Below are 56,854 nucleotides of genomic sequence, written 5' to 3' on the forward strand. Positions count from 1 at the left end.
GAAATCTAACAAAAAAAGGTGGCAGGTGGCCAGGCGGGGGAGGAGGCCTCCTCCCCCGCCTGGCACCTCATTGATCCATCCCAGATGGATATTCTACAAGCTTACACAAACTTCTTGACGCTACCGCTAACTTCCCCTTTTTCCTTAAATAGCGGCGATTTTACCGTTATTACTGTTTCAAATTGCCCATTCGGCCATCTGATATCCAAATTAACGGTATAATTGCCGCTATTCCCCGCCAGACGTCTCCGTACAAGAAAATAGCTCCCAAAATGCCGCTATTCTCAGGAAAGCCGACGCTTATTTGACATGAATTCGCCCTACCTATCCACGCTTCTATAACGACGCATCATTTCCTGTACAATAAAATAACCTCCGCATTCCATACGGAGGTTCATTCCATTTAGTTCCAATTACCGCAACATCTCTTACCCTTACACCAGCTCCAGCAGCCCCATCTCCAGACACATCGCCACCGACAGCGACTTCGCGTTCTCCGGTCCGAAGCGAATCGTGATCCGCTCGCCGTCCAACGCTTCGATGAGGCCGGGTCCGAAGACGCGGTGACGAACCGACAACCCTTCCTCCAGCTCCTCCCGCTTCCGTACGGCATTCGGGTTCGCCTCCCGCTTCACGGAGGACGCGGAGGATGCGGCGGCCGCGGCCGCGCTGCTGGCGCGGCTCGACTTGAACCTCGTACCGCCGGTGCCTCCGCCCGTAGGGCGCCGCTCCTCCCCGAACTGCATCTCGAACCGCTGCCGTCCCGTACCGGAAGCAGCTGCCCCCTGCGCCTCCCGCCACTCGGGCTCCGCGATATCCCGCACGGCGGTCATGAACGACGATTCCGCCGTCTCCTCACCGTCGCGCTGGCCGTACGTAATCAGAGTCAGCTTCTTCCGGGCGCGCGTCATGCCGACGTAGAACAGCCGCACCGCCTCTTCCATGAGCGGCATGGAGCCGTCCGCTCCCCGCTTGTCTTCTTCCTTGGCGGGGATGACGCCTTCGATCAGGTCGACCATGAAGACGTCGTCGAACTCAAGCCCCTTCGAGCTGTGGAAGGTCGAGAAGGTGACAGCGTTCTGCCCCTTGCGAGACTTCGCGCCCTTTAGCACCGTCTCCAGATACTTGAGCCGTGCCGCGAAGTCGGCCATCGTCTCCAGCCCTTCCGCGATATCCTCGAGCGTGTTCAAGATCCCGATCAAATAATCCTTGCGGAACCCCAGCCGTTCGCACATCTTCTCCAGCGCCTTCTCGTAGCCAAGACGCGTGCGGATGACGCGAATGGCCTGGCGCGGAGGCATGCCGCCCATCTCGCGGAACGTCTCCTGCGCCTCCCTCAGCAGTTTCACCTGGTAGTCTTGCAATTGCACGAACCTCTGCAGATTATCAAACACCGACTCGCCATTGTCGATCGACTTCAGCACCGCCATCTGATGCTTGCTGATGTAGCCCGCCATTTTCAGATGAATGCTCTCCAGAATATCGGCGCGTTTGTCCGTGTACGTCATCCTCATGAAGTTCAGGACGTCCTCGATCACCCAATGGGAGAAAAAACGGTTGTCCGCGTCCTTCATATAGAAGGGAATGCCCGCCCGGTCGAATTCGTTCATCAGCGTGATGGACGATGAATTGTTCCGGTACAGCACCGCCACCTCCGACAGCTTGTCCGCCTTCGCCGCCTCGCGCGCCACGAGCTTCGCCTGCTCGCGGTAGTCGTTCAGCCTCTTGAAGACGATCGGACCGGCCGAAGCGTTCTCCGTGAACATATTCTTCTCGTAACGTTCCTTATTCCGCTTAATGAACTTATTCGACGTCGACACGATCTCCCGCGAGGACCGGTAATTCTGCTCCATGAACAGCGTCACGGCTTCCGGGTACACGTCCTTGAATCTCAGCAGATAACTTGGCTCCGCTCCCCGCCAGCTGTAAATGGACTGGTCGTCGTCCGCGACGACGCACAGGTTGCGGTGCCCCTTCGCCAGCTTCTCGATAATCGCATGCTGCACGAGCGAGGTGTCCTGGCTCTCGTCGGTAAGGACGTAATCGTAGCGGCGCTGGTACTTGCGAAGCAAGGCCGCATCCTTCTCCAGCAGCTCGTTCGCCAGCGTCAGCATATCGTCGAAGTCGAGCAGCAGCTTGTCCGTACCCGTCCGCTTAAACCGCTCGTAGGCTTCCATGATTTTGGCCGCCTGGGGCACGTCGGTCTTCACGCCTTCCCATTCGTACGGCTGGAGCAGCTTGTTCTTCACGTAGCTGATGTACGTCGTCAGCTCCTCCATCGCGTCATCCGTGGCGTTCTCGCCGATGATTTCCTTATACAACTCCCGCAGGATGATCTTCTTATGCAGCGGCAGCGGCCTTCCCTTCGCGCCATAGCTGACACCCGCACCGGCACCGCTCCCCGAAGCAGCCTCGTCTTCCTGCTCCTCCGTCTCGACCGCCCCTTCGATAATCTCGTAAGGCTGGCCGCTCTTCCACAGCTGCCCCCGAACCGCTTCGAAAGCGAGACTATGTATCGTCGAGAAGTCGACGGGCGCGAGCCGCGGGAAAAATTTCGCGAACCGCTCCTTCATATCCCGCGCCGAGGCTCTGCTGAACGTGACCGCTTTAATCCGGGCCGGATCCGCGCCAAGCTCTTCGACGAGATAGCCGATTCGCATAATGATCGTGGTCGTTTTGCCCGAGCCCGGCGACGCGAGCAGCAAGAGCGGCCCTTCCGTCTGCCCTACGGCCTGCTTCTGCACGTCATTCAGCCTGACGCCAAGCTCCGCTCGTTTCCGCTCCAAAAACTGTTCCAGCTTCCCCATCTTCAAAATCCCTTCCGTTCTAACAAGCAGTGACGCCATTATATCATATCGTTCTCGGGATTTTCCTCATGAGTCAGGATCCACTTCATGCCAGCCCCTAACAAAAAAAGAAGCCCATGCAGCGCTTCTGCACAGACTCCTATTTGCGTACATCCGCTGTCCACTGACCATAGTCGACCCTTTGCTGCAGGAACGCCGGAACCTTCTCCGCGTCCGTCGTCTCCAGCACGACTCTGCGATGGTCCAGCACCACATAAGCGGGCGTCTTCCGGATGCCCAGACGATGGAAGTAGCGATCCCCTCTAGCGGACCGGTCCAGCTGAATATATTTTACGCTGCTAATCTTCAAGGCCTGACGGGCCTGCTCATTATGGATAGCGCGCAGCAAGAAATGGCCAAGGAGCGAATCCGCGGCATCTTGTTCATTCCAGAAGACATATATGCTGTAGAAGCCTTCCTCGCGCGCCGACATTTCTCTAATCAGGCTGCCTTGGTCGCTTTCGATGACGATGGGGATCGAGACGAACAATAACAGCAGCAGCAATGTCACCCACCTTTTCATGGCTCACCTCCGATGATTGTTAAACGGCAAATCCTTCTATTATATAAACACGCGAACCCGTCTGCTAGTAGCAGAATTTGTCGAACAAATTTTTCGACCAGAATACCTAGAGTTCAGGTATAATGACGGAAGAAGATAGATGGAAATTAAATTCCACATCAAGCAGGGGGGCCGCACAATGCAGAGCAAGCTCTTCCTCTTGTCCAGCGCGGATTATCGCGCGCTAGCGCCGCAGCTTCAGAAGGAGATCTACCAGGAATTCTACCAATTCGCTTATTCCCCAATTATTTATATGGTGAAGGAACATGCCGCAACGGAAGATATTATCCAGAACTCTTTTATCAAAATCATCCAAAGCGTGCCGCGCGCGGACAATGAGGCCCAGCTCAGAAGCTGGATGAAGGTTGTTGTCAAGAACATGGTATATAATTATTTTCGAAAAACGAAAAAAAGCCGCAACGACATCGATGCAGACAGTGTTTATATAAATGAAAGCATGGATTTCTCCACCGAGGCAGCTTCCCTGGAGAAGGAAGTCGAGCTCACGATCATGAAGGAGACGATCGGCGAGTGCTTGAACGAGCTTAGACCGGAATACCGCGCGCTTATCGAGCTCAGATGGAAGAAGGACATGAGCTACCGGGAGATCGCCGCGGAGCTGGAGACGACCGAAGAACGCGTGAAATACAAGCTGTTCCGGGCAAGAGAAGCGATGAAAAAAATGTTCCGAAAGAAATGGGGTGAGAAGAATGAATAAGGAGGAGTTCGACGAGTGGTTTGACCATGCGTTTGAAGAAAGCGTCAAGGATCACAATTTCGTTCCCGATGCAAGCGCGTCGTGGGAACGGGTGCAGAAGCAGATCAACAGACGGAACAGAAGAAGAAAACAGCTGCGCACGCTGCCCTACGTCGCCGCCTCCTTCTTGCTGGGCGCACTTATTTTCGGTACGCCGACGGCAACCGATGCATTCAAACCATTCTTCAGAGCCTACAATACTGTGGTCGAAGGCGTGAACAAGATCGTGTTCGGTTCGCAGCAGCCGTCCGACGTCGTGCCGAAGACCTTGCCTCCTCCGGATTACCAAGGCGGCACATCCGGCGCTCCCGCGGCGTCCGGAGGTACAAGTAATAAATTGAGTGTGACCGATCCCTCGGAGCTGCCCGATCTGGAGTTCGAAAAGCCGTCGATACCGTATATTCCGGAAGAATTTGTATTAACTCATATAAGGACAATGAAGACGCTGCCCGATCAGTACAAATATAACCTTGTTCGTTATGCCTATACGCGAGACGACGGCATGATCCTAAGCATCGAAGTGGTGAAGCTTCCGCCGGGAGCCATTATCTCATCCGGCGGAAGCACGGAAGGCGTCGTCAGGAAGCAATTAACCGTGCATGGCGCAGAAGCTTTTCTGTACCTCGGGGATGACGGGTGGTCCAGCCTGGAGTATATGAGGAACGACATTTACGTGAAAATCGGCGGACCCGTCGACGAAGAAACGATCGTAAGAATCGCGAATGAGATGACGATTAAGGATTAAAGCAAACAAGACGGAGCCGTATTGATGCGGCTCCGTCTTGCTGTGCATTTCATCATTTGGCCAGGAACGATGCCGAATATTCAACGACCGATTCCGTCGTCGTTCCTTGCTTCGCGTAGTGGGTCACCTTCGCCCTATAGTAGTAACCGGCTTTCGACGACCGGGTCAAGGTGCCCGACGCGTAGTCCGCGCCATATTCAACGTTATTCGCTATCGGAACCAGGTTAATCCACGAGGAGCCTGTCCACTCTTGCAGCTGGATGGTTACCCCTACCTCCTGCACGGCCGCATGGGCATCCGTCGTAGCCAATATCGTGATGGATTGATTCGCATTTGATTGAACGTTAATCGACGATGATTTCAAATAGGTATATCCGGTGTAAGAGGCCATCGGCTTCATCTCTAGCGGTGGAGGCGCCGTCTTCGCTGCCGTCTGTTCGCCGGCAGCAGCGGCAAGCTGAGGCACCATCAGTAACACGACCGCGAGCAGCACGTTCAAAGACACTTTCGAGAAATGTTGAATTTTTGCCATGTAGACCATTCCCTTCGCGTTTTGTAATGGACTTCCATCCTTTAAACGCATTAATAATTAGAATGGTTTCATAATTCGGCTAAATTTTCAGAATTTTTGTTATTTTTAGAATATTATAGCGAACTATCGGAGCTTCTTCGTTTCGCCGGCCCCGATCTTCACGGCTTCGCCGTCTGCAGTGAACCAAACATCCAGTGCGCCCGGATTATACACGATGCTTCGATCAACCGAGAACCGGAGCGATTGGAGCGCATTTTGATAGGACACGATATCCATCATCGACGCCTTCCACACCGACTCCTCGCCGCCGAGCAATTCGCCCGTCTTATCTACCAGCTCCCAGTTATCGTCATGATCGAATTCGTAGCTGTGCCCCCAAATAAACAAGAGCTCCATCCGGCCAAACCGCTGCTTGGACGCCAGCAGTTGCTCCGCCTTCGCGACCATGTCCTTGTGGTGGCACGTCGGATGCCATCTAAGCAGGTCCTCCGGCATATGGAAGCTGCCGTGGCTCTGAACGGTACGGGCATATTCGATGCCGAGCGCCGGGAGCGCGCGAACGACGCTGTCGTTGTACGTGCCGAACGGATAGCTCATGCCGCGGACGGGATAACCCGCAATCGCTTCCAAGTTAGCGCGGTCCGACAGGATTTCCTCCGCGATCTGATCGGCCGGCGATTGCTCCAGGAACGGATGCGTGACCGTATGGGCCGAAATCTCGTGGCCGCGGTACAAGTCCGCCGTTTCCTCCACACCGACGTATCCTTCCTTGCCCAGGTTGCCCGAATTCAAGTGAAAGGTTCCTCTCAGCCCATACCGGTTAAATGCCTGCACCAGCCTCCGGTCCTGATCTCGGCCGTCGTCGAAGCTAAGCACGACCGCCTTGCTGCGGCCTCCCGGAAACCGGTCGAATCGTATACTTACTTTTCCCATTACAGTTCCTCCTCAAGTTTTGTGTAACGCAGTGGAACAAAACCGCTTCGGAAGCATAGGCTTAGTTTTGTGGCCTACCCCTAAAGAGTATTGTTCTCCTCGCCGCGGCGCATCTCCTCTTTGTAACGTTCGACGGCCTCTTGAACCGGGTCGCGCCTCGGCATGCCATTCAGCTTGTAATTAATGCGCAATAGCAGAGCGATAATAATGCCAAGCAAATTATAAATGAGCATAGGAGCCCTCCTTAGCATTAGTAGCAGTCCTGCTCTACTTCTACTCGGTCGCCCACGGTGACTTTGGCGCTTCCCGACAACGATTCCGTATACCCGCAGACGCTGGTCTGAACCGTCTCTCCATCCGCATTGGTATGCGTCATATAGACGCCGTTCTCCCCTTGGACGTTCAAGTCGGGCTTGAACTTGTATGTCTTGCCGCTTCGGACCGTACGGTTCAAAGCAACCTTCGACTCTCCTTGGACCAGCCCAGCCTCGATAATCACGATATCCTTATCCGTTTCGTTCTTCACGGTCACCGTGAACGGCTGCATCAGATTCCAAATCCCCGCCGACTTCAGCAGCTGTACCGAACCAACTCCTGCTGCAAGGATCACAACAACCACGGCTATGAATATTCCGATGCTTTTCACTCTCATCTCGATCCTCTCCTCCGTCTAACTAGACGGGTGCGGACAGTAAAAGTTGCTAAAGCTTTCCTTAAATTCCCGAAATTTAAAACACTGTCCAGTCCTCGCCGCTCTAAACGGTTCCATGGGAGTATAGGTCGACTTCATCGACCTATCATGCGAGCCTACCTCCGCCGCCGCAGCCCGCCTGTCGCCAGCAGCAGCACGAACGAAATGACGACCATGCCGACCGTCCACGACCAGGCCATGGTCATGTTGCCGGCATCCACCGCGACGTAGATCGCGGTCGGAATCGTCTGCGTGCGGCCCGGGATGTTGCCCGCGATCATAAGCGTCGCGCCGAACTCGCCCAGGCTGCGGGCAAAGCCGAGAATATAGGCGGTCATAGCGGCGCGGAAGGCCAGAGGCAGCGCGATATAGCGGAATACGTCCCACTCGCCGGCGCCCGCGGACCTTGCCGACTCCTCGAGCTCCCGGTCTACCCCGTCGAAGCCGACCTTCATCGTCTGATAGACAAGAGGGAACGCTACGACGACCGACGCGATGACGGCCGCCCACGGCGAGAACAGCACGGGTGCGGAGAACGCCCACTCCGCGAGCTGCCCAAGCCAGCTTCGCCTGCCTAGAGCGACAAGCAGCAGAAAGCCGACGACGGTCGGTGGCAGCACCAGCGGCAGCATAAACGCCGTCTCGAGCAGCGTCTTCCCTCGGAAGGACCGCCGCGACATCCAGCGCGCCGCCGCGATGCCTGCCACGGCAGCGATCAAGCTCGCCAGGAACGCGACCTGCAGCGACAGTATGACGGGCGGCCAGAAGGCTTCACCTAGCATGGAATTCGCCTACTTTGGTTCGCTGAACCCGTATTTTTGGAAGACGGCCATCGCTTCCTCGGACTGAAGATATTCATAAAGCTTCCTCGTTTCATTCGGTTCATCCGTATCCTTCACAATGCCGACGGGATACAGGATGGGAGAGTAGGTCCCGGGATCGACCTCGAAGGCGATCGCCGCGGCATCGGAGGACATCGCGTCCGTCTTGTATACAAAGCCGGCGTCCACGTTGCCTGTCTCCACGTATTGTAACACTTGCTTCACGTCTTTGGCTTGAACCGTTTTCGCCTGAAGCGAGTCCCATATTCCCGCTCCCTTCAAAGCCTCTACGGCGTACGCTCCCGCCGGTACGCTCTCGGGGATGCCGACTGCGAGCTTCGCCACATCCTCGCGCAGAAGCTCCTGCACGTCCTTCAATGGAAGTCCCCCGTTCTTCGGAGTCACGACCACCAACGAATTCGACAGCAAATCCTTCGTCTGCTCTTCCTCAACAAAGCCATTATCGATGAGCGCGTTCATGTTTTTCGAGGCTGCGGAAATAAAAAGATCCGCGGGAGCCCCCTGCTCAATCTGCTGCTGCAGGGCGCCGGACGCCCCGAAGTTGAATGACAGCGTGACCTCTTGATTTGCCGCTTCGTACGAAGCCTTCAGCTCGTTTAACGCTTCCGTCAAGCTGGCCGCCGCCGATACGGTAAGCTCGGTCTTCTCCGCCGGTCCGGCGCCCGCACGGTCACCCGCCCCGCAGGCGCCTAGGACGACGGCAACGGCAGCCGCGAGCGGCAGCCCCCATAACGCACGCTTCATGCTCATCCCTCCACTCTCTCAACTAACTATATTTATTTAATCTTTATTATAATTAAATAGATTATAACGATCCTTCGATGACGGGACAAATCGTCTACGAAACCTGAGCCGCCGGCAAGCTGGCAGCGTGCCTTCCGACTCTCTTTACAACTGCCGAATCGCTTATTATAATAATTGGTAACCGCTTTATTTTTAGCTGTCGGGGTATGGCGCAGCCTGGTAGCGCGCACCCTTGGGGTGGGTGAGGTCGCACGTTCGAATCGTGTTACTCCGATTATAAGAGAACAGCAAACAACCATCCTCTCGCTTCCCGCGAAGCGAAGAGGATGGTTGTTTGCCGTTCTAATGGAGCGTATTTCTGCCTTTCCCCCTCCGTACGGTAACAAAATCATGCAAATCTACAGCAACCTCAAACGTTATTGCTCATAAACCGTTATTGATGCAAAAGTGCAGGATTTTCTAACCAAATGATGCCCAAAGCGCTTCTAACCCGAAAGATGATGCAGAATCGCATCATTTTAAGAAAAAAGAGTTTCAATCGAGAAAAAATAATGTACGTATGCATGATTCCATACCTGTTGGTATAAGCAACAAAAAAGAGAGCGCCGGCAGCGCCCTCCTATGGCTTCATGAACTTCGAGAACAAGACGCTGATCTTCTGACCGAATTCTTCCAAGTCAATGTTCGCCTCGTCCAGCTTCCTGTAGCCTCTCTTGATGAAATCCAGCAGCCACACCGGGATCTTCTTGCCCTCGATGCTCGGATAGAAGATCGAGTAAGCCCACATCAGATGATCCCAGCGGTGATCGTCGCCCTCCATGACGTATTCGGAGACGTCGAGCACCTTCGCCCTTCCGTTCTGCACGATCACGTTCTTCAGATGAATGTCTCGCGGATTAAGTCCGCGCTCTCTGGCCAGTCTTCGCGCTTCTTCAACATCTTGGATCACTTGCGGGGGAACGGGGATGCCCTGAATGAGACAATCGAGAAGCGTCGGCCCGGGCTCGTAGCCGATGGCCAAGAAGTTCCGTCCCTCCCCGTAGAAAACGGGGAAATAAGGAATGCCCTCCAGACGCTTATAGACGTCCCGCTCCCGTTCCTTCTTGAAGAGCGCTTGGTCCGTATAGATTTTGTAGGCGACGTCCGGCACCGCATCATGGACGAACACGGCGGCGTCCGTGCCCAGTCCGACGCAGTGAAGACCCTCGGCGTATCCCGACAGGCTGACTTCCTCGTTGCGGTCGTTGCCTTCCACCTGTATGCGGCCGATCGCATCCTCCGCCATTCTCCAATTCGCCAATGCCATACAGTCCCCTCCTTAAGATTCATGTATAGACTCATACGTTGCCGCTGCCGCTATGGCTTCACTTCCATCGCTTAAACCACAAATTCCCTGTTTGAAACTCGCCCCATCGGTGTAATACCTCTATAAGAGGCGACAAGCCTTACGCAAATCGAATAATAAAGGAGAGATGAGCGATGCCAAAAGAAAACTCAAACTCGGGAGTTGTCATGGGAGCCGTCATAGGAGGTGCCGTCGGCGCCGTTACCGCGCTGCTGTTCGCGCCAAAAGCGGGCGGTCAGCTCCGCTCCGATATTTGTAACCAGCTGCAGACGATCGGTAGCCGGGCCAAGGAAATGGCGGGCACGATCGGCACGCACGCGAAGGAGCTGGCCGCTGCAGTAGGAACTCATGCCAAGGAGCTGGCCGACAACGTGAGCGAGCAGACGAAGGAGACAGGCAGCAAGCTGCAGGAAGACGCGGCCGACGCGTATCAGTCCGTGAAATCGGATATCAACTCCATGGCGCCGACCGAGCGCGATCTGAAGAAGCTCGGCAAGGAAATGGACGAGATGCCGACCCATTCCGAGCTGCGAAGCAAAGGCCAAGTGCCCGATCCGGCCCAATAATCATTCCACTACGCGAAAGAAGCGCTGTGCTAGCGCTTCTTTTTTCATGTCCGCAGTCCCCTCGCGGGCATCCTATTCGTATTACCATATGCATGAGCTAATCGGATGTAGACAAACTTATACGTTTTTCTCAAGGCAAAAAGCCCGCGCAATGGCGGACTTCTCCCTATCCGTGCCGCATCGTCACTCAGCCGTCATGGTCGGCAAGCAGCGATTTCAGCCGTTCGATTGCTCTCCGTTGGATACGCGAGACGCTCATCTGCGATATGCCGAGCCGCTCCGCGATATCGCGCTGCGGCAGCCCTTGCGAATAAGCGAGCTCCAGCACGATCTGCTCCTGCTCCTTCAGCCGGCCGAACGCCTCCCGCAGATCCATGCGGCTCTCCAGCGTTTCCATGCCGTCGGGCTCGGCGGCGATCATATCGCCGATCGTCGCGGCGCCTTCTCCTTCCGCGGAGAGCGGCGTATCCAGCGACACGTATTGATAGGACTCCCTGGACGTCAATACCTCGATCGTTTCTTCCACGGACAGCTCCAGCCGTTCCGCGATTTCCTCCATCTTCGGCGAACGACCGTATTGCGCCGTCAGCTCGTCGATCGTTTTCTGCACGAGCAGTCCCTTCTCTTTCATGCGCCTTGGAACTTGTATGTACCAGGATTTATCGCGAAGAAAATTTTTCAGGTGGCCGATAACGCTCTTCATCGCATACCCCTCGAACGGAATGCCTTTGTCCGAATCGAACTGTCTGAATAGACGGAGCATCGACATCTGCCCGACCTGGAATAAGTCCTCGTACAGATCGGGACGGCTTCTGGACAATTTGCCGGCGGCCATGCGAACGATCGGCTCGTAATGAACGAGCAGAGCCGTCGCGCTGTCGTTGCAGCCCTCGGTCCGATACCGCTCCATCAGCTCTTCCGCCTGCTGCGGAGTTAGCTCCGAGGATCTCTCATTCATACCATCTCCTCGTTTCTGCTCATGCGCTTAATGAGTACAACCTCCGTGCCATTCTCCGTCTTCACCTTCACTTCGTCCATTAAAGCTTCCATCATGAAGATGCCGAGCCCGCCGACCGTCGCTTCGGAGATCGCGAGACCGTGCAGGGTCGACGTCGAAGGAGCGTTCACTCTTCTCAAGTAGCTGCGCCCGTCATCTCTGACCGTAATGCAGAGCTCCCCTTCGGAGCGAGAGAACGTAAGATGAACGCTGCCCTCTTCCGCCTCGCCGTAAGCATGGAGAATGGCATTCGTGCAGGCTTCCGTCACCGCCACCTTCATATCTTCTATTTCCTCATAAGAAAAGCCCGTTTTGCCCGCGACGGCGAACAAAACGGCTCTCACCATATCCAAGTATTCGGCCTTTGCCGGAATCGACAACGCAACGGGGATTTCTTTCATCGTCCACAATCCTCTCTCTTCTTTGAAAATTATACCTTAATTCTGTCTCAAGCGGTTCCATACGCGAATCGAGGAAGCGATCGCGTCGGCTATGGCTCCGACCTTCCCGGCGCCGGCTTCGCGCGCAGCTTGCCCGCCTTGTCTTGCTTTGAGCGCGGCCCCCACCGCAGCCTCCTTCACCGACACCGTCAGCGCTTGCGCGGCGCTGCCGATCTCCCTCACGCTGCCGAACAGCGCGTCGAGCTCTTTCATCTTCTTCTGGGCATCCAGCGTAATTTCGTTCGTGTTCTGAACGACCTCGCGGGCGTCCCGACTGACCTGCTGCAGCTCCAGACGAAGCTCGCCGATCGTGCGCTTCGCTTCCTCCATGGCCGTGCCGGCCTGCCGGAGCGTTTTCGACACTTTGAAATATAACCCGACCGCGACAAACGTAATCACCACAACGCATATTCCGATAAGCACATTCATTATCCCGATCTCCTCTCTATTCTATCGACTAGTAAATCGCTGTTTGATTCGTATTACCCGCTCCCTCCGTTCTTGAAACAGCCGAGCGCACTGGAACTATTCTCCTAATTCTCCTTCTCTCTCGGAACAAACTCGCCGGGCATGGTATAATGGTTTTACGACATTCGAGTAGATAGCTTGCTAGACGAACACGGGAAAAGGGAGGTTACGATGTTTACTACATCGCGAAGGTTCAGCATCAAATACAAAATCGCCGTCGGTTACATCCTCATCCTCTGCTGCCTTGGCGCGGCCATCATCATGGTGTCCGAAAGAATCAGCGTGCTGCAGAACGAAATCGAGACGATGACCGCCAGAGACATGGAGATCAACAACTTAATTACGTCCATCCGATATAGCGTCGTCAACATGGAGACCAGCCAGCGAGGCTACCTGCTCACGGGCAATGAATCCTACCTGACGCCGTATATGCAGAGCAAAGCCGGATGGATAGAGGATTATGAGCTGCTGTACGAGCACTTCTCCTCGAATCCGGAGAGAAGCAAGGATCTCGAGAGCATCAAGGCGACGATCGAGCATTGGATCGAGACCGCCGCAGAGCCGACCATCGAGCTCAAAAGAGAAAATCAGACACAGGCCATCATCGATTTCTTCGCGGACGATGCGGGCAAACAAGACGTGGAGCAGCTAAGGGAACAGCTGGAGACTCTCCGGCTCAATCATCTCGAGTCCAATAAGGCCTACATCGCGGATTTGGATAAACGTAACAGCTGGCTGCTCATGACGCTGATCGGCATGCTGGTGGCCGTCGCCATCATCTCGTTTTTTATCGTGTCGTACGTATCGGGCGCCATCGTGAAGACGATTACGCAGGTTTCCTCTACGATCAAGGAAATCGCAGACTCCAAGGGAGATTTAACGAAACGGATCAAAGTCGGTACGCGCGACGAAGTGCGGGATTTGGCGGAAGCGACCAACGTGCTGCTTGGCAGCCTAGAGGCGCAATCATGGGTGCAGCGGAACGTCGCCGAGGTCGCCACGATGAATCAGGGACTCAGCAACTTAACCGAGCTTGCTTCTTCTTTCTTAAGCAAGGTCGCTCCCATCATCGGCGCCTCCTACGGCGTGCTGTATTACCGCAGAGGAAGCGGAGATAAGCTGCGGCTTGAGAAGCTGTCCGCCTACGCCGCTTACGGAGACGATACCTCTAAGGAGAGCTTCCGTCTCGGCGAAGGGCTCGTCGGTCAGTGCGCCCAGGACAATCGGCCGTTCCTGCTCAATCAGCCGGAGAACTATTCCGGCAGCATCGCGAGCGGCACGATGAAGATGAGGCCTCGCAGCGTGCTTATCGTGCCCGTCGAATTCGAACGCAAAGTGATCGCCGTGATGGAGTTCGCTTCGATCGAGCCCTTCAAGGCGGAGCATCTGAAGCTGCTCGAGGCAATCGAAGAGCACTTCGGCGTCACGATCGACAACACGGCGGGACGAATGGAAGTAGAGCGTCTGCTCGCGGAATCGCAGGCGATGACGGAAGAGCTGCAAGCGCAGACGGAGGAGCTTCAGGCCCAGTCCGAGGAGCTGCAGATGCAGCAGGAAGAGATGCGCATGACGACCGAGCATCTGGAGGAGCAGAACCTGTACGCGGAGCAGAAGACGAAGGAGCTGGAGCAGGCCAAGGCCGAGCTGGAGGATTACGCCGAGAAGCTGAAGCAGAGCGCGCAGTACAAGACGAACTTCCTCGCGAATATGTCGCACGAGCTCCGGACCCCGCTGAACAGCATCCTTATCCTGTCCCAGATGCTGTCCGAGAACGACAGCAAGTCGCTGTCGCAGGAGGAAGTGGGATACGCGAAGGTAATCCATTCGTCCGGCAACGATCTGCTTGCGCTGATCGACGACATCTTGGACCTATCCAAGATCGAGGCCGGCAAAATATCGCTTGTCATGGACGAAGTAAGCGTCGCGGAAATTCCCGAGCTGCTCAAGTTGGTTTTCGATCCCGTCGCGGAGAAGAAAGGGCTGGATTTCCGCATCGAGCTGCAGAAGGACCTTCCGCCGATCATGCAGACCGACGGTCAACGGCTTCAGCAAATATTGAAGAATCTGCTGTCCAACGCCTTCAAATTTACCGAGACCGGCTCCGTCACGCTCAAGCTTCACCGGGCCGACCCGGCAGCGGTAAGCGCCCGCATGCCGGACGCGTGCGCGGAGAACATGCTGGCCTTCTCGGTCATCGATACCGGGATCGGCATACCGAAGGACAAGCAAGGACTCATCTTCGAGGCGTTCCAGCAGGTGGACGGCAACACGAACCGCATCTATGGCGGCACGGGACTCGGCCTCTCCATCTGCAGCGAGTTCGCCCAGCTGCTCGGAGGCTATATAGCGCTGGACAGCGAGCTGCATAAAGGCAGCACCTTCACCCTGTACGCGCCTATCTGCTTGCCGGATGCGCAGCATGCCCTGCGTCAGGCCTCGATGGAAGCGGCAGCTGCCGCTTCGGCGGAGATCGCCGCCGGGATGGCCTTGCCACAGCCATCGGAGAGCCCCGCTCCGGCAGCCGACCGCGGATCCGCGGAAGAAGCCGGCAAGGAGCAGCCGCAGGCTAAGCCGGAACGGCCGGAGGAGGTTTCGCTATTGCACGGCAAGAAGGTGCTCCTCGTCGAAGACGACGCCCGCAACGTATTCGCCGTCGTGAAGGCACTCGAGGCGAAAGGCCTGCATGTCACCGTCGCGGGCAACGGCCAAGAATGTATGGATATCGTCGCTTCGGAGAGCGATTTCGATCTGGTGCTCATGGACATCATGATGCCGGTCATGGACGGCTTCGAGACGACGCGAGCCTTGCGCCAGCATCCGATCATGAAGGATACGCCGATCATTGCCTTGACCGCCAAAGCGATGAAGAGCGATCAAGAGAGCTGTCTCGCCGCTGGAGCATCCGATTATATCAGCAAGCCGATCCAGATGGAGCAGCTCTTCTCTCTTATGAGAGTATGGCTCACGAAGCAGGTGGGGCAAGAATGAGCGGCTCCGACTGGAATAAAGACATGACCTGGCCTCTCGAGGCCAGCTTATCCAGCGATTCGTTGGAATTCTCCGATGAAGCGGAGCAGCTGGATGCGACTGAGGAGCTGGAGATCGACCTGCTGCTGGAGGCGATCTACCGCGTAAGAGGGTACGATTTCCGCAAATATTTGCGCTCGTCGTTACGAAGACGGATTCGCAACCGCATGACGCTGGAGAAACTGCCGACCGTATCGGCGCTTCAGGAGAAGCTTCTTCACGAGGAAGGATATATGGAGAAGCTGCTGGAGGATTTTTCGATCAAAGTGACGGAGATGTTCCGGGATCCCCCCTTCTTCCTCGCGTTCCGCGAGAACGTGGTGCCCGAGCTCCGGAAGCTGAAGGAGCTTCGAATTTGGCACGCAGGCTGCGCGACCGGCGAAGAGGTGTATTCCATGGCTATTCTCCTGCAGGAGGAAGGACTTCTGGAGCGGACGACCCTCTATGCGACCGACATGAGCGCGGAGGCGATCGCCCTGGCCAAGGAAGGACGGTTCCCGCTGAAACGGATGCAGGCGTATACGCGGAATTACCTGCAAGCGGGAGGAACGCAGGAATTTTCCGCCTATTACTCGACCGACCATACCCATGCTTATTTCCATCCGGTGATGAAGCGCCATATGATGTTCGCTCAGCATAATTTGGCTACGGACGGATCCTTTAACGAATTTCACGTCATTCTGTGCCGCAACGTGCTTATTTATTTCGATGCCAAGCTGCAGGCGAGAGTACACGGCGTGCTCTCGGACAGCTTGTCGCATGGCGGCTTCCTGGCGCTTGGGAGCAAGGAGTCGTTCCTCTCCCCGCAGAAATCCGATTTCGCGGACTACCTGCCGGAGGACCGTATATTCCGCAAGTCCGGCTCTGCCAAAGCGTGACGCACGAAGAAGAGGAGGCTTGGTCCCGATATGGGGCAAGGCCTCCTCTTCTTCATACGCCTAGATATTTGGTAAGCACCACTTCGGTCTTTCCTTCCTCCGAGGACATCCGCACCTCATCCATCAGCGCTTCCATTAGATAGATACCCAATCCGCCTACGCGCAGGTCGCCTTTGCTCTCGCCCTTGATCGGGGATGCCTCCTGCAGGGCTGCCGCATGATCGAACGACAGGCCGTAATTGACGATGCGCACGGTCAGTCCCTCATCCGTCTGCTCGAAGGTAATGTCGATGGCTTCTCCGCCCGCTTCTCTCCCGCCATGAAGCACGGCATTGCTGCAGGCCTCCGATACGGCTACCTTCATGTCTTCAATATCTTCGTAAGCGAATCCTCGCTTCGCCGCGACGCCCGTTAGACAAATGCGAACAACATCGATAAAACCGGCTTCCGCCGGTATCTGCAAACGGACGGGTCTCATGCTTCTGCCTCGGTCCCTTCTTTCAAATGCCCCGTTAGTCCCGTCATATCGAACAATCGCTTGATCGCCGGCGGGATGTTGCGCACGAAGAACGGCGCGTTCAGACTATCCCTTGTCTTCAGAATCGATACGATAATGCCGATGCCCGTGCTATCGATATAAGTGAGTCCTCCCAGATCCAGGACGAGCGCCAGATCCTCGCGTCTCAGCACATGCTCGAGCGCGCCCTGCACCTGCGGAACGACCGACAGATCCAGCTCCCCGATTAATTTCAGCTCGTAGCTGTTCCCGATTTCTTGCTGCTCGATTCGAAAAGGCTCCATCTTCTTCATCATCCTGTTCACTCCGCTCTCTCCCATTGTAATTCCTGCCATCCTAGACCGTCGCGATATGGTAGTAACTCGCATATATCGGCTTCTTCGTATCGCTGTCGATGAACAGCTTGAGCAGCGCTTCGCCGCGCTGGAATACGATTCCGTCCTCCGCTATGTAGTCCGGCGAGCCCAAATAGGCGGTCAGCCCCGCTTCGGTCATCGGAATATCCTTGCCGTCGATAACGATCATCTCCCCCGCCGGCACGTCCACGTACTGGACGTACTCCCCGTAGAACGCCACGGTCAGCGACGGATAATGATAGAGCTTCAGCTCGGACAGCAGCTCGTCTTGCGCAATTCGCTCGGGGTCGCCCAGCTTGGCGACCACGCTCTCCGGCGTATCGTATAACGAGATGCCGCCTACGCTCTTCAGCAGGAGAACGCGTTCATCTGAAGCCGAGGCCGATGACTCGGTCCCCTTCCCATTCGCGGCATCCTGAACCTGCGCATCGTCAGACACATTAGGCCCGGTCTCGGCAGCGATGTCTATCGATGCCGCGTTAGGCACCGCCCCGCCTACTTGGACGGATGCCTGCGCCGCGACGGAAGCCGTCTCCCCTTCAATGACATGTACGGCGGCCGCGACGGGCGGAGCCTCGGAGACGAGCGGCTGAATAAGCGTAACGTTCTCCGCGCTTGCTCCTGTCTGGCCGTCGACGGACCCCGCGCCATTTTGACCGAAGACGCCTCCTATGAGAATGGCAATTAACATGAATAGCTTCATAATGAACACCCTCCTGCTCGTAATCGGCTGTCAAGGTTCTTATGACTGTTATAAACCATTATGTTGGTTTTGAAACACCCGTCCTTTAAGCTAAGTCGATGCGCACGAGACAAATATCGTCGCGCTGTCTGCCGCCTTCGCCGGACGCCGCCGTGAGCTGATCGACAAGCGCCGCCAGCGAATGATCGGGGAAGCTCCGCATGGCTTGCGCAATCGTATCCAGAGCTTGTCCGCCCGGCTCCATCCCCATCGCGTCCAGCAGGCCGTCGGTATACAGGACGATTGACGCGCCCGGCTCGTATGACAGAATTCCCTTGCGCACCTGAATTCGGTCAAATAACCCAACCGCGGGCCCGCCCGGCTCAAGCGGCGTCAAGGTCTCTGACGAGATGGCTAAGCCGGCAGGATGGCCGGCGTTCGCGTATTGGACGGTCCGGCTTTCCGTATCGATGAGCACGAAGACGGCGGTAAAATAATAATTGACCAGCTCCGCCTCGCGATACAGCTGCCCCATTCGGCGATTCAGCTCCTGCATCACTTCTTCGGGATCCGTGATCCGCATGACCACATCCTTCAGCACCGAAGAAATGAACATGCAGACGAGTGAAGACGATATGCCGTGTCCCATCATGTCCAGAAGAATCGCGCCGTATCGGTGCCTATCGATCCGAAACCAGGCATAATAGTCGCCGGCCAGCTCGGATGAAGGCCTGTAATCGGCCTCGACGCGAATGCGCTCGTCATGGATCGGCTGGCTGAGTACGCTTCTCTGCACCTGCTTGGCCAGCTCCAGCTCGTAGCGAATCCGCTTGTCCCGCTCCTTGTGCCAGTCCTTCTCGTACTTCAGACGGAGCGCGGAACGAATACGGGCGAGCAGCTCCAGCTTATTGATCGGCTTCATCACGTAGTCGATCGCCCCGGCATCCAGCGCCTCCGCCAGCTTTATCGAATCGCCAACCGCGGTGACGAATATGATCGGCAGGTCGCGATAACGTTCATCCGCCAGAATGCGTCTGCAAGCTTCCAGCCCGTCGATTTCCGGCATCATCATATCTAGCAGAACCAAATCTACCGGTTCTTCCGCCTGACAGCCGGAATCGATATGAAGCATGCCGTACAGCTCCCGGGCGGACGAGGCGATACGTATGTCGCCGTAGCCTTCTTTGTGCAGGATCGTTCTTATAATCATCTGGTTCGTCGCGTTGTCGTCTACGATTATAATACTCAAGCGATGCTCCTCCTATGACAAATTGCTAGAATTCAATAAGGATAGTTCAACTATTACACATAGCAATAGCCTACCCTCGCGGGCAGGCTAATTCAACCCTATTATTTATACGGCGGCTGGTTGGCGGTCGTCACGTATGGCATGTACGGATAATAATAGATATCGCGGTCGAAATCATCGTCCAGATACTCCCGGCCGCCCCATCCGATCACGACGATCGCGTCGCGGTCCATCTCGCGCTCGAGCCTCTCCGCCTCGGCTTCGGAAATGCCGAGCGATCTCATCTTCGCGCGCAGCTCGTCGCCCGTAGAGCGGAACCAGTTGGCGATCGTCGTGCCGAGCCCCTGCTCCGTTACTCCGATCTCTTCGGCGTCCGTCCTCTCCGCGATTCGCTTCGTTCTTGTTTTGTCATGAGTCAGGACAAAGATGCGATCCTCCGGATAACCTTCGCTGCGGAACTGCCTGACATGCTCTTGCACCTCTTGACTCGTCATTGCCGTACGAACTTTTGTCATTTCCGTGTTTCTCATCCTAAATCCCTCCTGATTTTATCTTTTGATTTGCCCCGCTACTGTGAAATATCGAGCTCGCGGTTCACCGTTTCGTTTCATCGGCGAAGCCCCGAGTTCGACATTTCACGGACGCCGGTTTCTGTTCGAGCGTTTCCTTCCAAGCTAGACTTTCCTTCTTCCGAGAATAAGGGAAGCCAAGAACAAAATAATGAAGACGACGAACAAGACCTTGGCTATCCCCGCCATGGCGGAGGCGATACCCATAAATCCGAATACGCCTGCCACGATGGCGAAAAGGAAGAACATAAGTGCCCATCCCAGCATAGGATTCACCACCTTTCTGCCGTTGCCGGCTTGTTCATTCTTAAACGGATACCGGCAGGTTGAAACAGGTTCCCATAGAGGATTCAATCGAGCTTCGCTTGGGTAACTAGCATTAAACCTTCTACACAAAGGAGATGGAACATATGAATACCAACACGCCTCATCAAAACGTCGAGATCGAAGAACGCCACGTGCAGAAAAAATCCGACTCCAGCCAAGTGCTATCTACTCTGATTAAATATACCGCCTACCTTCTAATCTTCTTCGGAGCGCTATACTTCCTGGTGCGGTACGTGTTCCCGATGTTTTAATGGAAGCAGCCACGCCGAACGCCCTCGAGCCACGCTCGAGGGCGTTTTTGTTTGGAGCCAAGCAGGCGGAGCAGCGCTATTTTCTCTGCGCACCCTCTCTCCGCACGTTTAAGAATTCCTGGCACCGCTATTTCTTTCGCGCACCCTCTCTCCGCACGTTTAAACGTTCCTGGCACCGCTATTTCTTCCGTGCCCCCTCTCTCCGCACGTTTAAGCACTTCTGGCACCGCTATTCTTCCGTACACCCTCTCCCCGCACGTTTAAGCATTCCTGGCACCGCTATTTCCTCCGCGCCCCCTCTCTCCGCACGTTTAAGCACTTCTGGCACCGCTATTTCCTCCGTGCCCCCACACACCGCCGAGCATGAAGAAACCTCCCAGCTCCAAATTGGAGGGGAGGTTCGTTGTTTGTGCAAAATAGCTTATTCCGTCACAGCGCCTTCGGTCTCTCCGGCGCCTTCCGTCTCTTCGGTCTCTTCCGGCGTGATCGGCTCGGTGACGACCGGCGCGTCCGTCTCGACTACGGCGCCGTCATCGTTGTTGACGTCGATCGAGGTGTCATTGCCGTTATTGTTGTTGCAGGCCGCGGCGCTGAACATCAACACTGCGCACATTGCGGCTGTCAGCAGCAGCTTTGTCATGGAATTGTTTTTGGCGATTTTTTTCATAGTATGATTCCTCCTGATTATGTAGCTTAGTTTTTTGATGATTTCCTCTTGCCTATCCCTACTTAACCCGTCGCATCCAACATGAAACGTTTCATCTCATGAGAAAATACTCAGAATAATTTCCAAATTTATGCACATGCTAAAGCTGATGCCGTATTGTACGGCCAATCTACGATTCATCATCAGGAGGAAGCTATGAAAAAAATCTTGATCCTCTCCACGGCCGCGCTGCTTGCGGGCTCGCTGACCATTGGTTCGGCTAAGGCCGAGGAAAGCGCGGGCGCCGGAGAGCTGCTCGTACCGATCATCAACGGCAAAGGCGAACAAATAGGCAACGCTACGTTGATGCAGCGTAACGATAAGGTGGTCATCAACGTCGAGGCCAAAGGCTTGACGCCTGGAGCGCACGGCATTCACTTCCATGCCGAAGGCAAATGCGAAACGCCGGATTTCACTTCGGCCGGTGCCCATTTCAACCCGCATGAGAAGAAGCATGGCTTCAAAAATCCGGAGGGCTTCCATAGCGGCGACCTTCCGAACATCCAAGTGAAAGCGGATGGCACGGTGAACGCGAAGCTGCAGAGCGAAGCCGTTTCCTTGAAGCCCGGCAAGCCGAACTCCTTGTTGAAGGCCGGCGGCACCGCGCTTATTATCCACGAGAAAGCCGACGACTACGTCACCGACCCGTCCGGCAACTCCGGCGGCCGCATTGCTTGCGCCGTCATCAAATAAGAAGAAGGGCCGCTCCCTAACCGGGGCGGCCCTTCCGCTTTATCCAAGCTTCCAAATCCACTCGTCTATTTTCGAAGCAAGCGCCCCCGCGCCTCTGTCGACGTTGCCCAGCACATGAGCCTGATCATACGTTTTGGCGTAAGCGGAGGATACCATCGTCACCCCCGGATCGCTGCCCATAACATAGTATTTAAACAGCTCGCCCTCGATATAGGTCATCCACACTCCGTATCCGTAGCGCACGCGGTCGTTGACCGTTATGTGCGGCCGGAGCATCAACGCCGTCGTCTCCTCCGTCATCAGCTTGTTCCCAAGCAAGGCCTTCCAGAACAGCTCCATATCGCGAACCGTCGTAAACGCTCCTCCGTCCGGTCCTCCCATGACGGGGAGCGAGAAGTGATTCGTTCGCCAGCCATCCCCCTTATCCATATAGCCGATAGCCGTCCGCTCCGGCAGCTCGTCAAGACGGAAGTAACCGGAATCGGTCATGCCGCTTGGCCGGAATATGCGCTCTTCCACATACGACGTAAAGCTCATGCCGGACAGCCGCTCTACGATCAGCCCAACAAAATAAACCCCGAATTGCAATACGCAAACGTTTCGCCGGGACTAAACTTCATCGCGCCGTTCTGGAACAAGGGCAATAAGTCGGACGGCGTCTGCATCGCGTATGAAGGTACCGCCCTCCATAGCTCGCTGAAATCGTCCATGACATCTTCGTCGAAATAATCCGGAACGCCTGAGCTATGCGTAAGCAGATGATGCACGGTGACGCCGGGATCAAAATGAGGAAAGTCGGCCGAAACCAGATCGAGCAGCCGATCGTCGAACCGCAGCTTCCCTTGCTCCGCCAGCTGGCAGATCGCGGCCGCCGTAAATATTTTGCAGCCCGAAGCGATGCCGAATCTCGTATCCGGACGATTGGGAATCCGTTCGCTTCGGTTGGCGCTCCCTATTCCCTTCTCCACAATCTGTCCCATCGCCTGCACCCGTATAGCCCCGGAGAACGGAACGTCTGCCGTCCCATTGTATTGCTCTATGATTTCACCGATATGCTCGTCTAACTCTGCGCTCATCCTTGCCACATCCTTTGCGTTTTCCTGACATCGATTCTAACACTCGCCGGCATGGGCGCGAGGGTAGAGTTCGCTTCTAAATCAATTTCTACTGCGCGTCTTCACTGCGCCAGCGCCTTGCGCATGTACAAAATATATTTCGACTGGTCCAGCGGATTCACGCCGCTCCGCTGCCTCTGGGCTTGCACGTCCGGCGGGCATTCCCGGTACCCCGCGAAGAAGGTGGACAGGATGCCCCTGCCTTTCGTCATCGAGCCGAACCGGGCAGGGAAGTCGAGCGACGTGGCCACGGGCAGCGTGCCCGTCAGCTCCATCCGCTCGCCGCGCAGCTCCGGAGCTTCGAACTCGCCCCTCATCGCGATCAGCTCGTTCATGAGCTTGCCGCCATGCTCCTCCGGGACGGACAGGCGGAAGGACAACAGCGGCTCCAGAAGCTTCACGCCGGTCCGGCTCAGCCCGTCCATGATGCCCATCGGCGTGGCGATGGCGAAGTCCAGCGGATGCGTATGCCAGACATGGTGCTCGCCTTCGACCAGCGTCACCTTCAGGTCCGTCACCTCCCAGCCGAACAACCCTTGCTGGAGCGCCTCCGGCACGCGGCGCGCGACCTCGTTCTGGTAGCTCTCCAGCAGCCGCTCGGACCGAACGTTCGCCTCGTACCGCAGCCCGCTTCCCCTCTCGCCGGGCTCGATGCGGAACCGCAAAATCGCCCAGCAGGGCTTCGGCGCCAAATAGGCGACAAAGCCTTCGCCCTCCCCGGCCGGCGTCTCCTTGTAAATAACAGACGGAGCGCCGAAGCTTACGGACAGCCCGTATCGGTCTTGGACAACCTGGGTCAGTACCTCAATTTGAATGGGACCCATCACCTTCAGATGGAGCTCCCTCTGCTCCTGCAGCCATTGCAAATCGAGCAGCGGATCTTCGTCAGCCAGCTCTCGAAGGGCCGCCACCACCGCGGGATACCGCGCCTCGTCCTCCCAGCGCACCTGCACGGTAAGCAGCGGCACTGCCAGCTTCGTCTCTCCGGGCACGCCGTCCTTGCTGCCGATGATATCGCCGATGCGGGCTTCGCTCCAGCCGGATACGGCTGCGACATCTCCTGCCCGGAGGATGCCGACATCCTCGGATCGCTGACCGTCGATGCGCCGGATTTGCGTCGCTTTCTCCGCGATATCCCGGGTAGCGTTGTAGACGGAATCCCGATTCCGGATGACGCCGCCGTATAACCGCACATAAGCGATCCTTCCCATCGCGGCGTCGCGCTCGACGCGGAAGACGACGCCGGATAACGGATCTCCCTCACTTCCCCGCGGCGGAGGCAGCAGCTTCGTCATGGCATCCATCAGCGGTTCGACCCCTATGCCCCGGCCGGAAGCACCGAACAGCACCGGATAAATATTTGCATCGCCCGCGAGCCGAAGGACGGCCTCCTGCAATTCCCCGTCGCTCAGGCCGCCCTCCTCCAAATACCGCAGCAGCAAAGTCTCATCGGCTTCGGCAACCGCTTCCACAAGCTGCTGCCGATAGCCGTCCGCATGGGCCGCTGCCGCCGCGTCATGCGGCGCAAGCAGCGATACGGAGCCGGCAAACGTATCCTCCGCCCCGATCGGAGCCTGAATCGGAGCCGCGCTCGGAGTCAGCAGGCGGCGGATTTCCGCCAGCGTCCGTTCGGCGGACGCGCCGACGCGGTCCATCTTATTGATGTACAGGAGCGTCGGGATGCCGCGCTCGCGAAGCGCATGCCAGATAACCTCCGTCTGGGCCTGCACCCCCTCCGCGGCCGACAGAATCAACACGGCGCCGTCAATGACGCGCAGGGATCGTTCCACCTCCGACAAGAAATCGACATGTCCGGGCGTATCGATCACATTCACCGTTATACCGCCATGCTCGAACCGGGTCGACGCCGCGCGCACCGATATGCCCCTCGTCCGCTCGACCTCGAGATAATCCGTCTGCGCCGTGCCATCATCCACGCTGCCGAGCTGACGGATGCGGCCGCTGCGGAACAGAATTTCCTCCGTCGTCGTCGTTTTCCCCGCGTCCACATGCGCGAAGAAGCCTATATTCCGAATATATGTTGCGTTGCCGTCACTCATATGCCGCTCTCCCCATTCGAACGCCGTTAGTCCGCTTTGATTAAACAAAGCCTATCAAAGATGCCTTCCCCCGTCCAGAGGGACGGAGGCTGCAAGCCTATGTCCAAATAGAGTCCTCGGAGGCGCGCAGCCTCTCCTCGCGCAAGAAAAAACCGCAAGCGGACGACTCCGCTTGCGGCCCTTCCCTACTGAATCGGCGCCAAGTTAGCGCCGCCGATGACGGAATACGTCGAGCTGCCCGGCGTCTTCCAGCCGACCGCGACATGGTCGCCGCCGCCCTCCTCCTTATGCAGCACCTCGACGTAGTAACGCTGGCCGGCCTGCAGGCTGATTAGACCGGACTGCTGCGTGGCGTTTTGCGTCCAGCTCAGCTCGTTCACCCAGTCGATCACTTCGCCGATCATGACCTTGTTCGCCGGATTGTCGTTCGTGCTGAGGTACAGCACGCTGTTGTTGTCGCCCGCGATCGAGAACTGGTAGGTGCCCGTCACCGACGGCACAATGTAGCCGCGGATGCGCGTGCCGTAGTTGTCGCCCCAGTTCGAAGGCGCCTGGAAGCTCGTGAGCGAGCTGGTGCCCGTAGGCGTCGTGCCGGTCGGGATGCTAGCGATCGTGCCGCCGGATAGATTCGTCCAGTACTCGCGCGTAATGGAGCCCGTCGGAGCCGTTGGCGCTTGCGTATCGCCAGCCGGCGCGTTCGTCGTCACGCTCAGAGCGGAGCTGGCCGCCGAGACGTTGCCCGCCGCGTCCCGGGCCTTCACCGTGAAGCTGTACGTCGTGCTAGGCGACAGGCCCGTTACATTGAACGAAGTCGCGCCCGTCGTCGAGCCGGCCAGCGTACCGCCTCTATAGATCTCGTAGCCCGTCACGCCGACATTGTCCGTCGAAGCCGTCCACGACAAGCTGACGCTTGAGGAAGTCTTCGACGGCGATGTTAATCCCGTCGGCGCCGTGGGAGCTTGCGAATCGCCGCCCCCGCCTCCTCCGACCGCGATGTTCACATCGCAAGTCTTGTATTGGCCCGGAGCCGGATCGCCGAAAATGTTATTGCCGCACATGACACCGTTCGTGTACGTGCCGTAGTTGTAGCTGCCCGCCGCGCCATAGCGTACTTCCTTCGTGCCGGTGAAGCTGCACATATTGTTTTCGCCCGCGCAATGTACCCATACCGGCGTCGGAATCGAGCTTGTCGTGACGCTGATCGCGCTGCTTAACGCCGATGTGTTGCCGGAAGCATCCTTGGCCCGAACCGCGAAGCTGTAGGCGGTATTCGACGTCAAGCCGCTCACCGTGAAGGAAGTCGTCGTCGAACCAACCGTCGAACCTGCAAGCACGCCGTCCTTATACACATCGTAGCCGGCGATGCCGATGTTATCCGTGGACGCCGTCCAAGTGAGCGTAACGCTCGTATCCGTCTTCGACGGCGACGCCAGGTTCGTCGGCGTGGAAGGAGCCGTCGTATCCGGCGGTCCCGCGATAACCGTAATCGTCTGCTCCTTGACGCTCGCGCGGCCGCCGTTGTCCCAGACGCCTAGAATGACTTGGTACGTGCCCGGCTTCTGGTACGTATACGTCGGGCTGACCGTCGTGACCGGCAGGCCTTCGCCGAGATCCCACAGATGCTCGACAATAGTGCCGTTGTCGGTAGATGTATTCGTGAACGTGACCGATTGGCCGAGCTGTACCGTCAGCGGAGCCGTGAAGTTCGCGACCGGCTTCGGATCGCTGAAGCCCCTGCTTGTGAGCTGCGTGTTCGTGCCGTTGCCGCTGACCGTATTGTTGCTCCACTCCAGATGAGACGCGGAGGTCGGATACTGATCGATCGAAGGTCCGGCATTGTTCGTGATCGTGTTGTTGATGAAGCTGAGGCGGTCGGTTCCGCCCGCGGTCGTAATTTCAATCGCTTTGCGGCCGTTGTTCGTAATCGTATTGCTGTCGAACGTAATGTTCTGCGTATTGCCGTGGATGCGGATCGCGTTGCCGTCGTAGCCCGGATAAGCTGCGGATGGATGGCCGGCCGCGCCGTCTTTGAACGTGTTTTTGTAGAAATATTGGAACTGCTCCGTCTGACCCGTGCCCTCGCCCTGCAGCTGCATCCCCCACATGACCATGTTCTGGACCGTATTGTAGTTCCAGAGCTGGTAGCCCGTGCCCGGCGACTGCTGGATGCCGACCTGCTGGCCGCCGTCGACGATGTTGCCCGACGTAACGCCGTGGTCGACCATCACCTCGAGACCCATGTTGCCGACCGTCGTGCTCGAGCCGACGTAGTTGTTGCGGACCGCGATATAGGCGGAACGCACCGTGCTGATCCAGTGATCGACCGTGTTGTCCTCGACCAAGGAGTAGTCGACGTTGGTATGAAGCTCGATGCCGAGACCTTCCATTTGCTGGCCGGTGCCGGTGACCGTATTGCCCCTGACAATCGCGTACGGACTGTCGTCGTTCAGGAAGATGCCGCCGCGTCCCGTGTCCGCGACGTAGTTGTTCTCGATCAGAGCATGATCCGAGCCCCAGCCTACCCGCACGCCGCCGCCCCAATCCGAGTTGACGCCGATGTTAGTCACCACGTTGTCCGCAACCGTCAAATTATCCGTATTAATCCCGAACAGCGCGAACGGTCCGAAGCCGGAGGACATGCCGAAATCTTTGACCTTCAGGTTCAGCATTTTGTTGCCGCTGCCGTTCTCCGATACGACCGCCGATTGCGGCACCGCGCTGTTGTTCGCGTCGAGCGTCATCGAGGACACCTCGGCGCCGGACAAGTTGTACAGCGAGAAGAACGTGTTGGCGGAAGATGAAGCGTATTCGATAATCGTATGGTCCCTGCTCTGTCCCGTAATTTTGACGCCTGACTTGCCGCTGACCGGACTGCCCAAATAATAAGTGCCGTTCGGGATAAACACCGTGTCGCCGCTGGATGCCGCATTGACGGCTGCCTGGAATGCCGCGCTGTCGTCGCCCGTATCGGTGCCGTTCGCTCCGTATGACGTTACGTTAAGAGTTGCCGCGTAAGCAGGTGCCGCGGGTATGACCGGGAACAGCAGAGCGGCCGCGCATAAGAGGCTTACGATTCGTTTGTTCGTCTTGGAAGTCTTGATGGACTTCACTGGTTTCATGAGTTCACTCTCGCTTTCTTCAATGGAATGATGGCATGCAGTCGATTCCGGCTCCTCTGCTATCCGTCAAGAGCTCTTCCTCTGTCTGACTTACCGTTATGGACCGTGCCCCACCTCCTTTCATCAAATAAAACGGTTCCCAAGGGACCGCCCTAGCAGGACGGCCCCCGGCCACCTCTTCCTGTCCGCCGGGGACCTACTCGCCGCCTCCGTATACGATTCGGGCGTCTCCCCAGTCCGCATGATCCCAGTCGCTGCCGTTGCCGCCGTTCGTGACGACGAGCTTCAGCGTCTGAGCTCCGCCAATGTCCAGATCAATCGATGCCGTATCGGATTCCGCCGTCATGACGCCGCTGTCATAGGCGAGTACGCCGTCCAGCCATACCTCGAAGCTGACCGAGCCGTTGCCGTACGTCTCGTCGTCCACGCCGACCTCTGCGAGGAACCGGCCGTACGCTCCGCCGACCGTATAGACGATCTCCGAGGCGGCGTGCGTGCCGAGGCCTTTGGCGTATTCGACGCCGTTCAGCGTAATCGGCCTGCCGTCCGACGATTTGTCGCGCATAATGCTTCCCCAGCCCGCCGTTCCGCTATCCCAGGCGAAGTCGCTCAAGTAGACGTCGCCGGACGGAGCAGCCTGGACGGCTGTTGCCGAACCGCTGCCCTCGGATGCGTTGCCCGCGGCATCCTTCGCCTTCACCGTGAATGTATTCGACGTTCCGGGCAGCAGCCCCGTAACCTCATAGATGGTCGACGCCGCGCCCGATGTCGTACCAATCAGAATGCCGTTCCGATAGACCTCGTAGCCCGTTACCGCCTTGTTGTCCGTAGATGCAGACCAACTTAGGCTGACGCTCGTCGCGCCGCTGACCGTCGCCGCCAGGCTCGCCGGCTTGCTCGGCGGCTCCGCGTCGGGCGCCTCGGTCGTGACGGAGAGCGGAGCGCTAGGCGTGGATACGTTGCCCGCAGCGTCTTTGGCCCGGAGGGTAAGGCTGTAGCTCGTCAGCGGCGACAAGCCCTTGACCGTAAACGAAGTTTCACCCGGAGCGGTAGAGCCTGCCAGCACTCCGTCCACGTAGACCTCGTAGCCGACGACGCCTACGTTATCCGCTGCCGGATTCCAGCTCAGCTCGATCGTCTCATCCGTCTGGGACGGCGAGATAAGCCCGGTTGGAGCCGACGGGGCCTGCGTATCCGGTCTTCCCGGCCGCACGAGCACGATACGCTCCTTGAGGCTGGCGCGTCCCTCGTTATCCCAGACGACCAGCGTCACGCGGTACGCCCCGAGCTTGTCGTACACGAAGGTCGGCTGCGCGCTGGAGCTGGGCAGTCCGGCGCCGAAGTCCCAGAGCTGATGGGAGATCGAGCCGTTGTCCTTCGATTTGTTCACGAATGTAACCGGCTCGCCGACGCGCACGAGGACCGGCGCTTCGAAATCAGCCGTCGGCTTCGGATTCGCGAAGCCGCGCGACGACGGCTGCGTGTTGCTGCCATTGCGGAGCACGACATTCCCTTTCCATTCCAGATGCTCGGCCGCGGCCGGATACGGATCGACGGCGACGTCTTCGTTGCCCGTAATGATGTTGTTCGTGAAGCTCAGACGATCGACGCCCGACGCGCCCGTGAACTCGATGCCTTTGCGGCCGTTGCCGGCAATCAGGTTGCTGTCGAACGTCAAATTCTGCGAGCTGCCGTGAATGCGCACGCCGTTCCCGTCGTAGCCCGGGTACGCTGCCGAAGGATTGCCTTCCTGCGTGTTAATGAAGCTGTTCCTGTAGAAATATTGGAACTGCTCGATCTGCCCCGTGCCTTCTCCTTGCAGCTGCATCCCCCACATGACCATGTTTTTGACCACGTTGTAGCCCCACAGCTGATGGCCCGTGCCCGGCGACTGCTGGATGCCGACCTGCTGGCCGCCGTCCACGATATTGTCCGTCGTCACCGCGTTATCCGCCATCACCTCGAGGCCGATGCTGCCGACCCTGCCGTCCGTCGGCTTCACGACGTTGCGGCGAATCGCCACCGTGTCGGAGCGCACCGCGCTGATCCAGAAATCGACTTCGTTATCTTCGATAATGGAGTTATCCACGTTCGTGTGCAGCTCGATGGACAGACCATGCTCCTTCAGCCCCGAGCCGGTAATCTTATTGGAGCGGATGACGGCTCCCGGGCTGTCGTCGTTGATGAGAATGCCGCCTCGGCCCGTGTTCGCGATGACGTTGTTTTCGACGGTTACGTTCGCCGAGCCCCAGCCCGCCCGTACGGCCGCGCCCCAGATGGAAGCGGTTCCAATATTAGTGACAATGTTATCCTTAATGCTGACATGGGTTGAGCCCACAACGTACAGCGCATGCGGGCCGAAGCCTTCCGTCGCCGCAAAATCTTGCACTCTGAGGTTGCGCATTTGGTTGCCGCTTCCTCCCTCGGAGACGACGGCCGACATCGCGATCAAGCTGTCGTTGCCGTCCAGCGTCATATCCGATACCGAAGCGTTCGTTACATTATGTAGGTAGAACATATACGTATCCGCCTCGGAGACGAACTGAATGATCGTCTTATCCCGATTCTCGCCTCTAATGGAAACGCCCGACTTGCCCATGACCGTGCCCGACAGCTGGTACGTGCCCTTCGGAATCAGCACGGTATCGCCTGCCGCCGCCCCGTCGACGGCCGCTTGAATCGCCGCCCTGTCGTCCAGTCCGTCCTGGCCGTTCGCTCCGTAGTCTGCCGCCGAGATCATGCTTCCTACGTCAGGCGCTGCAGCGAGCGCTCCCGGCAGCGGGCATGCCGCGGACAACAGAACCAGCGACAGGAATAAACTCGTCACTGTCCGTTTGGATTTCATCACGATTATCTCTCCTTCGCGCTTGGGATTGGAGCGGAATCCGGTCCTTCCCGTCTCCGCTTCTCCATCGTGCACGATCCCGCAAGAGATGGAAACTGTTTATTCCTCGAATAGCAACACTTATGGGCTGTACTTCGCGGTAATAACTGTAGAATTCGTTCCCCGAGAAACTGTACAAAACAAAAAAAGCCCGCAGGCTGTCGCCTGCAGACCTAAAAACGCCGTTTATTCGCTTTCGCCCCGCTCGTTGCGGAGCAGCTCCCGGAGCCCCGCCCCGGCATCGCCTTCGTACAGGCCGCCATGGTAGCAGATCAACTGATGAATGGCATAGCGAGACAGCCGTTCAATAGAAGCCGCCGCCGCGCGCCTGTCCATCGTAAACTCCGGATTGGCGATACCAAGCTTCCCGTCCTCTTCGATGACTACCGCATCCGCGGCGAGCATGATCCCGGCCGACTGCACATAAATCGAGATATGTCCCGGCATATGCCCGGGCGTATGCACGATTTCAAGGCCGCCGCACCAAGGCAGCACTTCGCCGTCGGCAACGATCCGATCGACGCTCGCGGGCTCGATGCTCCGAAGGAACGCGATGAAGGACTCCGCCTGCGGCTTTCGCTCCTCCGGCAGCCGCTCATGCAGCGACTCCGCCTGCTCGAGCCGCAGCGATTTTTGCCGGCCGGCAATATGAGGCTCATCCAGCTCGTGAGCGATAATCTCAACCGATGGATAGGCACGCTTAAGCTCCGCGAGAGCCCCCATGTGGTCCATGTCGTGATGCGTTACGATCACATGCGTCAGGTCGTCCAAAGACAATCCCCGCTCCCGCGCGGCATCCTCCAGCAGCGGCAGAAAGCCCGGATAGCCGCAGTCCACCAATATCAAGCGATGCTCATCCTTCAGGAGGACGGGAACGATCGTCTGCCGGGTTCCTTGCTGGTCGAACGTAATCGGAATAAGATGAACCGTCATTCCGCATCGCCTCCTTATTCGCTATCAATAGCCGGTGGCGGCACCCGATGGCGTGTCGCCTGCTCGAAGCCATAGGCCAGCTTGATCAGAGTCGGCTCGCTGTAGGCTCCCCCGGAGAAGATAACCCCGAACGGCCCTTTGGTCGGATCCCCGTCCGAATCGATGATGCCGCGCTCGGAGTAGCCGGCCGGCACGCAGATAAGCGGGTAGCCCATGCGGGCCGCCATATATTTGCCGTCCGCATCGCCCGGCAGCAGCAGGGCGTCCAGCCGGTAATGCCGGATGAGGTAATCGATACCCTCGCGCCGTGCTTTCTCCTTGTACGCCGCCTGCTCCCGCTCGTACTCTTCCTCCGTCATGTCGACGGCTTGCGAGTCGGTAAGCACGTTCTGTCCGTAACGAAGCGCATGCTCCGCGTGCGCCTCGTTGAAGGCGATCAGCTCCTCGAGCGAATGCACGGACGCGGAAGGTCCGAGCAAAGATAAATAGCGATCGATGCCCCGCTTGAATTCATACCCCACGATGTTCCCGTTCCAGTTGTCCGTCGAGACGGGAAGGGGCAAGTCGTCCACGATTGTCGCGCCCTCGTTGCGCAGCGCGGCGATCGCTCCCTCCATGATCGCAAGCCTCTCTTCGTCGAGATGCTCGTAGAAGGCTCTCGGAATGCCGATGCGCGCCCCGGGCAAAAACGTTTCGTCGAGAAACGGCGTATAGTCCCGGTGAAACAAGCCGCTGCTTTCGCGCGTGCGCGAATCCCGCTCGTCCACTCCGGTCAAAGCGCCCAGCAGAATTGCCGCGTCCGCCACGGTTCGGGCAAGCGGGCCCGCCGTGTCCTGATTCGATGAGATCGGAATGACGCCGGAACGGCTGACCAGCCCGACCGTTGGTTTAATGCCGACCAGCGCATGCTGGCTGGCCGGGCCGACGATGGAGCCTGCCGTCTCCGTGCCGATTGCGGCGGCGGCGAGACTGGCCGCGGCGGCCGCCGCGGAACCGGAGCTGGAGCCGTTCACGAACACTTCTCCCGGCCCATACGGATTGAACACCTGGCCGCCCCGCGAGCTGTAGCCGGCTGGCATGTTCCAGGACATAAAGTTCGACCATTCCGTCATATTCGTCTTGCCCAGCAGAACGGCTCCGGCTTCCCGCAGCTTCTTCGCGACGAACGAATCCTCCGGCGCGATCGAATGCGCGAGGGCGACCGAGCCCGCGCTCGTATGCATGCGGTCATGCGTGTCGATGTTGTCTTTGAGCAGAATCGGAATACCGTGCAGAGGGCCTCTGCTTCCGCGCCCAAGCCGCTCGGCGTCTAATTCCCGGGCAATATTCTCCGCGTCCGGATTCAACTCCAGAATGGCGTTAATGCGCGGATTCCATCGTTCGATTCGCTCCATGTACGCCTGTACCAGCTCCTCGGAGCTGACGAGCCCGGCCTCCATGGCGGACTGCAGCGTATGTATATCGGCTTCGGCAATCCATTCATGCAATGGCTTGCTTATGGTTAAACTCATGTTCATCTCTCCCGAGCTTCAAGTTCTATGGATACTGTAGCACGGATGACGGGACGGCTTGCAGGGAAAGTTTAGTTATAGCCAACTGGTATCAAGCGGGAGCCTTGCAATTGATACAGCAGGAGCGCCCCGTCCTTCTCGTACAACAACCGGTTCCCCCCATCTTGCTTATTCACCGATACCGAGCCTCCTCCCAACTGCCGGCCGATATCCGCCGCTTGAAACCCGCTGCCCGCCCACCGATAGAGCATGACATAGGACGGGAGGCTCCCCGTCGACACCCCAAGAAGCTCTTCTCTACCGTCTCCGTCAAGATCCAGGAAGGACGGACTTCCCATCTTCAGCGCCTCCGCCCACTCGCCCGTTGCCGGTTCCCGCCGGACAACCTTCAGCTCCGCGTAGGACGCCCCCATCTCACCCGTCACCAGCAGCTCCTTAACGCCATCACCCGTAACGTCCGCCGCTGTAATATCCTGTACGCCATCCATTCCGTAGGAGGTAACAAGCCCAAGATCATACAGCTCCTCCCCATCTTGCAGGCGGGCGTAAATATCGGTCGGGATCTTTTCGTCTTCATGCAAAATAAGCTCGACGCTCTTGCCCCCAATCTCCAGAGGCACGGTCCGAATGCTTTTCTTGCCGGTGGGGGATCCGGACGCAAGCGGGCTTGCGGAAACATCCTCATACGTAAGCCCGAACTCCTCCCCTTGAATGGACACGTACTCCGGTTGTCCGGCGAAGCGTTTATGCGCCACAAGCTTCCCCGACTCATCGAAAGCACGAATCGTCCAAGTCTTCTCCGAATAGTCGTCCAGGACGAATAACGCATACGACTCCGTAAGCTCCGACCACTCGTATTCGTTCGGACGCTCCATCACGTCGTATAGCGTCATCGAATAGGGGACGGACGGCCCCTTCTCCTCCAAATGATTGCCTACGGCAATGGTGCGAATGCCCGACTCGGGCGCTGCCTTCAAGAACACCTGAAACCGATCCTCCCCTTTTCCGCTTCCATAGCCTCCCGCTTCAAACGGCTGTCCCTCCTCCAGGAACTGACCGTAAGCTTGACCGTCGTGACGGTATAAGTAGCCGACAGCCTTCTCGAGCCGGGCCCCTCCGAAGGTGCCGTCCGCCAAGTTTTCGAACAAAACGGCTTTCCCGTATGCCGTATTCTCCGACAGCACGATCCGATACTTCCCTGGAAAACCAGCCGATAGAGCCCCTTCCTCCGTGAAGCGGTAACCGCTGAGCCAGTAAAAAACGGCTAAACATGCCAGCAGCGCGGCAAGAGCCCACAGCTTTCTTTTCACTTCACCACTCCTTCGCGTGCAACTGTCGTCTATTGATTAACGCTGCACCATCGGCTAGTGTTGCTCCAGACAACAATAATAAAGCATGAGCTCTCGGCGTAAAGCCGGAGCTCATGCTTCGTTGCGATCAGGCGGGGGGCTGCGGCGCCCGCTTGTTGATTTCCTCGAACAGCGTGTCGAGCGAGCATTTCAGCATTTTGAGCGGAATATGGGCCTGCGCCGGACTGAGTCCTTTGTTCATCCTGTGCAGCAAACGCTGAAAGCCCGTATGCCGGTTCATGATCAAGTTTCTGTCATGAGTGAAAATGCATAGGAAGTCCTGATTATGCATCCGCAGCGCTTGAATGTCCGCGATTTCCTCCCAGCGGATCAGCCCCGCCGCCCCGTAAGTGGCCTGATCCCGGATCCCTTCGTAGGAAATCGTCAGCATCGGCGAACGGTCGAACATTTTTTTGATATAGATGATAAGGCACAACCCGAAAAACAAAACGCAAACGGCCCCGATTGCGAATAAAAGCACCGTCTCGATACCGCCTGCTTCAGGCGCAAAAACCATAAACAAGCAGCCCAAGCAAACAAACACCAGCGCTCCAAAGCCGAGCAGCGTCAATCGTCCTTTTCTGGCATACACATGAAAGTCATTCATAGCTTCGTTCATTCTCTCCTTCTCTACGTTGTCATTGTTTCTCCCGCTCCCCTATATTCGACACAGATTCCTAATATCCTCCTAAAATATGGATGAGCCGACATGCAACAAACCGAATGGCAGCAACGTAATGATTCATAAACCATTAGCCAAAGGGAGGGAGCAGCATGATGGAATTATATTTTCGCGATCGCTTTTTTAGCAGGGGTGTAACGGAAATTATGGATGAGACCGGTGCCGCAATGGGGCAGCTGGATCTGGAGAGCTCATTGACATCCTCCGTCTCCGTATACGGTCCGGACGCGATCTTGCGATACGCTGGGAGCTTCCGGTTCTTCAGCAGCAAGTGGGAGGTGCGGGACGCCGCGGGCACCGAGCTTGGCGTTCTTCGTTACCGGCTCTCTTTCTTCAGCAAACGCTATGAATACGACGCCGGCTATAGAGGCGTATACGAAATCGAAGCCGAGCCCTTCTCCAAGCATTACACCGTGCGGGATGAGAGCGGCTCGGAGGTCGCTTCCTTCGAGAAAATCAGCGGATGGCTGGAGGCCGGCGCGTTCCGGCTGCGGAACTACTCCGATCGGCTGGACAGTTACGAGCTCGTCGCGGTTATTATGGGCGTCAATGGCATTCATCGCCAGCAATCGAGCTAACGAGCCGCGCCTCGCTTGTGAAGTACGGGGCTTGCTTGCTTTCGCAGACAGCCCCTACCTGCCAAGCGCCCCCCAGGCTTCGCGCATGCGGGTAATGCCGATTTGTATCGTCTCCGGCGACAAATGGCCATAACCCATAATGAGGCTGTGCCGATGATGACCGGGAGTCGCCGCATGCTTCTCGACCGGGTACAGCTGCACGCCGCCCACCTTCAGCGAGTCCAGAAGCTCGTCCGTGAAATCAGCGCCCGTAAAGGAAGCGACGAGATGCAGTCCCGTCGATTGGCCCGAGATTCTCACTCTCTCGCCGAAAGCCTCCGTTAAGCACCGGATCAGTGCATCCCTCCGGATTCTGTACAGCTTTTTCATTTTTGCGATATGGCGGGCGAGTCCCCCTTCCTCGATAAACCGCGCCAGGATGATTTGCTCCATCGACGAGGAATGAAGATCCGCGAACCACTTCAGCTGCCGGCAGCCCGGGATCAGATGCTCCGGGAGCACGAGGTAGCCGAGACGGAGCGCGGGCGACAAAATTTTGCTGAAGGAGCCGATATACAGCACCCGCTCCGGATCAAGTCCCTGCAAAGAGCTGACCGGCTGGCCTTCGTGGCGGAATTCGCTGTCATAGTCGTCCTCCACCAGGTAGGTGCCGTTCTGCCTCGCGTACCCAATCAGCTGGATCCGCCGCTGAATCGGCAGCGTTCCGCCCAGCGGAAATTGATGCGACGGCGTAAGGAATACAAAGGCCGGACGCGCGCCGGCGGGAAGCCGATCGCTCTGCATTCCCTGCTCGTCCGCGGGAACGGGATGCAGACGCGCGCCCGCTTGCTGGAAGATAAGCTGGATGTCGCGCGTAATGGGATCCTCGATAATGATCATATCATCCGGTCGGGTAAGCAGCTTCGCCGTTAGCGTCAGTGCCTGGGTAGCGCCTGACGTGATAACGATCTGTTCCGGGCGGCACTTCACGCCCCTCGTCTTCAGAAGATAGTCGGACAGCGCTTGCCTAAGCTCTCTCCGGCCCTCGGGCATGCCGTACCCGAAAGCGTCGGCCGGCGCGTCCTCCCAGACCTCTCTTGCCAGCCTCGCCCATGCCTTGCGCGGAAAGGCGCTCAAGTCCGGAATGCCGGAACGGAAATCGATGACATCCTCTCCGGACGACTTGATGTCCTCGGACGAGTCCGTATTCCGAAGCTCGGCGATCATCTTCCTCTCCTCTAGAAACGCACCCTCCGCCACATACGTGCCCGACCCTCTCTCCGCGTCCAGATAGCCTTCCGCCAGAAGCTGATCATACGCGCCAAGCACGACGTTCCGCGATACCCGGAGCTCGTCTGCCAGCTCCCTCGTGGATGGCAGCTTCCAGCCGGGCGGCAGCTCGCCTCCCAGAATCCTTTCCCGAACTTGGTCATATACCTGCTTATGCAAGGGCCGCTCCAGCGACCGGTCGATCGGAATCCATAGCATATTAAGCAGCTCCTTCCGCTCAAAAAAAGTGGTACCTTTCATTTTGTATAAATGTGGCACTCTGCCTAACCATTCTAACATGGTACATTTAGCGGAAATAGATGGAAGGAGCGATATAGGATGAAGAATTCAGCGGAACAACAAGCGGCGGCGGCGCTGCGGATAATAGCAAGAGACGCTAACATGAAGGCAAGCGTTCGGCAATCAGCAGAGCTCTATCAGCTGCTTTGGAGGGCGGCGCAGCGATTCGTCACGGGCGAGACCCTGCCGGAGGCGTTGGAATCCGCCCAACATCTGGCGGCGATGGGCTATGGCTTATCGCTGGAGCCAATCGGAGAGAATACGGAGGAGCTTGCGGCATGCCGGGCTGCAGTAGCAACCTTCTCGGCGCTGATCGAGGAGCTCGGCCGGCTGTCCCTCGCGGAGACCGTCTCTCTCGATCTGTCCCACATCGGCTTGAATCTGGGAGAGGAGCTGGCCCGCGGCCATTTGACCGAGCTTGCGGAGCTGGCCCGGCAGCATGGCGTGAGCTTAATGATCGGCATGGAGGAGTCGGCGAAGACGGAGGCTATTCTGGGAGTATACAAACGGACGGCCGGGCGGTACCCGAACGTCGGCGTTACGCTGCAAGCCCATTTGCACCGCTCCCCCGCGGATTTGACGGAGCTGATGCAATATCCGGGGAAAATCAGGCTGGTGAAGGGCGCCTACGGTGAAAAGCCGGAGGTCGCGCTCCCTCGTTCGGAGGAGCTGAACCGGCGTTATCTGGACATGGCGGAACGGCTGCTCGAGAACGGCCATCCCTGCTCCATCGCCACGCATGACGAAGCCTTGCTGTGCGAGATAGGCCGGATCGCCGGCGAGCGGCTGCCCGGCTTCGCGGAGTTCGAGATGCTGTACGGCGTAAGGCCGGAGCGACTGAACGAGCTTCGTCTTGGAGGCAACGCATGCCGCATCTATTTGCCCTATGGACCGGAGTGGTATCTCTACCTGTGCCATCGGCTGGCCGAGCACCCGAATAACATATTCCGCGCGCTGACCGACATCGTGTCGCCTACTAAGCGGGAGGAGGAGCTGTACCATGATTAGACTGTGCAATAGCATGGATGCGGAAGAGATTTATCGGATCATTAACGATGCCGCACACGCCTATAAGGGCGTTATACCTGACGATAGGTATCACGAGCCTTATATGTCGATGGATGAGCTGCGCAGCGAGATAGGCGACGGCATCGCGTTCTGGGGGTATGAAGAAGGGAACCGATTGATGGGAGTCATGGGCATTCAGGATAAAAGCGAGGTAGCGTTGATCAGACACGCCTACGTACGAACGGATCAGCGGAAAAGCGGCATCGGAACGAAGCTGCTATCTTATTTGGCGGCGATGGCCGGCAAACCGGTTTTGGTGGGCACGTGGGAGTCGGCTGATTGGGCCATTCGATTTTATATCAAAAACGGATTTCATCTAGTCGCGCCGGACGAGAAAACCAGATTGTTGCATACATACTGGACGATTCCCGAGAGGCAAATCGAGACATCCGTCGTCTTGTCGAACTCCTTAGGATCAACCGCCGTCGCGAGCCCGGCAGGGGATTAGGTGACGGGGAACGTATCCCCGTTCCGAAGCCCGGTAACCGTTCCCGTTAAAGGCGGGTTGCTCAAGCCGTATTCACGCGAAGCGGAATTCCCTGCACGGTCAGCGGGGCCTTCGTCACGGTGAGGGTTCCAGGCATATAGGCGATCTCGTACTTAGGCGACGCATAGCCCGAAGCATGTACCGCATAGCTTCCCTCATCCGACAATCCGCGACGTAGCGAAATTAATCTTCTCCTGTCGTCAGGCCGGGCTTCTCCAGATTCGGTTCGTCCAGAATCCAAAGAAACTCTGTGTCTTCATCCCCGCTTTTGGAGTAGCCTCTTGGCGGAGGAGCATCCTCGGCATAGTCCGGGAACCAGCCCATCTGCAGCATCGCATGACGGGAGGGCATTCCCGAGAACAGCTGATCGAGCACGCCGCCGGGAAGAGCCTGGTTCATTCTTTTTTCCTCCCTTAAGATGTCCGCCCAATCCTCGGGAAACGGAAGCGCTCCGTAAGGCCGCTTTGTTAAGTCGGCGGTCTCCTCCATCTGCACGCGAGGCGTATAATAATATATGCCGCTCGACATGCCGGCATTGCGTTCACGGATGAGGTAGAAACGGATTTGCTCCATTTGTTCTTGGGGATTGATATTCCACACGATATAGCGCTCGGACGGATTCGAATGATCGAGTATCCGCAGCTCTGGACTGCCGCCCGGGTCCACCCGCGTCACCTTCCACTCCCCCTTCTCCCACTTCAGGAAGCCCATTCCGTGTGTTCCTCTACCGGACACATAGGGAACGAACAGCTGCCGATCGTCGAGCCTAATTCTATCTAGCACGACCTCCGCGTCCGCTTCCGGTTCGTATTGATTGATGGCCGCCGCGGCTTCCTCCGCGCTCGGAATCGCTCCCGGCCTCCCGTCGTAGGTTCGGATGAAAATGAAGGCCACGGCAGCCAGAATGACGGCTATGACCGCTAACCACTTCCGTCTTCTCATTCCTCCGCCTCCCATTCCATCATCGGCTTCTCCGAACGGTAGTAATAATAACGGCCTTCCGAGGCGAGCAGCAGCCCCTTTCCGTCGCTCTCCAAGTAGACCGCGGCAATTAGTCCGCTTCCCCAGCGGGGCTTTGCGCCGAATAACGCATAAGGGAACCGTTCTTCTTGATAAAGCTCACCGTTCTGATGCCTGGATTCGTAATACCAATCCAGCGAATTCTTCATATCGGCCGAAGCGGCCGAGGCCATCGCTTCTCTGAACAGCTCCTCGTCGAACTCCGCTTCACGCGCCGACGGGTGAGTACCGGCAATTCTCGCATCCCGCGTATCGGCCAAGTAGGTATGCGGATCGTTTTTGTCGTAGAGGGCACTATGTACGAACCCCGCGAGCAGAGCCGTCGCCAAGAACAGGTAGTTTGCCCAAAAGCCGGTCCACGCGAATTTCCGATACCTCGGCCATGAGCGGCGGCGAATGAACCACGAAAGAATCCATACGCCTAACGGCAGCAACGCGATATTCACCATTTGCCCGAACAGAGGCACCTTAAACGAAAACGAAAAGAAACCGACGAGCGCCGCGAATAGCATTTTCCAAATGGCAGGCTTCGTCTCCTGCTTCCGATACCCGCGAACCAGCAAATATAGAACAGTCACCCATGACAGCAAACCTACCGCTATACCCACAACATTCCACGAATACCATTCATCCGCTCGCACGCCATCACCCCGCTACCGTTATTCGCGCCACAACGAACAGCCCAACGCTTCCGGCTAGCGGAAACGTTGGGCTGGCCCCGGCTCGGATACCGAGCCTTTCTATTCACTTTAACATACCTATCCTGGAAATTGGACCCTATTTCTAAAAAAATTGGTTGGGGTGGCCGCCGCATTGCGCGGCCTGTAAGCCGATTTTATCGGCTTATTCCGCCCGCTTCCCGCGTGGCGAGGTCTGTAAGCCGATATTATCGGCTTATTCCGCTCGCCTACCGCGTGGCGCGGCCTGTAAGCCGATTTTATCGGCTTATTCCGCTCCGCCTACCGCATTGCGCGGTCTGTAAGCCGATTTTATCGGCTTACTCCGCTCGCCTACCGCGCTCCGCACGGCCGCACCGCCTCATGCCCCCGCCTTCATCGCCTGCAGCTCCACCTTGGCCGAGCGGCTCTCCCCTAACCGGAAGAACCAGATGGCGGCGATGGAGATGACCGCTACCGTCACGAACAAGGCTTGTCCGCCGTAGCCTTGGAGCAAAATGCCGCCGATCCACGGACCAAGGAAGTGACCTAGGCTAGTAAACGTTTGTGCGCCGAAGTACGTGCCCCTCATCCCCTCCGGCGCAATTCGGTCGACAATCATGGAGCCGGCCGGGAAAGTCAGAATTTCGCCCCACGTGAAAACGACCATGGACGCCACGAGCATCCACCAGCTGCCGCTGAAGGCAAAGCCGATGTGGCCGATCGCGTAGAAGACCGAGCCGACCGCGATCGCCGTCATCGGCGTCCGTTTCTCCGCCCACTTGGAGAACGGGATTTGGAAAGCGACCACGACGATGGCGTTCACGCTCATCATCCACGCGAACAGCTCGACCCCGTTCGCGAATCCTTCGTCGATGAACTGCGACAACGTCGACGTCATCTGGGAATAACCGATCGCCGTCACGATCCCCCCGATAATGAAGTACCGGAAAGCCCGGTCCCGGCGGATGACGTTCCAGGATTGCGCCATCGTGACAGGCTCCTTCTTCTCTCCTTCGATTCGGCGGATGCCGAACTTCTGAAGAAGGAGATGAAGCAGCAGGCCATACGCCAAATAAATGCAGCCCGTTATAATCCACGGCAGCCTCCCGCTCATCGCGGCGAACAGGGTGCCGAGCAGCGGACCGACGGCAACGCCGATATTAATCGCCATGTAGCGCAGCGAGAACACGGAGAACCGTTTCTCCTTTTCCGTCAAATCCGCCATAAGCGCCTGGGATACCGGCTCGTAGAAGGAACGGCACAATCCGTTAATAGCGTTAAGCAGCGCGAAGATGACAGGTAAACCGGTAAAGGCGAAGCCGAGAAACACGAAGCCCCACATGTAGATCGCGGCCAGCATAACGACGCGGCGGCCGAACCGGTCGGATAGATGCCCGCCGAAGAAGCCGCCCAGCATCCCCGCCAGCGAACCGATGCCGACGATCGCGCCGACCATAGTCGGACTCATGTCGGTAGCCGCGATAAGGTAAATCGCGAGGAACGGCAAGCTCATCGAGCTTGCGATCCGCGCGAAGATCGTGCCGGCGAGCAGCACGTTGACGATGGGATGGAAGTCTCTCATCGTCCCGAAGAACCGTTTGAACATCCCCGAACCCCTTCTTTCTCTTGCTGTGTCTTGCCGTTTAGGAACTCGATGGATGGCGCACGCGCGCTTCTTATCGGTTCAGTATCGTTTTGTATAGTTTAATGACGCTTTGGTGCAAGCCTTCATGATAAAGAGCCAGGCTCATAAACTGCTCGGGCGTATACAACGTGAATCCCGTCGATGTCGTATAAGGCGTCACTTGCTCATGCATGCGGTCGCCCAGCGCTTCCCGAATTCGGTCAACCTGCCCGCCCAAGAGCTCCGTAAGCTCGGTCATTGTCGGCACAGGCGCAGCGCCTTCGTAAGAGCGGGGAGACGTACCGAACTCGAACCGTTCCCGGAAGCCTTCCGGCAGCTGCTGCGGCAAGCCGATATACTTGAATCCGTAACGCTCCAGCACGACGTACAGATGCCCGAGATTCCATCGAATGCTGTTATTGAACCCTTCGGGCACGATGTCCGCCTGCTCCTCCGTTACGCCTTCCGCCGCCTTCAGCGTCCCTTTCCTCACGAACGCCAGCTGGTCAAACAAATAATGCACCATCTCTCCCACTCCTATCGTCTATTTTAGATATAGAAAAAGAACCCTCCTGTTAGAAAAGGTTCCTTCCATCGCCGCATCGTTGCCTGACGTATTGCTTGTGAGGGCGCTGCCGCTTCACTCGCCGCCCCCGATTCCGCTCCGCAGTCTTGCCAGGCTTCGAAACAAACTGTCATTCCATGTAAGATTGGTATGGATCATTATACATGAGCGCCTTTTTTCCGACAATCCCATTATTTGAAAGTACCGCGTTATGACGTTGATGCCCTAAAGAACAGCTTTCCGAGACTTGCTTGCTACTTATTGTTCCGCACCATCAGCATAATCGACAGCAGGTAAAAGAACACCGTCGTGCCTGCCAGCACCGCGATACTAGCGCCCATGGTCGACAACTTGCCTCCGAAGTCGAACACGACGCCCATGTGCAGCTTGAACTCGCGGAGCGCTTCCTCCGGAGCTCCGGCGAACGCCTGGGTCATCGGTTCCTCCACCATAACGGTACGAAGCATCGCTCCCGCATGGGAGACGGGGAACAGCTTAATGACCCACTGCACCGCCTCCGGCAAGGAGCCGATTGGAATATAGATGCCCGTAAGGAAGCCAATCAACGTGCCGATGATCGTGCTTGCGGTCGTGTAGGCGCTGTGACTGCGCAGCAAGGACGTAATGAAAAAGACGATCGAGCCGCCCGCCAGCACGGAAAGCACGAGGATCCCGATTACTTGGGCGAATGTAACCGCGGATAGGAGCCCCCCTCCATTTGCCACGATATACACTTCCGCCAGCAGCAGCGTCACAATGCTCAAAATAATGCCAACGGAACAAGCGCTCAGGATATAGCCACCCACGATTTCCTGCCGTTTCACCGGCGCCGCCGTAAAATCCTTCAGCAGCTTTCGCGTCCGGTCCTCCACCATGACGCCGAATGCGCCGAGTGTCGCGGTTACCGTCGTAACGGCCAGAATGCCTGCCATGACCCAGCTGTTCAACAGAAAATCGGCTTCCGGCGCATCCGGCAGGTTGGACTTCATCGTGTCGCCCAGGAACAGCACGTACAAGCCCAATATGATGAAAACGGACAAAAACGACATGAGAACCCCGGTACGGTCGCGGAAAAACAGCTTTAAATTCCGTTTGGCGATCACCATCATTAGGCTCTTACCTCCGTTCCCGTCAGATGAAGAAACACGTCGTCCATCGTTCCGCTCACGATTTCGAGTCCGGCAATATTGCTCCTGCATCCGTCGATAATATCCAGCGCGCGGACCGTCTCCGCAACCGGAATATGGAAGATGCCGGAGGCCACGGTATAGCTGGCTGATCGGGCCTGCAGATAGGCGGCAAGCTCTTCCGCGTCATGCGGCTTCAGCTTCAGCATATCCGTCGCGTAACGCTCCTTCAGCTCGTACGGCGTCCCCTCAGCGAGCACCTTGCCATGATCCATGACCACGATACGATCGGCCTGAGCGGCTTCTTCCATGTAATGCGTCGTGAGAAAAATCGTCATGCCCCGCTCCTTCTGCAGCCGGCGGATCGTCGTCCAGACGTTTTGGCGCGTCTGGGGGTCAAGGCCCGTCGTCGGCTCGTCGAGGAACAGCACCTGCGGCGTATGGATAAGCGCCCTCGCGATATCCGCGCGCCTGCGCTGCCCGCCGGACAGCTTGCCGTAGGGCCGCTTCAGGAAGTCGCCGGCACCCGCGGTTTCGACCGCCCGGGCCACGGCGGCCTTGAGCTCCGAACGACTCAGCTTGTAGAAGCTTCCGCGGACAAGCAAATTTTCTTCGACCGTGAGCAGCGGATCGAGCAGACTGTCCTGGAAGACGATGCCTATCGCCGAGCGGATGCCGTCATTGTCCCGTCCGAGCCGGTAGCCGGCCACTGTCGCTTCCCCCGCGTCCGGCTTCAGCTGCGTCGTCAGCATGTCGATCGTGGTCGACTTGCCCGCGCCGTTCGGTCCGAGGAACGCGAACAGGCTGCCCTGCTCCACGTCGAAGTCCACGCCCCGTACGGCCTCCAGCGATCCGAAGGATTTGGCGAGGCCTTTTACGTTAATGATCGTGCTCATCGCGATTCCCTCCCGTTTGCTTGTTTCTTCTCGACAGCTGCTCGTTGATGGCGTCCGCGTCCGCTTTATCCTTAATCATGAGAACGCCGGCGACTCCGAAATAGATGACGATGATCATGCCGAGTATGGTCAGCACGTAGAACCACTCCATCGGGATCATGCCGGATACGAAGCCGATGCCGAAGACGCTGACAGCAACGTCCGCCACCCGGGTGAACGCGGCCAGCAGCGGATTGTTAATCGGAAGCCTGTTCGTAACCGCGATAAGAATGCTGCCGCAGAGCGTCATCAGGAATAAGAGGAACACTTCCGCCGCCAGCAGCGTCGGGAACACTCCGAGCCCGTTAAGCGCGGAATAGATGAGCATCAGGAACGTAAAGGAATAACAAGTAATCGTAAAATAAACTTTATACCTGGACATATGTCGCCCTCCTGTGTGGTAACCGTTGCAATTGCGGATGCGAATCCCATAGGCTCGTATGGGAGCACTACAGCTGAATTTTTTCCTTTAACGCCTGCACATAGTGCCGGTTGATGACAAGCTTCTCCTTGTTCAGGAGCTGCGCTTCGAACTTGCCGTTCAAGAGCGCTCTCACGCTTGCCAGCTTGGCGACGTTCAGAATGCAGGATTTGCTGATGCGCAGGAAGTGGCTGTTCGCCAGATGGCTCTCCAGCTCATACAGCTTGTAGCCGCATTCGTACACATCCTTCTCTCCGTACACGAACGTCTTGTTGTCCGTCGATTCGAAATAGTAAACATCCTCCAGCCGAATGAGATGGCTCGCGCCGTCCTTCTTCCCCGTAATGGAGAAGGAATAAAGCCGTATCTGGGCGATAAGCCGCTCCAGCTGCTCGTCGATAATGCCGCATTTAATCGTAATTTCAACGTCCTGGTGCTCCAGAGACTGGTCAATAATCAGCTTCAAGCTTAACGCTCCTTCCTTGCTGCTCCCGATCGTTCATTTCTCGTATCTGTAGAACAGAATACCATCTTTCCCCAGAGGCGCAATGCCTTGCACGGTGAGTTGCATATAACGGGTGGTCAGATGCAAAAAAGAGAGCCACGGGCATCTTAGGCCGACGGCTCTCCTCTTTGTTATATGGTTTGGCCCGGGTGGGCGGCTGAGAGCAATAACGATAGGAAGCATCGTTATTGTTCTGTTCGGTCGGCCGGGGAGGCCAATAACGACGCAAGGCATCGTTATTGCTCTGTTCGCCAGGCGGCGGAGGCCATTAACGACTCATAGCATCGTTATCACTCTGCTCACCTGGCCGCAGCGACCATTAACGACGCATAGCATCGTTATTACTCTGTTCGCCGGGCGGCGGAGGACTATAACAACGCATAGCATCGTTATTACTCTACTCAGCCGGCCACGGCGGACAATAATGATGCATAGCATCGTTATTACTCCGCTAAACCGGCCACGGCGGACAATAACGACGCGAAGCATCGTTATCGCTCCGCTCAGCCGGGCGGCGGCGGCGGCCTCCGCGGGTTTACCTTCGCACTTCACTCATCTCGCCGCGACCTCCGAAGCCCGGCTGGCCGCCCTTCGCTCGTACGCGACCGGGATCATTGCCGCGCACAGCAGCGCGCAGAGCATATACATCCACGAGTACGACAGTAGGTCGGCCGCCGGTCCCATCAGGATCCCGCCCAGCGAGACGCCGAGATCGGCCGAGGCGATGAACAGCCCCATCATGGCGTTGCGGTTCTCTCTCGGCAGCACGAAGGAGAGATACGTCGTAAGCGTCGGATAGAGAATCGCTTGCGCGAGACCCATCAGAACGGCGCCGAGGTAGAACAGCAGGAACCCCGCCGACGCGGCCAAGCCGACGCTAAGCGCCGCTGCCGCCACCATAAGCATCGTGCCCATCATGAAAGGCGTGTGCCATTTGCCGTCGGAAGGGATTCGCGCTCGGAGCGCGAATCGGGCAACCACGACGGTTCCCGCCTGCAGCATGAGGTAGATGCCTGCGCTGGCCCCGGATACTTCCGCGGCGTACAGCGGAACGAAGGCCGTGATAGAACCGAAGACGAGTGAGGCGCTTAGCATAAGCGCGCCGGACTTGAGCAGGCTGGGATGACTGGCTAAGCGCCAGAGCGGCTGCTTCCCTCCCGCCGCCGCCGGCTTCGTCCTCGTCTGCTGCTGCGATTGACACGCCTCCTTCTCTTGCCCGGTCTCTCCTGATTCCATCCGAACGCTTAAGCTCGCCCCTTGCCCTTCCGAAGTATCCGAGCGATCAGGCGAATCCTGCGGCTCCGCTCGCGGAGCCATCTTCGCGCCGTAGCCGAACAACCCGGTCAGCACGGCGATCGAGACCATGACGACAGTAAACGCGCCCATGTCCCCGCCGTCCCACAGCCCCAGCGCGAGCAAAGGACCCACGATGCCAGGCATATACGTGAATAGCGAATAGAGCGAGATACCCTGCGACCGGTCCTTCTCCGGCAGCGCGTCGATAATACCGATCTGCAGCGCCATGGAGAAGAAGGCGGTGCACACCCCTTGCAGAATGCGGGCCGCCAAATAGCCGGGCAAGCCGGTGAACGTATATAAAATCAGCGCCAGCCCGTTAACGACGAGTATCGCGCGCAGCACCTTGATCGGTCCCGTACGCTCGATGACGCGGCCCGCCCAGGGACGGAAGAACATCGTCGTGAACAAATAGGCGCCCATGATCAAGCCAATCGTCGTATTGGTCGCTCCGAGCGATTCCCCGCGAAGCGGTATAATGACGTTCAATATCGCATTGCCGCTAAAGAACAGCAGCGCAAGCGCATATAAGCGCAAGAAAGGCAAAGACAATGCTCCGCGCATGATCCGTTCTCTCCCAACCTCAAATCGTGATCGACGATGCCAGCAGCTTCCGCGCGTACGCCGAACGTACGCTTCCCAGCTTGCTCGTCTCCAGCGTTTCTTCGATCCGCCCGTCCCGGAATATCATGATGCGGTCACATAGATAAGCGGCTGCCTGAACATCGTGCGTAATAAAAATGTAGCTTGTTCGGCCGCGCTCCTTCAGACTTCTCAGCAGCTCCAGCACCTGCGCCTGGACCGATACGTCGAGCGAGCTGACCGCCTCGTCCAGCAAAATGCACCCGGGCTCCGTCGAGATCGCTCTCGCGATGCAGACGCGCTGCGCCTCGCCGCCCGACAGCTCGTGGGGATACTTCGACCGGTAGCCGGCAGGCAAGCCCACGAGCTGCAGCAGCTCCCCGATCTTCTCCTCCATCCCGTCCCTTGCCAAACGCGCGGCCTTCATCGGCTCCATAATGGCCTGTTCAACCGTGAAGTAAGGGTTCAGAGAGGAGCGATAGTTTTGAAAAACGGCGCTTAGAGCCCCTGCCCGCGTCCTCCGGTCCATCACATTACGCCCCTTGAGCGTAACCGTGCCGCGGTCGGGCTTCTCGATGCCGAGGAGGAGCCGTCCCAGCGTCGACTTGCCGCTCCCGCTCTCCCCGATTATACCGAGACACTCGCCGCGGGCGCATTCGAAGCTGACGTCATGAAGAACCTGCCGTTTGCTCCCGGCGAACATGCCGCCAACCCGATAAGATTTGTCCACGCCCTCCGCCTTCAGCAATCAGGCCCCCCCTTCCATAATCGACTGGAAATGACGGCTTAACGTCAGCCTGGAGGAGAGCAAATATTGCGTGTACGAATGACGACTCCCGCCAAATACGGCCTCCAGACTGCCCGACTCCACAATCATTCCGTCCTTCATCACAACGACATCGTCCGCTATTTTCTTCACGACGCCGAGATCGTGGGAGACGAACAGCAGGGAGCAGCCCATCTCCTCCCTCAGCCGAACGAACTGCTCCACGACCTCGTATTGCGAGATGGCATCGAGAGCCGTCGTCGGTTCGTCCGCGATGATAACGTCGGGGCGAAGCGCCAGCGCCAAGGCGATCATGACCCGCTGCAGCATGCCGCCCGACAGCTGATGCGGGTATTTGTTCATGAGCTCGAGCGGCTCCCGCAGCATGACGCTTTCCATCGCGACCCTCAGCACGCCCTCCGCCTCGCTCCTGCCCCAGCCGAAATGGGTCCGCAGCGTCTCCCGCAGATGAACGCCGACCGGACGGGAAGGATCGAACGCGGCCATGCCGTTCTGTACGATCATGCATACGTTTTTTCCTCTGCGCTTTCTCATCTCGGCCTCGGATAGCTCTCCGATATCCTCCCCGTTCAGCAGAACGCGTCCGGATTGCCGGATCGTTCCCCGGTTCAGCCGCATAATGGCCTTGCAGGTCATCGACTTGCCGCTGCCGCTTTCTCCGACGATCGCGAGACACCGGCCTTGACGCAGAACGAAGGAGCTGTCCCGGACAATCGCGCTGCCGGTTGCTTCGTCCCAGACGCTCAGCCCCTTAACCTCTAACGTATTCATAGGCTTTGTTCTCCGCCTCCTTGGTCCGGCGCCTCGCGCTTTTTGTTCTCAGCTTCGGATCGAGCGCGACCTGTATGCTGTCCGCCAGGAAATTAAAGGCCATAACGGAGATGACGATGGCCAGTCCCGGCGCCAGCATCAGCTCCGGCCTGGAGAACATGACGGCCCGCGCCTCGTTCAGCATCATGCCCCATTCCGCGTAAGGCGCCTGAATGCCGAGGCTGAGGAACGACAGCCCCGACACCTGCAGAATCATCGAGCAGATCGAGCCGCTCGCGATGACGGCGATATCGGGCAGCGCCGCCGGAAGCATATGCCGGATGAGAATGGTCCGGTGCCGGATGCCGACGGCTTTGGCGAACCGCACGTAATCCATCTCCGCATACTGCATGACGGAGGTGCGGATGACTCGGGCGAACCAGGCCCACTTCATGACGATGAACGCCAGCAAAATATTTTCAAGCCCCGGACCCAATATCCCGACGATCGCCAGCATCATGACATAACCCGGGAAGGACAGCATGACGTCGCAGATCCTCATCAGAACGGCGTCCGTTCGTCCCCGGAAATAACCGGCCGCGAAGCCGATCAAGGCGCCGATCAGGACGGAAGCCGCCAGCGCGGCAAGCACCCACAGGATGCTGTGGCGAATGCCGTAGATGATTCGGGAAAGGATGCATCGGCCCAAATGATCGTTGCCCAGCCAATATTCCCAGGACGGGGACGCAAACCGCAGCCTCATCTGTACCGCGTAAGGATCATTCGGCGCGATCCAAGGGGCGAGCACCCCCGCCAGCAAAATAACGCCAATGACGGACATGGACGCCACTGCCCATTTGTCCTTCGATAGCTGGTTCCATAAGCTCATGCGCGTTCACTCCTCAGCTTCGGATTGATGGCGGCGTTCACGATATCCGACACCGTATTGATCACGACGAACGCGACGGCCACGATTAGCACGTAAGCCTGTATGATCGGAAAATCCCGGCTCAGGATCGCCTTCACGCTAAGCCTCCCGAGCCCCGGCCACGCGAACACGTTCTCGATGACGACCGTGCTCCCCAAAATAATCGGAATGGACATGCCGAATATCGCGACGGCCACCTGCAGCGAATTTCGCAAAATCCGCATCGTTACCGCTCGTTCGCTCAGTCCGCTCGCCCGCGCGTACAAGACGTATTCTTCGTTTTTGTTGCTCAGCACCGAGGACCTTACCGTACGGAAGTAGATGCCGACATAATTGACGGCGATAACCGCGACAGGAAGCACGAAGCTCGCGGCCGAGTCCATGCCGCTGGTCGGCAGCCAGTCGAGCTTCACGGCGAGCAGCCAGATGAGGACGGAGGCCAGACCGTACGAGGGAATGGCCGTCAAGAAGAAGGAGAGCCCTCTCGTCGACTTGTCGGCCAGCGAGCCCTCCCGAAGCGCGCTGACTACGCCGAGCAGCGTAGACAGCACGATAATAAAAACAGACGAAATCAGCGTCAGAGACAGCGTATTGGCGAAAGCCGGTCCTATAAGCGACCACACCGGCTGACCGGATACATAGGACTCGCCGAAATCGAGACGGAAGCAGGACATAAGCCAGTTGGCGTATTGCAGGAGAAACGGATCATTCATCCCCAGCTCCTCCCGCGTCTGCGCGAGAAGCTCCTCGGTAATCTGAGGCGTCTCCTGCGCCTGCAGCACGACCTCGGCCGGATCCATCGGCGAGAGTCGAATGAGAAGAAACGTGACGAACGACACGACGATGAGAAGCGGCACGGTTAAGAGCAGCCTGCGAGCAATATAGGGAGCCATGACACCTTCCTTTCTCCGTCATGAGAGGCTAGTAGCCCATGCGCTCGAATGGCAGCTCGAATTGGGTTTGCTTGAAGGCAATGCCTTTCAGCTCTGCCGGCGCAACGACTGTGACGCTGCCGTTCGTAAGCGGAATAAACACCGCTTCGTCGTGAACGATTCGCATAATATCGGCGTACAACGCCTTGCGCGCCTCTCCATCCGTGGACACCATAACCTCGTCGATTTTCTGATACAGCTCCTCCGCCTGCTCTATGCCGCTCGTTGCGTGAAGATAGGAGGATGCAGTCGTGAACGCGGTAATCGTGCTCTGCGGGTCGTAAGCGAGCCCCCAGGTTTGGTTGAACAGCAGATCGTAATCGCCCGACGCTCTGCGGCTCGCGATCGAAGACGATTCCTCCCCGATCAGCTCCAGCTTGGCGCCAAGCTCGGACAGGGTGCTTTGAATGAACTCCGCCTGCGTCTTCTGAGAGGAGGAGTTGCTATCGTAATAGAGCTTCATGGCCAGCTCCGCCCCATTCTTCTTCCTCACTGGATCGCCCGCTCCGAGCGTCCAGCCCGCCTCATCCAGCAGCGTCTTCGCCCGCTCCAGGTCGTATTCCCGCTTCGAAAGCTCGACATCGGCGTAGTTCACGTTCTCCGAGAACAACCGATCCGCCGGCTTCTCGGTTCCCGCGAAGATCGCTTCGCTGATCGCCTCCCGGTCGATGGCATGCCAGATTGCCTCGCGAACGGCCGTCTCGGCGGCGGGATTGCCTTCCTTGCTCGTGTTCGCCACGATCATCTTCGTATTCATAGGCTCGCTGCGGACGAGCTGGTAATCGCCCGATTCGACGAGCTGGTTCATCGCCCCGATATCGATGCTGTCCGCGCCGCGGTCGTCCGTGAAGACGAAGTCGACTTCGCCCTTCTGCAGCGCCAGGAACGTCGTTTCGCCGGCAGGGAGCACCTTGGACGTAATCGTCTTGATCGTTGGAGCGCCGCCCCAATACGATTCGTTGGCTTCGAAGACGGCGTGCTGCTCGGGCTCATGCTTGGTTAGCTTGTATGGCCCCGTGCCATGGAAGCCGTTCACGCCATCCTTCGTGCCGCCTTCCTTGAAGTCCTTCGGCGAGATGAATACAAAGGGCCGCGTCATCGACAGCTCGACTAGAGCCGGGTAATACGTGTCGGTTAACGTCAGAACGACCGTATATTCATCCTTCGCCTCTACGCTCGCGATCTTCGTCGACAGCTTGATCCAGGCATGCTTCTCCCCATTCGCGAGCACCGCCTCGAAGTTCGCCTTCACCGCTTCCGCGTTGAACGGCTCGCCGTCATGGAACGTCACGCCTTGTCTCAGATGGAACGTATACGTTTTGCCGTCCGCGGATATATCCCACGACTCGGCAAGCAGAGGCTTGATGCCCTCCTTGGTGTTCTCGACGAGCGACTCGTACACTATGCCTTGGGCCGGCATGGAGCCTGTATAGAGATGAGGATTCATGTCGTTAATGTCTTTGGCCGACGCGTACGTCAGACTCGTCTTGGACCGGGCGCTCGCTTCTCCCGCTCCCGCGTTGTTTCCGGCGCTTGCGTTATTTCCCGAGCCTGCGTTTTCTCCCGCGCTGCAGCCTGCGATCAGCGTCAGGGACAAGGTTAATGTCATTAAGGTGCGGGCTAATGTTCTTTTTCTTCTCACGGTAAATCCTCCTCAAGTTTTGTGGAACGAAGTGGAACAAAACCGCTTCGGAAGCAGTTGCTCTATTCCTCTAAAAATAATGGATAATGGCTCTTCGAAATGCTGGACGGCGAAGGCCGGAGACAGCGGCTCCCCCTTGCGCTTATTCGCGACTTCCGCGATTTTGTTCTCGTAACGCCCAAGGAAACGGTCAATGGTCGGGCAGTCCGTGCCCGTGCGCCTCGCGATGCCTTGAATGATTTTGAGACGGTAATAATCCTCCTTGGGCATGCGCGGAATATCCAGGCAGCCTTCCCGGTTCATGAACAACGGCTTGAACGGCACCGCCGAGAAATCATAATACCGGCCTTGTTCATCCGGCTCCGAATAAGGATCGATCAAGAGCGAGGCGTAACGTATGTACAGCAAATATTCCTGATGAATCGAATCGAGCTGCTCGAAATTCTCGATGTCGCGGCGGGACAGGCTTTCCGGCCGGACCGGATAGTTGTCGTCCGTCATGAACTTCAATAGATTGACGCCCTTAATATTTAGCGCTTTTAATACGGCCGTAATTTCTTTCCAGTGGGCAAGCAGCTCCCGGATAAGCTGCTGCGTAATCGGGCCTTCCGGATATAATTTATACACGTATTTCTTGGATGCCGGCTCGTCGAATACGGCCTTCAGCGAGAAATCGTTCATGAATAACGGCGGATGCACGTACAGCGAAATATTGCGGGTTTCCGCTTCCAGCGTGGCGCCAGTGATCGAGGCTTCGATTCCGAAGGAGGCGATCGCCCCGGCGAGCATGACGGCGTTGCCGGACGACTGCCGGTCGGATCCGACGAATATTTTTTTCTTCATGCCCGCGGTGACGACATGCCCGGAAGGTTCCTTCTCCCTCCAACGGGTATCCCCGATATAGGTGGAGCAGCTGATAACCTCCGCGCCCGCTTGAATGGAACGTAAATAACCGCTGACCAGCATCCCGGAGCCGAAGGTCGGCGATACAAGCACCACGCAGGCGAGTGACCGTACCACCTCGTTATCCAGCTGCCCCAGTACATCGAGATAGGCGTCCGTCGTCACCGACAGAATGAGCGTGCTCCAGCGTCCGCTCACGGACTCGTAGCCTTCATACAGATCATCCGCGACGCATGCTCCCGCCAGCAGCCCATGCTTCGCATTCTGGACGTCGGCGCGAAGAAGAAGGCCGGACTGCCTAACGGAGGAGAAGAACAGCTCGGAGCGCGAGGACTGCCTGCCCGCGATGCCCAGCTCGCAATGAAAATGGCTCTTCAGCATAACCGCAAGCTGCACGGCGGACGGCCCGGTTCCGGCGATAAGCACCCGTCTGAAATCGCTCATATCATCCTTCCTCCCCCGCTGTCTTCGTATAGAGCGCGACGTCGAACACCTGATCCGCGCGCAAGATGCGTTCCGTTAGCCGCCACTTGGCCCCGTCGATCTCCCGCATAGGATAGTTGAACAACGACTTGAGGCCGTTGCCGTATCTCATCGCCACGACCACATGAGGGACGGTCAACGCATGCAGCTGATCCAGCAGCTCGTATTTCAGCCCGACGGTCGAACTGAATATGATGTGGGTGGCCTCGCCCGTATAGGCGAAATGTTCGGCGGAAGCATGCTCCAAACGGATGTTCAGCCCTTCTCCCAGCTTCGCTACGACCTCGCGTCCAAGCGCGACGGCATCTTCGTCGATATCGATGCCGACGACCTCGGCTCCCGTACGGCGGGCGATAAGGAGCGGCGTCATGGGAAAGGCGCCGGAGCCAATCAGCAGCACTTTGGACTCGGGAGCGACCGAGAAGCTGCCGAACTCCGTCTCGATGCAAGCCTCGATGTTCCGGAAATAGTCGGCGATCTCCGCGTTCCCGCTCCGCAGTCGAATGGCGCGGTGCTTCTCCATCATCGCGACGCAGGCTGCGGACGTTGCCCGGATTCTCTCGATGGTGCAGCTAAGGTCATTAAGCTCTTCTTGTGCGTCCAGTTCTTCCCAAGCCTCCTTGTTCGCTTCTTTGGTGACAAAATGGGAGAAATCGTTCAGGAGTACCTCCAGCTCGACTCCGTACTGGTCGGATGGTTCACAGGCACGGGACAGTTGCTCGAATTTATCGCAATATTCAATCATTTTAAGCTTTATATTGTCGATCGTTATCATTCGCTCACCTCTATTCACGGAATCAAATAAAAGCGGTACCCTCGGCGGATATGTATACATCGCCTTGTATCGTAAGCCCGGCCAGCTCGCCCCCCGATGAGCGTGTCTGCACACGGACAACTCCTCCGGGCTGCTTGATCTCGAGATCGATGTCATCTCCCGCCTCGATGGCCGCGTATGCGCCGACCGCCGCCGCACCGGAGCCGCAGCCCCGCTCCCAGATCAACGTTCCCGTGCCGGGCACGTAGACCAAAGGCTCGAGCTCGCCCGTCCGCCTTCGGTACAGCATGACGCCAAGCGCCGCCTCGCCCTGCAGCAGCGACGCCAGCTTCGCCGCGCTCTTCGCTTTATTCCTGGCGGGTCCGTCGAACTCGGACACGTCCACGATGACATGGGCAATGCCCGGATAGCGCATGATCGTGACCGGCGTCGGCTCGCCCTCTAGCAGAAGCGTCTCTCTATCCATCGCAAGAGGCAGCGGCATGTCAAGCCGGCAGGAATAGCCGCTGCGCCTTGCTTCTATTCCGCAAACCAGCAGCTCGCTGGCACCGGATACCTCGAGCGGCACTTCCAGCCAATCCCCTGGTTTCAGCCGCCTTCTCCACGCCATGACCGCGCCGAGCGCCATGGCGGCGTTGCCGCAAAATTCGCCGGCCATCATCTGGAGTCTCGCCCAAGCGCTCGAGTTATCCGCCGATTCGATAAAACCGACCTGCTCGGCGAAGACGTGATCATACGACATGAGCCGCGAAGCGACCATCGGATAGTGCTCCCTGCCAAGAGGGCTCTCTACGAGGACGGTCATATTTTGGGTCGGGCTCGTTTTGATGAACTTGACTTTCACTCCGCCTGCTCACCTCCATTCTCGACTTTGTTCCTGGGCGGGGTAATTTCCCGGTCTCTATTCCTCCGCCTTAATCGTAACGAATACTATTAGCACGTTTTAGATTGTAATCGTTACGATTATGGCTGTCAATCATTTCTTTTTTCTGTAAATTAAAAAAGAACGCCGGCACAAGCATGCCAGCGTTAAAAGTCTAATCGGGCTTCGGCCGTTTATTGGCCAATCTCCCGCTCGTATAAGTTAGCGCTCCAGAAGCCCGCGTCGAACCGCCCCAGAATAGCGAAGCCAAGCGACTCGTAATACGCGTTCAAGCTCGGATTGTCGGCCATGCAGTCGAGCCGGAGCCAATTCTTACCGCGTTCCCTTATATACGCTTCCGCATAACGGAGCAGCACGCGTCCAATCCCTTCGCCTTTTCGCGAGCGGGACACGCATAACCGGTGCACATATCCCGCGTCGTCGTGCCAACGCTCACCCCAAATCTCCTCATAAGTCCAATGGACGGAGAAGCAGCCGACAAGCTCATCACCGATGAATGCGACAAAAACCTCGTTGTCCCGGACGAACGCCTCGACAATCTCGCTTGCGAAATGCTCCTCGCGCCATTGCCAGAAGCCGTGCGCGCCGCGAATCCAATGTGCGGCCTCGACCAGCAGGGAGCGAATGCCGTCCGCGTCATCGGGCGTTGCCCTGCGAATGGCCGGCGCGGATACCGCCGAGGCAAGCGGCGCTTGCGCTTCTGCGGCATGAACAGCCGCAGCGGAAGCGGCTTCAGCCGGAGCGCCTGACTGATCGTCGGCAGGCTCCCGTCTCCAGTCATGCTCCAGCCTCGAAGCGGTATCAAGCGCCCGCTCCTCCCCGTGCAGCTTCGCCACGAGATACAGCGCCGCGTCGATCCCGGCCGTGACGCCCGCCGAAGCGATTAGACGGCCGTTGTCGACGTAACGAACGTCCTCCAGCAGCGTCGCGCTTGGAGGGGCTGCTTCCCGCAGCAGGTCCATCGCCCGTCTGTTCGTCGT

At 57.6% G+C, this 56,854-nt stretch carries 56 protein-coding genes, 1 tRNA gene and 2 pseudogenes (1 of these 59 cut by a window edge); 11 read left to right on the plus strand and 48 right to left on the minus strand.

The window, feature by feature from the left end:
• Positions 1-434 precede the first annotated feature (434 nt).
• Together NQZ67_RS21860 and NQZ67_RS21865 are read right to left on the minus strand one after the other, a co-directional pair.
• Positions 435-2,807, minus strand: a complete 2,373-nt coding sequence (locus NQZ67_RS21860; RefSeq protein WP_257450077.1) for an ATP-dependent helicase — start codon at positions 2,805-2,807, stop codon at positions 435-437.
• 139 nt (positions 2,808-2,946) lie between these two features.
• Positions 2,947-3,369, minus strand: a complete 423-nt coding sequence (locus tag NQZ67_RS21865; protein ID WP_257450079.1) for a hypothetical protein — start codon at positions 3,367-3,369, stop codon at positions 2,947-2,949.
• Between the two features lie 178 nt (positions 3,370-3,547).
• Here NQZ67_RS21865 and NQZ67_RS21870 point away from each other — a divergent pair, with 178 nt between their 5' ends.
• Entirely contained in the window at positions 3,548-4,126 is a 579-nt protein-coding gene (locus tag NQZ67_RS21870) for an RNA polymerase sigma factor (protein ID WP_257450081.1), read from the plus strand.
• Entirely contained in the window at positions 4,119-4,910 is a 792-nt protein-coding gene (locus NQZ67_RS21875; protein ID WP_257450083.1) for a DUF4367 domain-containing protein, read from the plus strand. The genes NQZ67_RS21870 and NQZ67_RS21875 overlap by 8 nt, the downstream gene beginning before the upstream one ends.
• A 52-nt stretch (positions 4,911-4,962) precedes the next feature.
• On the opposite strand, the gene NQZ67_RS21880 is transcribed toward NQZ67_RS21875, so the two are convergent.
• The 6 genes from NQZ67_RS21880 to modA all read right to left on the minus strand — a co-directional run bounded on the left by NQZ67_RS21880 (position 4,963) and on the right by modA (position 8,652).
• Complete coding sequence (locus NQZ67_RS21880; RefSeq protein ID WP_257450085.1) at positions 4,963-5,442, minus strand: hypothetical protein; 480 nt, start codon at positions 5,440-5,442, stop codon at positions 4,963-4,965.
• A gap of 123 nt (positions 5,443-5,565) precedes the next feature.
• On the minus strand, positions 5,566-6,375 hold the full coding sequence (locus NQZ67_RS21885) for a polysaccharide deacetylase family protein (protein ID WP_257450087.1): 810 nt from the start codon (positions 6,373-6,375) through the stop codon (positions 5,566-5,568).
• 80 nt (positions 6,376-6,455) lie between these two features.
• The gene (locus NQZ67_RS21890) at positions 6,456-6,608 is read right to left on the minus strand and encodes a hypothetical protein (protein WP_257450089.1); all 153 of its coding nucleotides are present in this window, start codon (positions 6,606-6,608) and stop codon (positions 6,456-6,458) included.
• Between the two features lie 17 nt (positions 6,609-6,625).
• Entirely contained in the window at positions 6,626-7,027 is a 402-nt protein-coding gene (locus NQZ67_RS21895) for a hypothetical protein (protein WP_257450091.1), read from the minus strand.
• Between the two features lie 155 nt (positions 7,028-7,182).
• Positions 7,183-7,848, minus strand: a complete 666-nt coding sequence (gene modB / locus NQZ67_RS21900; protein WP_257450093.1) for a molybdate ABC transporter permease subunit — start codon at positions 7,846-7,848, stop codon at positions 7,183-7,185.
• Positions 7,849-7,857: 9 nt separating this feature from the next.
• Positions 7,858-8,652, minus strand: a complete 795-nt coding sequence (gene modA, locus NQZ67_RS21905; RefSeq protein ID WP_257450096.1) for a molybdate ABC transporter substrate-binding protein — start codon at positions 8,650-8,652, stop codon at positions 7,858-7,860.
• A 200-nt stretch (positions 8,653-8,852) separates the two neighbouring features.
• On the opposite strand from modA, the gene NQZ67_RS21910 reads away from it, so the two are divergent.
• Positions 8,853-8,926: transfer RNA gene (locus NQZ67_RS21910), tRNA-Pro, on the plus strand.
• Positions 8,927-9,271: 345 nt separating this feature from the next.
• On the opposite strand, the gene NQZ67_RS21915 is transcribed toward NQZ67_RS21910, so the two are convergent.
• Positions 9,272-9,958, minus strand: a complete 687-nt coding sequence (locus NQZ67_RS21915) for a serine/threonine protein kinase (RefSeq protein ID WP_257450099.1) — start codon at positions 9,956-9,958, stop codon at positions 9,272-9,274.
• Between the two features lie 173 nt (positions 9,959-10,131).
• Between NQZ67_RS21915 and NQZ67_RS21920 the strand changes: the two genes are divergently transcribed.
• Positions 10,132-10,563, plus strand: coding sequence for a YtxH domain-containing protein (locus tag NQZ67_RS21920; RefSeq protein WP_257450103.1), 432 nt, complete (start codon positions 10,132-10,134; stop codon positions 10,561-10,563).
• Positions 10,564-10,750: 187 nt separating this feature from the next.
• Here the strand turns inward: NQZ67_RS21920 and NQZ67_RS21925 are convergent, their stop codons facing one another.
• From NQZ67_RS21925 to NQZ67_RS21935, 3 genes are read right to left on the minus strand one after another with little or no spacing between them, the layout of a single operon-like run.
• The gene (locus NQZ67_RS21925; RefSeq protein ID WP_257450105.1) at positions 10,751-11,521 is read right to left on the minus strand and encodes a sigma-70 family RNA polymerase sigma factor; all 771 of its coding nucleotides are present in this window, start codon (positions 11,519-11,521) and stop codon (positions 10,751-10,753) included.
• Positions 11,518-11,961 carry an ATP-binding protein gene (locus NQZ67_RS21930; protein ID WP_257450108.1) on the minus strand — a complete coding sequence of 148 codons (444 nt, stop codon included), beginning with the start codon at positions 11,959-11,961 and terminating at the stop codon, positions 11,518-11,520. The genes NQZ67_RS21925 and NQZ67_RS21930 overlap by 4 nt, the downstream gene beginning before the upstream one ends.
• Before the next feature lie 36 nt (positions 11,962-11,997).
• Positions 11,998-12,429 (minus strand): DUF948 domain-containing protein, encoded by a 432-nt coding sequence (locus tag NQZ67_RS21935; protein WP_257450110.1) that lies wholly within the window; start codon positions 12,427-12,429, stop codon positions 11,998-12,000.
• A gap of 210 nt (positions 12,430-12,639) precedes the next feature.
• Here NQZ67_RS21935 and NQZ67_RS21940 point away from each other — a divergent pair, with 210 nt between their 5' ends.
• Positions 12,640-15,456: a response regulator gene (locus NQZ67_RS21940; protein WP_257450113.1), complete on the plus strand. Its 2,817-nt coding sequence runs from the start codon at positions 12,640-12,642 to the stop codon at positions 15,454-15,456.
• A gap of 23 nt (positions 15,457-15,479) precedes the next feature.
• Positions 15,480-16,373: a CheR family methyltransferase gene (locus NQZ67_RS21945; protein WP_371825344.1), complete on the plus strand. Its 894-nt coding sequence runs from the start codon at positions 15,480-15,482 to the stop codon at positions 16,371-16,373.
• A 52-nt stretch (positions 16,374-16,425) separates the two neighbouring features.
• On the opposite strand, the gene NQZ67_RS21950 is transcribed toward NQZ67_RS21945, so the two are convergent.
• From NQZ67_RS21950 to NQZ67_RS21975, 6 genes are all read right to left on the minus strand, one after another.
• Complete coding sequence (locus NQZ67_RS21950) at positions 16,426-16,851, minus strand: ATP-binding protein (protein ID WP_257450118.1); 426 nt, start codon at positions 16,849-16,851, stop codon at positions 16,426-16,428.
• On the minus strand, positions 16,848-17,186 hold the full coding sequence (locus tag NQZ67_RS21955; RefSeq protein ID WP_257450351.1) for an STAS domain-containing protein: 339 nt from the start codon (positions 17,184-17,186) through the stop codon (positions 16,848-16,850). The genes NQZ67_RS21950 and NQZ67_RS21955 overlap by 4 nt, the downstream gene beginning before the upstream one ends.
• A 40-nt stretch (positions 17,187-17,226) precedes the next feature.
• Complete coding sequence (locus NQZ67_RS21960; RefSeq protein ID WP_257450120.1) at positions 17,227-17,949, minus strand: hypothetical protein; 723 nt, start codon at positions 17,947-17,949, stop codon at positions 17,227-17,229.
• Between the two features lie 85 nt (positions 17,950-18,034).
• The gene (locus tag NQZ67_RS21965; RefSeq protein WP_257450122.1) at positions 18,035-19,177 is read right to left on the minus strand and encodes a SpoIIE family protein phosphatase; all 1,143 of its coding nucleotides are present in this window, start codon (positions 19,175-19,177) and stop codon (positions 18,035-18,037) included.
• A 101-nt stretch (positions 19,178-19,278) separates the two neighbouring features.
• Positions 19,279-19,707, minus strand: a complete 429-nt coding sequence (locus NQZ67_RS21970) for a YflT domain-containing protein (RefSeq protein ID WP_257450124.1) — start codon at positions 19,705-19,707, stop codon at positions 19,279-19,281.
• Between the two features lie 144 nt (positions 19,708-19,851).
• Positions 19,852-20,013, minus strand: a complete 162-nt coding sequence (locus tag NQZ67_RS21975; protein WP_257450126.1) for a DUF1328 domain-containing protein — start codon at positions 20,011-20,013, stop codon at positions 19,852-19,854.
• Positions 20,014-20,156: 143 nt separating this feature from the next.
• On the opposite strand from NQZ67_RS21975, the gene NQZ67_RS21980 reads away from it, so the two are divergent.
• Positions 20,157-20,324, plus strand: coding sequence for a hypothetical protein (locus tag NQZ67_RS21980; protein WP_257450129.1), 168 nt, complete (start codon positions 20,157-20,159; stop codon positions 20,322-20,324).
• 421 nt (positions 20,325-20,745) lie between these two features.
• Here NQZ67_RS21980 and NQZ67_RS21985 read toward each other — a convergent pair whose 3' ends face one another.
• Positions 20,746-20,991, minus strand: coding sequence for a hypothetical protein (locus NQZ67_RS21985; protein ID WP_257450131.1), 246 nt, complete (start codon positions 20,989-20,991; stop codon positions 20,746-20,748).
• A 195-nt stretch (positions 20,992-21,186) separates the two neighbouring features.
• On the opposite strand from NQZ67_RS21985, the gene NQZ67_RS21990 reads away from it, so the two are divergent.
• Positions 21,187-21,723, plus strand: coding sequence for a superoxide dismutase family protein (locus tag NQZ67_RS21990; RefSeq protein WP_257450133.1), 537 nt, complete (start codon positions 21,187-21,189; stop codon positions 21,721-21,723).
• Between the two features lie 39 nt (positions 21,724-21,762).
• On the opposite strand, the pseudogene NQZ67_RS30695 reads toward NQZ67_RS21990, so the two are convergent.
• The 8 genes and pseudogenes from NQZ67_RS30695 to NQZ67_RS22035 all read right to left on the minus strand — a co-directional run bounded on the left by NQZ67_RS30695 (position 21,763) and on the right by NQZ67_RS22035 (position 35,313).
• Positions 21,763-22,799 (minus strand): annotated as a pseudogene (locus NQZ67_RS30695) (serine hydrolase domain-containing protein).
• A gap of 101 nt (positions 22,800-22,900) precedes the next feature.
• On the minus strand, positions 22,901-24,898 hold the full coding sequence (locus NQZ67_RS22005) for a GTP-binding protein (protein WP_257450139.1): 1,998 nt from the start codon (positions 24,896-24,898) through the stop codon (positions 22,901-22,903).
• Between the two features lie 185 nt (positions 24,899-25,083).
• The gene (locus NQZ67_RS30700; RefSeq protein WP_257450141.1) at positions 25,084-28,017 is read right to left on the minus strand and encodes a fibronectin type III domain-containing protein; all 2,934 of its coding nucleotides are present in this window, start codon (positions 28,015-28,017) and stop codon (positions 25,084-25,086) included.
• Between the two features lie 196 nt (positions 28,018-28,213).
• Positions 28,214-30,862 (minus strand): NPCBM/NEW2 domain-containing protein, encoded by a 2,649-nt coding sequence (locus NQZ67_RS22015; RefSeq protein WP_257450354.1) that lies wholly within the window; start codon positions 30,860-30,862, stop codon positions 28,214-28,216.
• A 225-nt stretch (positions 30,863-31,087) separates the two neighbouring features.
• Positions 31,088-31,834 carry an MBL fold metallo-hydrolase gene (locus tag NQZ67_RS22020; RefSeq protein ID WP_257450143.1) on the minus strand — a complete coding sequence of 249 codons (747 nt, stop codon included), beginning with the start codon at positions 31,832-31,834 and terminating at the stop codon, positions 31,088-31,090.
• 14 nt (positions 31,835-31,848) lie between these two features.
• A complete protein-coding gene (locus NQZ67_RS22025; RefSeq protein ID WP_257450145.1) occupies positions 31,849-33,345 on the minus strand; it encodes an amidase family protein in 1,497 nt (498 codons plus the stop codon).
• Positions 33,346-33,416: 71 nt separating this feature from the next.
• Positions 33,417-34,655, minus strand: a complete 1,239-nt coding sequence (locus NQZ67_RS22030; RefSeq protein ID WP_257450147.1) for a hypothetical protein — start codon at positions 34,653-34,655, stop codon at positions 33,417-33,419.
• Between the two features lie 127 nt (positions 34,656-34,782).
• Entirely contained in the window at positions 34,783-35,313 is a 531-nt protein-coding gene (locus NQZ67_RS22035; protein ID WP_257450149.1) for an STM3941 family protein, read from the minus strand.
• Between the two features lie 155 nt (positions 35,314-35,468).
• On the opposite strand from NQZ67_RS22035, the gene NQZ67_RS22040 reads away from it, so the two are divergent.
• Positions 35,469-35,954, plus strand: a complete 486-nt coding sequence (locus NQZ67_RS22040) for an LURP-one-related/scramblase family protein (protein WP_306813010.1) — start codon at positions 35,469-35,471, stop codon at positions 35,952-35,954.
• A gap of 54 nt (positions 35,955-36,008) precedes the next feature.
• Here the strand turns inward: NQZ67_RS22040 and pdxR are convergent, their stop codons facing one another.
• Positions 36,009-37,421, minus strand: coding sequence for a MocR-like pyridoxine biosynthesis transcription factor PdxR (gene pdxR, locus NQZ67_RS22045; protein ID WP_257450151.1), 1,413 nt, complete (start codon positions 37,419-37,421; stop codon positions 36,009-36,011).
• A 120-nt stretch (positions 37,422-37,541) separates the two neighbouring features.
• Here pdxR and NQZ67_RS22050 point away from each other — a divergent pair, with 120 nt between their 5' ends.
• Both NQZ67_RS22050 and NQZ67_RS22055 read left to right on the plus strand, forming a co-directional pair.
• Entirely contained in the window at positions 37,542-38,510 is a 969-nt protein-coding gene (locus NQZ67_RS22050; protein WP_257450153.1) for a proline dehydrogenase family protein, read from the plus strand.
• The gene (locus NQZ67_RS22055) at positions 38,503-39,018 is read left to right on the plus strand and encodes a GNAT family N-acetyltransferase (RefSeq protein ID WP_257450155.1); all 516 of its coding nucleotides are present in this window, start codon (positions 38,503-38,505) and stop codon (positions 39,016-39,018) included. The genes NQZ67_RS22050 and NQZ67_RS22055 overlap by 8 nt, the downstream gene beginning before the upstream one ends.
• Here the strand turns inward: NQZ67_RS22055 and NQZ67_RS30705 are convergent.
• The 20 genes and pseudogenes from NQZ67_RS30705 to NQZ67_RS22145 form a co-directional block, all read right to left on the minus strand.
• Positions 39,015-39,095 (minus strand): annotated as a pseudogene (locus NQZ67_RS30705) (hypothetical protein); the annotation flags it as partial. The gene NQZ67_RS22055 and the pseudogene NQZ67_RS30705 overlap by 4 nt on opposite strands.
• Complete coding sequence (locus tag NQZ67_RS30710; protein WP_371825343.1) at positions 39,080-39,298, minus strand: MBG domain-containing protein; 219 nt, start codon at positions 39,296-39,298, stop codon at positions 39,080-39,082. The gene NQZ67_RS30710 and the pseudogene NQZ67_RS30705, both read right to left, overlap by 16 nt.
• Positions 39,241-39,999 carry a hypothetical protein gene (locus NQZ67_RS22060; protein WP_257450157.1) on the minus strand — a complete coding sequence of 253 codons (759 nt, stop codon included), beginning with the start codon at positions 39,997-39,999 and terminating at the stop codon, positions 39,241-39,243. Before NQZ67_RS22060 ends, NQZ67_RS30710 begins: the two co-directional genes overlap by 58 nt.
• Positions 39,996-40,718, minus strand: coding sequence for a hypothetical protein (locus tag NQZ67_RS22065; protein WP_257450159.1), 723 nt, complete (start codon positions 40,716-40,718; stop codon positions 39,996-39,998). Before NQZ67_RS22065 ends, NQZ67_RS22060 begins: the two co-directional genes overlap by 4 nt.
• Positions 40,719-41,115: 397 nt before the next feature.
• Positions 41,116-42,342, minus strand: coding sequence for an MDR family MFS transporter (locus NQZ67_RS22070; protein WP_257450163.1), 1,227 nt, complete (start codon positions 42,340-42,342; stop codon positions 41,116-41,118).
• A 70-nt stretch (positions 42,343-42,412) separates the two neighbouring features.
• Positions 42,413-42,886, minus strand: a complete 474-nt coding sequence (locus tag NQZ67_RS22075) for a DinB family protein (protein WP_257450165.1) — start codon at positions 42,884-42,886, stop codon at positions 42,413-42,415.
• A 293-nt stretch (positions 42,887-43,179) separates the two neighbouring features.
• Positions 43,180-44,034, minus strand: a complete 855-nt coding sequence (locus tag NQZ67_RS22080; protein WP_257450168.1) for an ABC transporter permease — start codon at positions 44,032-44,034, stop codon at positions 43,180-43,182.
• Positions 44,034-44,948 carry an ABC transporter ATP-binding protein gene (locus NQZ67_RS22085; RefSeq protein ID WP_257450171.1) on the minus strand — a complete coding sequence of 305 codons (915 nt, stop codon included), beginning with the start codon at positions 44,946-44,948 and terminating at the stop codon, positions 44,034-44,036. The genes NQZ67_RS22080 and NQZ67_RS22085 overlap by 1 nt, the downstream gene beginning before the upstream one ends.
• On the minus strand, positions 44,932-45,369 hold the full coding sequence (locus NQZ67_RS22090; RefSeq protein ID WP_257450173.1) for a DUF3021 domain-containing protein: 438 nt from the start codon (positions 45,367-45,369) through the stop codon (positions 44,932-44,934). The genes NQZ67_RS22085 and NQZ67_RS22090 overlap by 17 nt, the downstream gene beginning before the upstream one ends.
• Before the next feature lie 67 nt (positions 45,370-45,436).
• A complete protein-coding gene (locus NQZ67_RS22095; protein ID WP_257450175.1) occupies positions 45,437-45,874 on the minus strand; it encodes a LytTR family DNA-binding domain-containing protein in 438 nt (145 codons plus the stop codon).
• A gap of 591 nt (positions 45,875-46,465) precedes the next feature.
• Positions 46,466-47,773, minus strand: coding sequence for a staphylopine family metallophore export MFS transporter CntE (gene cntE, locus NQZ67_RS22100; protein WP_257450177.1), 1,308 nt, complete (start codon positions 47,771-47,773; stop codon positions 46,466-46,468).
• A 19-nt stretch (positions 47,774-47,792) separates the two neighbouring features.
• Positions 47,793-48,539 carry an ABC transporter ATP-binding protein gene (locus NQZ67_RS22105; RefSeq protein ID WP_257450179.1) on the minus strand — a complete coding sequence of 249 codons (747 nt, stop codon included), beginning with the start codon at positions 48,537-48,539 and terminating at the stop codon, positions 47,793-47,795.
• Positions 48,540-49,349, minus strand: coding sequence for a staphylopine uptake ABC transporter ATP-binding protein CntD (gene cntD / locus NQZ67_RS22110; RefSeq protein WP_257450181.1), 810 nt, complete (start codon positions 49,347-49,349; stop codon positions 48,540-48,542).
• On the minus strand, positions 49,330-50,217 hold the full coding sequence (gene cntC / locus NQZ67_RS22115) for a staphylopine uptake ABC transporter permease subunit CntC (RefSeq protein ID WP_257450183.1): 888 nt from the start codon (positions 50,215-50,217) through the stop codon (positions 49,330-49,332). Before cntC ends, cntD begins: the two co-directional genes overlap by 20 nt.
• Complete coding sequence (opp1B, locus tag NQZ67_RS22120; RefSeq protein WP_257450185.1) at positions 50,214-51,149, minus strand: nickel/cobalt ABC transporter permease; 936 nt, start codon at positions 51,147-51,149, stop codon at positions 50,214-50,216. Before opp1B ends, cntC begins: the two co-directional genes overlap by 4 nt.
• Positions 51,150-51,177: 28 nt before the next feature.
• On the minus strand, positions 51,178-52,797 hold the full coding sequence (gene cntA, locus NQZ67_RS22125; protein ID WP_257450359.1) for a staphylopine-dependent metal ABC transporter substrate-binding lipoprotein: 1,620 nt from the start codon (positions 52,795-52,797) through the stop codon (positions 51,178-51,180).
• Positions 52,798-52,842: 45 nt separating this feature from the next.
• Complete coding sequence (locus NQZ67_RS22130; RefSeq protein WP_257450188.1) at positions 52,843-54,177, minus strand: opine metallophore biosynthesis dehydrogenase; 1,335 nt, start codon at positions 54,175-54,177, stop codon at positions 52,843-52,845.
• Between the two features lies 1 nt (position 54,178).
• The gene (locus NQZ67_RS22135; protein WP_257450190.1) at positions 54,179-54,991 is read right to left on the minus strand and encodes a nicotianamine synthase family protein; all 813 of its coding nucleotides are present in this window, start codon (positions 54,989-54,991) and stop codon (positions 54,179-54,181) included.
• Between the two features lie 22 nt (positions 54,992-55,013).
• Positions 55,014-55,835, minus strand: coding sequence for a histidine racemase CntK family protein (locus tag NQZ67_RS22140; RefSeq protein ID WP_257450191.1), 822 nt, complete (start codon positions 55,833-55,835; stop codon positions 55,014-55,016).
• 212 nt (positions 55,836-56,047) lie between these two features.
• Positions 56,048-56,854 carry the 3' portion of a GNAT family N-acetyltransferase gene (locus NQZ67_RS22145; RefSeq protein WP_257450194.1) on the minus strand. The gene runs 375 nt beyond the window's last position, so 807 of the gene's 1,182 nt are visible here — the last part of the coding sequence; the start codon falls outside the window, past its right edge — the gene reads right to left on this strand; it ends in the stop codon at positions 56,048-56,050.

This window comes from Paenibacillus soyae (assembly GCF_024623455.1).
Lineage (GTDB): Bacteria > Bacillota > Bacilli > Paenibacillales > Paenibacillaceae > Pristimantibacillus > Pristimantibacillus soyae.

Coding starts and splice junctions, on each gene's coding strand:
- NQZ67_RS22130 (WP_257450188.1), bottom strand. CDS start 54,177: ATGAGCGATTTCAGACGGGTGCTTATCGCCGGAACCGGGCCGTCCGCC.
- NQZ67_RS21945 (WP_371825344.1), top strand. CDS start 15,480: ATGACCTGGCCTCTCGAGGCCAGCTTATCCAGCGATTCGTTGGAATTC.
- opp1B (WP_257450185.1), bottom strand. CDS start 51,149: ATGGCTCCCTATATTGCTCGCAGGCTGCTCTTAACCGTGCCGCTTCTC.
- NQZ67_RS21935 (WP_257450110.1), bottom strand. CDS start 12,429: ATGAATGTGCTTATCGGAATATGCGTTGTGGTGATTACGTTTGTCGCG.
- NQZ67_RS22040 (WP_306813010.1), top strand. CDS start 35,469: ATGATGGAATTATATTTTCGCGATCGCTTTTTTAGCAGGGGTGTAACG.
- NQZ67_RS21875 (WP_257450083.1), top strand. CDS start 4,119: ATGAATAAGGAGGAGTTCGACGAGTGGTTTGACCATGCGTTTGAAGAA.
- NQZ67_RS21990 (WP_257450133.1), top strand. CDS start 21,187: ATGAAAAAAATCTTGATCCTCTCCACGGCCGCGCTGCTTGCGGGCTCG.
- cntC (WP_257450183.1), bottom strand. CDS start 50,217: ATGAGCTTATGGAACCAGCTATCGAAGGACAAATGGGCAGTGGCGTCC.
- cntE (WP_257450177.1), bottom strand. CDS start 47,773: ATGCGCGGAGCATTGTCTTTGCCTTTCTTGCGCTTATATGCGCTTGCG.
- NQZ67_RS22135 (WP_257450190.1), bottom strand. CDS start 54,991: ATGATAACGATCGACAATATAAAGCTTAAAATGATTGAATATTGCGAT.
- NQZ67_RS22085 (WP_257450171.1), bottom strand. CDS start 44,948: ATGAGCACGATCATTAACGTAAAAGGCCTCGCCAAATCCTTCGGATCG.
- NQZ67_RS22035 (WP_257450149.1), bottom strand. CDS start 35,313: ATGAACGAAGCTATGAATGACTTTCATGTGTATGCCAGAAAAGGACGA.
- NQZ67_RS22055 (WP_257450155.1), top strand. CDS start 38,503: ATGATTAGACTGTGCAATAGCATGGATGCGGAAGAGATTTATCGGATC.
- NQZ67_RS22080 (WP_257450168.1), bottom strand. CDS start 44,034: ATGATGGTGATCGCCAAACGGAATTTAAAGCTGTTTTTCCGCGACCGT.
- NQZ67_RS22060 (WP_257450157.1), bottom strand. CDS start 39,999: ATGAGAAGACGGAAGTGGTTAGCGGTCATAGCCGTCATTCTGGCTGCC.
- NQZ67_RS21940 (WP_257450113.1), top strand. CDS start 12,640: ATGTTTACTACATCGCGAAGGTTCAGCATCAAATACAAAATCGCCGTC.
- NQZ67_RS21920 (WP_257450103.1), top strand. CDS start 10,132: ATGCCAAAAGAAAACTCAAACTCGGGAGTTGTCATGGGAGCCGTCATA.
- modA (WP_257450096.1), bottom strand. CDS start 8,652: ATGAAGCGTGCGTTATGGGGGCTGCCGCTCGCGGCTGCCGTTGCCGTC.
- NQZ67_RS21895 (WP_257450091.1), bottom strand. CDS start 7,027: ATGAGAGTGAAAAGCATCGGAATATTCATAGCCGTGGTTGTTGTGATC.
- NQZ67_RS22090 (WP_257450173.1), bottom strand. CDS start 45,369: ATGTCCAGGTATAAAGTTTATTTTACGATTACTTGTTATTCCTTTACG.
- cntA (WP_257450359.1), bottom strand. CDS start 52,797: ATGACATTAACCTTGTCCCTGACGCTGATCGCAGGCTGCAGCGCGGGA.
- NQZ67_RS21870 (WP_257450081.1), top strand. CDS start 3,548: ATGCAGAGCAAGCTCTTCCTCTTGTCCAGCGCGGATTATCGCGCGCTA.
- NQZ67_RS22070 (WP_257450163.1), bottom strand. CDS start 42,342: ATGTTCAAACGGTTCTTCGGGACGATGAGAGACTTCCATCCCATCGTC.
- NQZ67_RS21930 (WP_257450108.1), bottom strand. CDS start 11,961: ATGAAAGAAATCCCCGTTGCGTTGTCGATTCCGGCAAAGGCCGAATAC.
- NQZ67_RS21955 (WP_257450351.1), bottom strand. CDS start 17,186: ATGATGAAGAAGATGGAGCCTTTTCGAATCGAGCAGCAAGAAATCGGG.
- cntD (WP_257450181.1), bottom strand. CDS start 49,349: ATGAATACGTTAGAGGTTAAGGGGCTGAGCGTCTGGGACGAAGCAACC.
- NQZ67_RS21960 (WP_257450120.1), bottom strand. CDS start 17,949: ATGAAGCTATTCATGTTAATTGCCATTCTCATAGGAGGCGTCTTCGGT.
- NQZ67_RS21865 (WP_257450079.1), bottom strand. CDS start 3,369: ATGAAAAGGTGGGTGACATTGCTGCTGCTGTTATTGTTCGTCTCGATC.
- pdxR (WP_257450151.1), bottom strand. CDS start 37,421: ATGCTATGGATTCCGATCGACCGGTCGCTGGAGCGGCCCTTGCATAAG.
- NQZ67_RS21885 (WP_257450087.1), bottom strand. CDS start 6,375: ATGGGAAAAGTAAGTATACGATTCGACCGGTTTCCGGGAGGCCGCAGC.
- NQZ67_RS22050 (WP_257450153.1), top strand. CDS start 37,542: ATGAAGAATTCAGCGGAACAACAAGCGGCGGCGGCGCTGCGGATAATA.
- NQZ67_RS21985 (WP_257450131.1), bottom strand. CDS start 20,991: ATGAAAAAAATCGCCAAAAACAATTCCATGACAAAGCTGCTGCTGACA.
- NQZ67_RS21975 (WP_257450126.1), bottom strand. CDS start 20,013: ATGCTGGGATGGGCACTTATGTTCTTCCTTTTCGCCATCGTGGCAGGC.
- NQZ67_RS21915 (WP_257450099.1), bottom strand. CDS start 9,958: ATGGCATTGGCGAATTGGAGAATGGCGGAGGATGCGATCGGCCGCATA.
- NQZ67_RS21980 (WP_257450129.1), top strand. CDS start 20,157: ATGAATACCAACACGCCTCATCAAAACGTCGAGATCGAAGAACGCCAC.
- NQZ67_RS21860 (WP_257450077.1), bottom strand. CDS start 2,807: ATGGGGAAGCTGGAACAGTTTTTGGAGCGGAAACGAGCGGAGCTTGGC.
- NQZ67_RS21925 (WP_257450105.1), bottom strand. CDS start 11,521: ATGAATGAGAGATCCTCGGAGCTAACTCCGCAGCAGGCGGAAGAGCTG.
- NQZ67_RS21890 (WP_257450089.1), bottom strand. CDS start 6,608: ATGCTCATTTATAATTTGCTTGGCATTATTATCGCTCTGCTATTGCGC.
- NQZ67_RS22025 (WP_257450145.1), bottom strand. CDS start 33,345: ATGAGTTTAACCATAAGCAAGCCATTGCATGAATGGATTGCCGAAGCC.
- NQZ67_RS30700 (WP_257450141.1), bottom strand. CDS start 28,017: ATGAAACCAGTGAAGTCCATCAAGACTTCCAAGACGAACAAACGAATC.
- modB (WP_257450093.1), bottom strand. CDS start 7,848: ATGCTAGGTGAAGCCTTCTGGCCGCCCGTCATACTGTCGCTGCAGGTC.
- NQZ67_RS22075 (WP_257450165.1), bottom strand. CDS start 42,886: ATGGTGCATTATTTGTTTGACCAGCTGGCGTTCGTGAGGAAAGGGACG.
- NQZ67_RS22005 (WP_257450139.1), bottom strand. CDS start 24,898: ATGAGTGACGGCAACGCAACATATATTCGGAATATAGGCTTCTTCGCG.
- NQZ67_RS21970 (WP_257450124.1), bottom strand. CDS start 19,707: ATGAGAAACACGGAAATGACAAAAGTTCGTACGGCAATGACGAGTCAA.
- NQZ67_RS21880 (WP_257450085.1), bottom strand. CDS start 5,442: ATGGCAAAAATTCAACATTTCTCGAAAGTGTCTTTGAACGTGCTGCTC.
- NQZ67_RS21950 (WP_257450118.1), bottom strand. CDS start 16,851: ATGAGACCCGTCCGTTTGCAGATACCGGCGGAAGCCGGTTTTATCGAT.
- NQZ67_RS22015 (WP_257450354.1), bottom strand. CDS start 30,862: ATGAAATCCAAACGGACAGTGACGAGTTTATTCCTGTCGCTGGTTCTG.
- NQZ67_RS22020 (WP_257450143.1), bottom strand. CDS start 31,834: ATGACGGTTCATCTTATTCCGATTACGTTCGACCAGCAAGGAACCCGG.